At 63.4% G+C, this 55785-nt stretch carries 54 protein-coding genes and 1 pseudogene (1 of these 55 only partly in view); 28 read left to right on the top strand and 27 right to left on the bottom strand.

From position 1 onward, the window contains the following. Both JNA92_RS20830 and JNA92_RS20825 read right to left on the bottom strand, forming a co-directional pair. A protein-coding gene (locus JNA92_RS20830) for a glutathione S-transferase family protein (protein WP_241806428.1) crosses the window boundary here: on the bottom strand, positions 1-328 show its 5' portion. 296 nt of this gene lie to the left of the window's left edge; the window shows 328 of its 624 coding nt (coding positions 1-328); its start codon is at positions 326-328; its stop codon lies beyond the left edge, outside the window. Positions 329-373: 45 nt separating this feature from the next. Then, on the bottom strand, positions 374-1390 hold the full coding sequence (locus JNA92_RS20825) for an ABC transporter substrate-binding protein (protein ID WP_241806427.1): 1017 nt from the start codon (positions 1388-1390) through the stop codon (positions 374-376). A gap of 168 nt (positions 1391-1558) precedes the next feature. On the opposite strand from JNA92_RS20825, the gene JNA92_RS20820 reads away from it, so the two are divergent. Beyond that, complete coding sequence (locus tag JNA92_RS20820; protein WP_241806426.1) at positions 1559-3481, top strand: S8 family serine peptidase; 1923 nt, start codon at positions 1559-1561, stop codon at positions 3479-3481. Positions 3482-3484: 3 nt separating this feature from the next. Here JNA92_RS20820 and JNA92_RS26200 read toward each other — a convergent pair whose 3' ends face one another. Together JNA92_RS26200 and JNA92_RS26195 are read right to left on the bottom strand one after the other, a co-directional pair. Then, the gene (locus tag JNA92_RS26200) at positions 3485-4240 is read right to left on the bottom strand and encodes a methyl-accepting chemotaxis protein (protein ID WP_372490482.1); all 756 of its coding nucleotides are present in this window, start codon (positions 4238-4240) and stop codon (positions 3485-3487) included. Positions 4241-4342: 102 nt separating this feature from the next. Continuing rightward, positions 4343-5308 (bottom strand): annotated as a pseudogene (locus JNA92_RS26195) (HAMP domain-containing protein); the annotation flags it as partial. Positions 5309-5845: 537 nt separating this feature from the next. On the opposite strand from JNA92_RS26195, the gene JNA92_RS20810 reads away from it, so the two are divergent. After that, on the top strand, positions 5846-7165 hold the full coding sequence (locus tag JNA92_RS20810) for a Na+/H+ antiporter family protein (protein WP_241806424.1): 1320 nt from the start codon (positions 5846-5848) through the stop codon (positions 7163-7165). Positions 7166-7169: 4 nt separating this feature from the next. On the opposite strand, the gene JNA92_RS20805 is transcribed toward JNA92_RS20810, so the two are convergent. Beyond that, positions 7170-8180 (bottom strand): FecR family protein, encoded by a 1011-nt coding sequence (locus tag JNA92_RS20805; protein ID WP_241806423.1) that lies wholly within the window; start codon positions 8178-8180, stop codon positions 7170-7172. Between the two features lie 239 nt (positions 8181-8419). Here JNA92_RS20805 and JNA92_RS20800 point away from each other — a divergent pair, with 239 nt between their 5' ends. The 3 genes from JNA92_RS20800 to JNA92_RS20790 are packed head-to-tail and all read left to right on the top strand — an operon-like array spanning position 8420 to position 11647. After that, entirely contained in the window at positions 8420-8893 is a 474-nt protein-coding gene (locus tag JNA92_RS20800) for a MarR family winged helix-turn-helix transcriptional regulator (RefSeq protein WP_241806422.1), read from the top strand. 28 nt (positions 8894-8921) lie between these two features. Then, entirely contained in the window at positions 8922-10115 is a 1194-nt protein-coding gene (locus JNA92_RS20795; RefSeq protein WP_241806421.1) for an HlyD family efflux transporter periplasmic adaptor subunit, read from the top strand. Next, positions 10112-11647 carry a DHA2 family efflux MFS transporter permease subunit gene (locus JNA92_RS20790; protein WP_241806420.1) on the top strand — a complete coding sequence of 512 codons (1536 nt, stop codon included), beginning with the start codon at positions 10112-10114 and terminating at the stop codon, positions 11645-11647. The genes JNA92_RS20795 and JNA92_RS20790 overlap by 4 nt, the downstream gene beginning before the upstream one ends. Positions 11648-11776: 129 nt before the next feature. On the opposite strand, the gene JNA92_RS20785 is transcribed toward JNA92_RS20790, so the two are convergent. Further along, on the bottom strand, positions 11777-12796 hold the full coding sequence (locus JNA92_RS20785) for an alpha/beta hydrolase (RefSeq protein ID WP_241806419.1): 1020 nt from the start codon (positions 12794-12796) through the stop codon (positions 11777-11779). A gap of 146 nt (positions 12797-12942) precedes the next feature. Here JNA92_RS20785 and JNA92_RS20780 point away from each other — a divergent pair, with 146 nt between their 5' ends. The 6 genes from JNA92_RS20780 to JNA92_RS20755 all read left to right on the top strand — a co-directional run bounded on the left by JNA92_RS20780 (position 12943) and on the right by JNA92_RS20755 (position 17032). Then, positions 12943-13827, top strand: a complete 885-nt coding sequence (locus tag JNA92_RS20780; protein ID WP_241806418.1) for a LysR family transcriptional regulator — start codon at positions 12943-12945, stop codon at positions 13825-13827. Positions 13828-13892: 65 nt separating this feature from the next. Beyond that, positions 13893-14294, top strand: a complete 402-nt coding sequence (locus JNA92_RS20775; RefSeq protein WP_241806417.1) for a hypothetical protein — start codon at positions 13893-13895, stop codon at positions 14292-14294. Between the two features lie 112 nt (positions 14295-14406). After that, positions 14407-14628 carry an MbtH family protein gene (locus JNA92_RS20770; RefSeq protein WP_012313972.1) on the top strand — a complete coding sequence of 74 codons (222 nt, stop codon included), beginning with the start codon at positions 14407-14409 and terminating at the stop codon, positions 14626-14628. Next, positions 14625-15344 (top strand): thioesterase II family protein, encoded by a 720-nt coding sequence (locus tag JNA92_RS20765; protein WP_241806416.1) that lies wholly within the window; start codon positions 14625-14627, stop codon positions 15342-15344. Before JNA92_RS20770 ends, JNA92_RS20765 begins: the two co-directional genes overlap by 4 nt. Before the next feature lie 57 nt (positions 15345-15401). Then, a complete protein-coding gene (locus JNA92_RS20760) occupies positions 15402-15953 on the top strand; it encodes a hydrolase (protein ID WP_241806415.1) in 552 nt (183 codons plus the stop codon). A 26-nt stretch (positions 15954-15979) separates the two neighbouring features. Beyond that, positions 15980-17032 (top strand): DUF1615 domain-containing protein, encoded by a 1053-nt coding sequence (locus tag JNA92_RS20755; RefSeq protein ID WP_241806414.1) that lies wholly within the window; start codon positions 15980-15982, stop codon positions 17030-17032. A 60-nt stretch (positions 17033-17092) separates the two neighbouring features. Here JNA92_RS20755 and JNA92_RS20750 read toward each other — a convergent pair whose 3' ends face one another. The 9 genes from JNA92_RS20750 to JNA92_RS20710 form a co-directional block, all read right to left on the bottom strand. Next, positions 17093-17962, bottom strand: coding sequence for a metal ABC transporter substrate-binding protein (locus tag JNA92_RS20750; protein ID WP_241806413.1), 870 nt, complete (start codon positions 17960-17962; stop codon positions 17093-17095). Further along, positions 17959-18858: a metal ABC transporter permease gene (locus JNA92_RS20745; RefSeq protein ID WP_241806412.1), complete on the bottom strand. Its 900-nt coding sequence runs from the start codon at positions 18856-18858 to the stop codon at positions 17959-17961. Before JNA92_RS20745 ends, JNA92_RS20750 begins: the two co-directional genes overlap by 4 nt. Then, positions 18858-19604 carry a metal ABC transporter ATP-binding protein gene (locus tag JNA92_RS20740; protein ID WP_241806411.1) on the bottom strand — a complete coding sequence of 249 codons (747 nt, stop codon included), beginning with the start codon at positions 19602-19604 and terminating at the stop codon, positions 18858-18860. The genes JNA92_RS20745 and JNA92_RS20740 overlap by 1 nt, the downstream gene beginning before the upstream one ends. Then, entirely contained in the window at positions 19601-20503 is a 903-nt protein-coding gene (locus JNA92_RS20735) for a metal ABC transporter substrate-binding protein (RefSeq protein ID WP_241806410.1), read from the bottom strand. Before JNA92_RS20735 ends, JNA92_RS20740 begins: the two co-directional genes overlap by 4 nt. A gap of 16 nt (positions 20504-20519) precedes the next feature. Continuing rightward, on the bottom strand, positions 20520-21089 hold the full coding sequence (locus tag JNA92_RS20730; RefSeq protein WP_241806512.1) for a DUF6162 family protein: 570 nt from the start codon (positions 21087-21089) through the stop codon (positions 20520-20522). A gap of 11 nt (positions 21090-21100) precedes the next feature. Continuing rightward, positions 21101-21421 carry a hypothetical protein gene (locus tag JNA92_RS20725; RefSeq protein ID WP_241806409.1) on the bottom strand — a complete coding sequence of 107 codons (321 nt, stop codon included), beginning with the start codon at positions 21419-21421 and terminating at the stop codon, positions 21101-21103. Further along, positions 21418-21957, bottom strand: a complete 540-nt coding sequence (locus JNA92_RS20720) for a thiamine pyrophosphate-binding protein (protein WP_241806408.1) — start codon at positions 21955-21957, stop codon at positions 21418-21420. The genes JNA92_RS20725 and JNA92_RS20720 overlap by 4 nt, the downstream gene beginning before the upstream one ends. Continuing rightward, complete coding sequence (locus tag JNA92_RS20715; protein ID WP_241806407.1) at positions 21954-23153, bottom strand: PepSY-associated TM helix domain-containing protein; 1200 nt, start codon at positions 23151-23153, stop codon at positions 21954-21956. Before JNA92_RS20715 ends, JNA92_RS20720 begins: the two co-directional genes overlap by 4 nt. A gap of 169 nt (positions 23154-23322) precedes the next feature. Further along, positions 23323-24657 (bottom strand): lysine N(6)-hydroxylase/L-ornithine N(5)-oxygenase family protein, encoded by a 1335-nt coding sequence (locus tag JNA92_RS20710; RefSeq protein WP_241806406.1) that lies wholly within the window; start codon positions 24655-24657, stop codon positions 23323-23325. A gap of 198 nt (positions 24658-24855) precedes the next feature. Between JNA92_RS20710 and JNA92_RS20705 the strand changes: the two genes are divergently transcribed. Next, a complete protein-coding gene (locus JNA92_RS20705) occupies positions 24856-25287 on the top strand; it encodes a hypothetical protein (protein ID WP_241806405.1) in 432 nt (143 codons plus the stop codon). Between the two features lie 60 nt (positions 25288-25347). Here the strand turns inward: JNA92_RS20705 and pbpG are convergent, their stop codons facing one another. Together pbpG and JNA92_RS20695 are read right to left on the bottom strand one after the other, a co-directional pair. Then, on the bottom strand, positions 25348-26274 hold the full coding sequence (gene pbpG, locus JNA92_RS20700) for a D-alanyl-D-alanine endopeptidase (protein ID WP_241806404.1): 927 nt from the start codon (positions 26272-26274) through the stop codon (positions 25348-25350). Positions 26275-26514: 240 nt separating this feature from the next. Further along, positions 26515-26697 carry a hypothetical protein gene (locus JNA92_RS20695; RefSeq protein ID WP_012313987.1) on the bottom strand — a complete coding sequence of 61 codons (183 nt, stop codon included), beginning with the start codon at positions 26695-26697 and terminating at the stop codon, positions 26515-26517. A 228-nt stretch (positions 26698-26925) separates the two neighbouring features. On the opposite strand from JNA92_RS20695, the gene JNA92_RS20690 reads away from it, so the two are divergent. Then, entirely contained in the window at positions 26926-27747 is an 822-nt protein-coding gene (locus JNA92_RS20690; protein WP_241806403.1) for a shikimate 5-dehydrogenase, read from the top strand. Positions 27748-27805: 58 nt separating this feature from the next. On the opposite strand, the gene JNA92_RS20685 is transcribed toward JNA92_RS20690, so the two are convergent. The 3 genes from JNA92_RS20685 to JNA92_RS20675 all read right to left on the bottom strand — a co-directional run bounded on the left by JNA92_RS20685 (position 27806) and on the right by JNA92_RS20675 (position 29272). Further along, positions 27806-28048: a hypothetical protein gene (locus tag JNA92_RS20685; RefSeq protein WP_241806402.1), complete on the bottom strand. Its 243-nt coding sequence runs from the start codon at positions 28046-28048 to the stop codon at positions 27806-27808. A 109-nt stretch (positions 28049-28157) separates the two neighbouring features. Beyond that, on the bottom strand, positions 28158-28685 hold the full coding sequence (gloA, locus tag JNA92_RS20680; RefSeq protein WP_241806401.1) for a lactoylglutathione lyase: 528 nt from the start codon (positions 28683-28685) through the stop codon (positions 28158-28160). Between the two features lie 224 nt (positions 28686-28909). Continuing rightward, a complete protein-coding gene (locus tag JNA92_RS20675) occupies positions 28910-29272 on the bottom strand; it encodes a histone-like nucleoid-structuring protein, MvaT/MvaU family (RefSeq protein WP_241806400.1) in 363 nt (120 codons plus the stop codon). Between the two features lie 355 nt (positions 29273-29627). On the opposite strand from JNA92_RS20675, the gene JNA92_RS20670 reads away from it, so the two are divergent. Together JNA92_RS20670 and cobF are read left to right on the top strand one after the other, a co-directional pair. After that, a complete protein-coding gene (locus tag JNA92_RS20670) occupies positions 29628-30917 on the top strand; it encodes an OprD family porin (RefSeq protein ID WP_241806399.1) in 1290 nt (429 codons plus the stop codon). A gap of 65 nt (positions 30918-30982) precedes the next feature. Next, on the top strand, positions 30983-31738 hold the full coding sequence (gene cobF, locus JNA92_RS20665) for a precorrin-6A synthase (deacetylating) (protein ID WP_241806398.1): 756 nt from the start codon (positions 30983-30985) through the stop codon (positions 31736-31738). 42 nt (positions 31739-31780) lie between these two features. Here the strand turns inward: cobF and JNA92_RS20660 are convergent, their stop codons facing one another. Beyond that, complete coding sequence (locus JNA92_RS20660; protein ID WP_241806511.1) at positions 31781-32131, bottom strand: response regulator; 351 nt, start codon at positions 32129-32131, stop codon at positions 31781-31783. A 250-nt stretch (positions 32132-32381) separates the two neighbouring features. Between JNA92_RS20660 and JNA92_RS20655 the strand changes: the two genes are divergently transcribed. From JNA92_RS20655 to JNA92_RS20615, 9 genes are all read left to right on the top strand, one after another. Continuing rightward, positions 32382-35849, top strand: a complete 3468-nt coding sequence (locus JNA92_RS20655) for a response regulator (RefSeq protein WP_241806397.1) — start codon at positions 32382-32384, stop codon at positions 35847-35849. Continuing rightward, the gene (locus tag JNA92_RS20650) at positions 35846-36667 is read left to right on the top strand and encodes a CheR family methyltransferase (protein WP_241806396.1); all 822 of its coding nucleotides are present in this window, start codon (positions 35846-35848) and stop codon (positions 36665-36667) included. The genes JNA92_RS20655 and JNA92_RS20650 overlap by 4 nt, the downstream gene beginning before the upstream one ends. Next, entirely contained in the window at positions 36664-37239 is a 576-nt protein-coding gene (locus JNA92_RS20645; RefSeq protein ID WP_241806395.1) for a chemotaxis protein CheB, read from the top strand. The genes JNA92_RS20650 and JNA92_RS20645 overlap by 4 nt, the downstream gene beginning before the upstream one ends. Then, entirely contained in the window at positions 37233-38459 is a 1227-nt protein-coding gene (locus JNA92_RS20640; RefSeq protein ID WP_241806394.1) for a hybrid sensor histidine kinase/response regulator, read from the top strand. The genes JNA92_RS20645 and JNA92_RS20640 overlap by 7 nt, the downstream gene beginning before the upstream one ends. Positions 38460-38503: 44 nt before the next feature. Continuing rightward, on the top strand, positions 38504-38881 hold the full coding sequence (locus JNA92_RS20635; RefSeq protein ID WP_241806393.1) for a response regulator: 378 nt from the start codon (positions 38504-38506) through the stop codon (positions 38879-38881). 126 nt (positions 38882-39007) lie between these two features. Continuing rightward, positions 39008-39982: a porphobilinogen synthase gene (gene hemB / locus JNA92_RS20630; RefSeq protein WP_241806392.1), complete on the top strand. Its 975-nt coding sequence runs from the start codon at positions 39008-39010 to the stop codon at positions 39980-39982. Positions 39983-40073: 91 nt separating this feature from the next. Continuing rightward, entirely contained in the window at positions 40074-41576 is a 1503-nt protein-coding gene (gene proP / locus JNA92_RS20625) for a glycine betaine/L-proline transporter ProP (RefSeq protein ID WP_241806391.1), read from the top strand. Positions 41577-41609: 33 nt separating this feature from the next. Continuing rightward, complete coding sequence (locus JNA92_RS20620) at positions 41610-42509, top strand: LysR substrate-binding domain-containing protein (protein WP_241806390.1); 900 nt, start codon at positions 41610-41612, stop codon at positions 42507-42509. A gap of 106 nt (positions 42510-42615) precedes the next feature. Next, a complete protein-coding gene (locus JNA92_RS20615; protein WP_241806389.1) occupies positions 42616-43320 on the top strand; it encodes an SDR family oxidoreductase in 705 nt (234 codons plus the stop codon). On the opposite strand, the gene JNA92_RS20610 is transcribed toward JNA92_RS20615, so the two are convergent. From JNA92_RS20610 to JNA92_RS20600, 3 genes are all read right to left on the bottom strand, one after another. Further along, the gene (locus JNA92_RS20610) at positions 43321-43938 is read right to left on the bottom strand and encodes a riboflavin synthase subunit alpha (RefSeq protein ID WP_241806388.1); all 618 of its coding nucleotides are present in this window, start codon (positions 43936-43938) and stop codon (positions 43321-43323) included. It lies immediately after the preceding gene. A gap of 80 nt (positions 43939-44018) precedes the next feature. After that, a complete protein-coding gene (treS, locus tag JNA92_RS20605) occupies positions 44019-46085 on the bottom strand; it encodes a maltose alpha-D-glucosyltransferase (RefSeq protein ID WP_241806387.1) in 2067 nt (688 codons plus the stop codon). 87 nt (positions 46086-46172) lie between these two features. After that, positions 46173-47090: a LysR family transcriptional regulator gene (locus tag JNA92_RS20600; protein WP_241806386.1), complete on the bottom strand. Its 918-nt coding sequence runs from the start codon at positions 47088-47090 to the stop codon at positions 46173-46175. Between the two features lie 119 nt (positions 47091-47209). Here JNA92_RS20600 and JNA92_RS20595 point away from each other — a divergent pair, with 119 nt between their 5' ends. The 3 genes from JNA92_RS20595 (at position 47210) to JNA92_RS20585 (ending at position 49914) form a co-directional block, all read left to right on the top strand. After that, positions 47210-47968 (top strand): 5-oxoprolinase subunit PxpA, encoded by a 759-nt coding sequence (locus tag JNA92_RS20595; RefSeq protein ID WP_241806385.1) that lies wholly within the window; start codon positions 47210-47212, stop codon positions 47966-47968. Between the two features lie 90 nt (positions 47969-48058). Next, positions 48059-48946 carry a 5-oxoprolinase subunit B family protein gene (locus JNA92_RS20590; RefSeq protein WP_241806384.1) on the top strand — a complete coding sequence of 296 codons (888 nt, stop codon included), beginning with the start codon at positions 48059-48061 and terminating at the stop codon, positions 48944-48946. Then, the gene (locus JNA92_RS20585) at positions 48943-49914 is read left to right on the top strand and encodes a biotin-dependent carboxyltransferase family protein (protein WP_241806383.1); all 972 of its coding nucleotides are present in this window, start codon (positions 48943-48945) and stop codon (positions 49912-49914) included. The genes JNA92_RS20590 and JNA92_RS20585 overlap by 4 nt, the downstream gene beginning before the upstream one ends. Before the next feature lie 72 nt (positions 49915-49986). On the opposite strand, the gene JNA92_RS20580 is transcribed toward JNA92_RS20585, so the two are convergent. The 3 genes from JNA92_RS20580 to JNA92_RS20570 form a co-directional block, all read right to left on the bottom strand. Beyond that, complete coding sequence (locus JNA92_RS20580; protein ID WP_241806382.1) at positions 49987-52155, bottom strand: TonB-dependent siderophore receptor; 2169 nt, start codon at positions 52153-52155, stop codon at positions 49987-49989. Between the two features lie 164 nt (positions 52156-52319). Next, on the bottom strand, positions 52320-53162 hold the full coding sequence (locus JNA92_RS20575) for a TIGR03915 family putative DNA repair protein (RefSeq protein ID WP_241806381.1): 843 nt from the start codon (positions 53160-53162) through the stop codon (positions 52320-52322). After that, on the bottom strand, positions 53153-54373 hold the full coding sequence (locus tag JNA92_RS20570) for a putative DNA modification/repair radical SAM protein (protein WP_241806380.1): 1221 nt from the start codon (positions 54371-54373) through the stop codon (positions 53153-53155). The genes JNA92_RS20575 and JNA92_RS20570 overlap by 10 nt, the downstream gene beginning before the upstream one ends. A 218-nt stretch (positions 54374-54591) precedes the next feature. On the opposite strand from JNA92_RS20570, the gene JNA92_RS20565 reads away from it, so the two are divergent. Next, positions 54592-55638 carry a class I SAM-dependent methyltransferase gene (locus JNA92_RS20565; RefSeq protein ID WP_241806379.1) on the top strand — a complete coding sequence of 349 codons (1047 nt, stop codon included), beginning with the start codon at positions 54592-54594 and terminating at the stop codon, positions 55636-55638. Positions 55639-55785: the final 147 nt, after the last annotated feature.

Here is a 55785-nt window from a genome sequence, read left to right as displayed (position 1 = left end):
AGCTCCACGAGCGGTTCAGGTCCGAGGCCTGCCAGTCGATCCATTGATCGACCCTGGCCCTGGCCGTGGCTTCGGTGGGGTACACCGGCGCATCGCCATAGCGCGTGGCCAGGTAGCGGATGATGGTGTTGGATTCCCACAGCGTGAAGTCGCCGTCCTGAATCACCGGGACCATGGCGTTGGGGTTCAGGGCCAGGAACGCGGGCGTGTCCGTGGGCTGAAAGCCTGCGCCCCAGTCTTCGCGCTCGAAGGGAACATCGAACTCGATGCAGGCCCAGAGGACCTTGCGCACGTTGATGGAAGAATCCCTGCCCAATATCCGTAGCATGCTGTGCGTCCTTTTCCGGTAAGAGCCGACAATGTACCGCGTTGGTCACAACTGCGCCTGGACTTTGGCCGCCACATCGGCGGGCAACCAGGCCTTCCATACGTCTGGGTAGGTGCGCATGAACGCCTTTGCCGCCTCTTCCGGCGCCAGGCGTTTTTCGCTCATTTCAGCAAGTGCCTTGTTCAGGCGATCGATCGGCAGCTCGACCTTTTCGAACACGGCAACCAGCTCCGGGTAGCTCTCCCTGAACGCTTTGGACACACCGATCGACAGCTTCGCCGGCAGCGACTCGCTGCCCCGTGGGTTCGGGTTGTTCGGGTCGGTGAGGGTTGCCCAGGCTTGGGCATCGAAGGGCGGCTCCTGCAGGCGCACCAGGTCGTGACGGCCGATCAGCGGTGTTGGGCTCCAGTAGTAGAACAGTACCGGCTTATTGCGGCGGATGGCCGAGTCGACTTCCGCATCCAGTGCGGCCCCCGTGCCACTGCGAAAGTTGTTGTACAGACTGTCGAGGCCATAGGCCTTGAGCTTCTGGCTATTGACGATCTCGGACGTCCAGCCGCTGGGGCTGTTGAGGAAGCGGCCCTTGCCTGGCGCTTCGGGGTCGCTGAACACCTGCGGGTAGCGCTTGAGGTCGTCGACCGTGCGCAGGTCTGGCGCCAGCGCCTCCAGGCCACGATCCGGGTCGCCTTTGATCACGTAGGCCGGTACCCACCAGCCTTCTACAGCGTTTTTCACCGTGTCGCCCAAGGCGAACACCTGGCCGGCCTGCTCGGCCTTGACCCACGCCGGGCTGCGGCCGGCCCATTCCTCGGCGATGACCTGCAGGTCATTGCGCGCCAATGAGATTTCCATGCCGACGGTGCTGCCGGGGAGGGTCTCGGTGGGGTAGCCATACCCGTCCTCGACGATCCGGCGCAGGATCGCGGTGGTCAGGGCGCCGCTTTCCCAGTTGATGGCGCCAAAGCGGATAGGGGTGCGTTGTTCAGCTGATGCCGCGCTGTCGGTGCTGGCCAGCCCCGCGGTAAGCAGCAGGGCGGCCAGCAGCGTTGGGATTTTCCTCATCAGTACCTCGTCGGTTGTCACTGCGTGTGCCGGGCAAGTGTAGTCCACCGTTTCGCACGCTTTGGCAGCACCACCGGAACTGCTTCTGTCTGTGCTCGAACGGTACCACTTGCAAGGCTTCGCCCCCGCCCGCGATCGCCGGGCCAGTCGAGACGAAAGGAAGACGAGATGCGTTTGAATCTGGATTTCGTGTACTACCGCAACTTCACCTTCGATGGGCATTTCCATGTGCGTTGCAGCGGCGACGACCTGCACAAGGTCAAGTCGATTCACTACCTGCTGGAGCGCATTGCAGGCGAAGGTGTGGTCCACCTGGATGGCGCTACGGTGGCTTCACAGGTCAGTAGCGGGCAGGTCGCCCACCATGGTTGCCCGGCCGTGCTGAGCTGCGAGGCGCTGGCGGGCAGCTACAGGATCAGGCCGCAGGTGACGCTGATGGACAGCGAAATCCTCGCGCTGAACCTGCCCGCCGAAGCGGACGCCACCTGGCGCCCAGCACCGCTGGCCATCGACATCAGCCCGGGTGAACTGACCCGGGGCATTCTGGACAGCGTGCCGTTATCGTCCACCTCCACGCGGCGCAAGCGATCGGTGCGGGCCGCGAGCGCATTCCCGTATCGCCCCGAAGGCCAGCGTTACCCCGCGCTGGTGCTGGTGTTCGCCGAAGGAGGCTACGCCCGGCTCATGGCTGACCTGCAGCCCGATGCCAGGTCGGTACTGGCAAGGTACTGGCCGGGGCTGCAGCAAGTGATCCAGGTGCATCCGTTTCTTGACCATCAAGAACGGGAGGACGCGCGGTTCAAAGTGCTCGCCAATCACTACTGGATCGAGCAGCCCCACAGCATGCTCAACGACACGTTCGTCGCGTTGATCCAGACCCTGGAGGCCCTTGATTACGTCGACGCCACGGCATTCGTGCCGCCTCAGCTCGAACACGGCAACTTACTGTTGCTCGGTGGGGCCGCTGTGATTGCCACACTGATCACTGGCGGGGCGTATGTCGCAGGCACCGATGCCTACGAAGAAGCCCAGCCCACCCCGGACTTCGAAGCCCTGCAGCGTTACCTGGATGCACCCGATGCCAGGTACCGCGGCCTGAACATTCGCAAAGTCTGGGCGGCTGGCGTGAAGGGCAGAGGTGCACGGGTGCACTTTTCCGATGGTGGCCTGCATGCCAACCATGAAGACTTGCGGGGCAACCCGAAGTTGAACGTGATCCCGCCATCGATCAACAGGGATGCAGACCATGGCACCGCATCGGTCGGTGTGCTGTCGGCGCGTGACAACGGCCTCGGCATGACCGGTATTTGCCATGCGGCAGAGCTGTACCTGTATGACAACCTGGCCATCGATGCGCGCGGTTACTCACAAACGCTGAAAAACCTGCTGGCTTACACCAGAGCTGGCGACATCGTCGCTATCAACCGGCAGACGGCCAACCCCAATGCGCTGGGTACGTTCTTGCCTGCGTTGCATGAAAAGACCTGGTGGGATGTCACCCAGGCGCTGACCGAGCGCGGTGCGGTAGTGCTCAATGCGGCGTGCAACGGCACCTACAAGAGTGATGATAAGGCCGGTACCACACAGGGCTATGGTGTCGACCTTGGTGAGTGGCGCTATTTCAACGACCATGGTGACGCCGACGCGATACTGGTGGGGGCTTGCCATTCCTGGGATGGCAAGGCGCACCAGTACTCCAACTACAACTACCGCTACAGCATGCTCAATGCCTGGGGCGACAGTGTCGCGACGCTGGGTTACGGCGCACTGCAGGACAAGAACGAACACGACCGCGACTACACCAGCAACTATGGCGGCACCTCGAGCGCCACACCCCTGGTCACCGGCGCCCTGGCCTTGATCCAGTCATACGCCATCGAACAGCACCACCTTTACCTGAACGCCCGGCAGATGCACCTGCTGGTGATGCAGTCGGGCTACAAGGATGCCACGTCAGCCGATACCGTCAGGTTGCCCATGGGCGCCCGACCCAATGTACTGGGCGCCTTGATGCTGCTCGACCGGATCTTGCAGGCCGGCAGTTTTTACCTGCCGGACGATGGTTTTTGCGGCGATGAATGTGCGTCTTAGGGCTCAGACGCGGAACTGATCCATCAACGCCTGCTGTTGGTTGGCCAGGCTGTTGAGCGACTGGCTGACCCGCGCCGACTCGTTGGCCTGCCCCGACAGCGATTCGGTGACATCACGTATGGTCGCGACATTGCTGTTGATCTCTTCGGCCACCGCGCTTTGTTCTTCGGCGGCCGAGGCGATCTGCAGGTTCATGTCGGTGATCACGGTCACGGCCTGGCCGATACGTTGCAGCGCGGTAACCGCCTGGCCGACCTGCTCGACGCCGCCCTGGGCCTGGCGGTGGCTGTTGTCCATGGCGCCGACCACCTCGCGGGTGCCGGTTTGCAGTGCCTCGATGACCTGGCGGGTTTCTTCCACCGATTCCTGGGTGCGCTGCGCCAGGTTACGCACTTCATCGGCCACCACCGCGAAACCACGCCCGGCCTCGCCGGCACGGGCGGCTTCGATGGCGGCGTTGAGCGCTAGCAGGTTGGTTTGTTCGGCGATCGAACGGATCACCTCCAGCACCGAGCCGATTTTCTCACTGTTCTGCGCCAGGCCTTCGACTTCGCTCATGGCCTGGCTCATGTTGGCGGCCAGTGTGTCGATGCTGTGGGTGGTGCGGTCGATCACCGCCAGGCCTTCGCGGGTGGCCTGGTCGGCATCACGCGCCGCCTGGGCAGCCTGGGCGGCGCTGCGAGCGACGTCCTGGGCCGTGGCGCTCATTTCGTGCGAGGCGGTGGCCACCTGGTCGACCTGGCGGTATTGCTGCTCCATGCCGGCGCTGGTTTGCGTGGCAATTGCCGAGGACTGATCGGCGGTGCCGCGGGCTGCCTGCACCGAGCGTTTGACCTCGGCGATGGTCGGCTGCAGTTTGTCCAGGAAGCGGTTGAACCAACCGGCCAGTTCGCCGAGCTCGTCGTGCTTGTCGTAGGTCAGGCGGCGGGTGAGGTCGCCTTCACCACTGGCGATGTCCTTGAGCATGGCCGCCACCCCGAGGATCGGCCGGGTCACGCCACGGGCCATCAGCCACACCAGCAGCAGGCCGGCAATCGCAGCGCCCAGGCCGAGGCCCAGTTCCAGCAGGGTGCCGCTGGTGTTCAGGGCGTCGAGCTCTTGTTTCAGCGCTTCGGCCGGGCCGGTCAGGGCGTTTTCCGGCACATCCAGCAGCACACCCCATGGCTGGGCGCCAGGGATCGGCTGGAACGCCGCGAGTACCTTGAGGCGTTGCTGGTCGTGATGGACGCTCAATTTACCCTCGGCCAGCTTACGTACCAGTTCGGCGCCTTTGCCGGTGTCGACCTGGTCGAAACGCTGCGCCAGCTTGCTGGCGTCGGCGCTGTAGCCGGCCAGCAGGCCCACGGGGCTGATGATGCCGACCGTGGTGCGGCCTTCGTACAGGCTGCGGCTGGCTTCCTGGCTCAGGGCCTGCAGGCTGTTGAGGTTGATGTCGATGGACAGGGTGGCGATCACCTTGCCGTTGACCGCCAGCGGGAAGACGATGCTGGTCATCAGCACGCGCTGGCCGTCGATGTCGTAGAAATAGGGTTCCACCACGCACACCTGGCCGCTGCTGCGCGGGCACACCCACCAGGTGTTGGCGGGCTGGCCGCTGGGGCCGATCTCGGTGTTGCTCATGTCGTGTTCGGGCAGGGCCATGGCGGTCAGCTGGCCGGCCCGCGGTTGCGACCAGTACAGGGCGAAACGCCCGGTCTCGTTGCTGCCAAGCTCGGGCTGGCCGGTGAACAGGCTGTCCTTGCCGTCCAGCGCATTGGGTTCGAATACCAGCGACAGGCCCAGCAGCTCGGGGTTGGCCTGCAAGGCTGCACGAACCTGGCGGGTCATGTCTTCACGCAGGTCATAGGCATCGAGGAAACGCTTTTCCGCCTGCTCACGCAGGAACAGCACCTGGCGGGCGAACCCGGCACCGTACTGGTAGGCATCCATGAACTGGCGACGAATGTTCAGGGCCTGAACTTCGCCTTGCGACTCGATGCGCGCCTGCGCCGCTTCACTGAGCATCTTCTCGCTGCTGGCTTTGACCAGGTCCGAGCTGTGGTCCATGCGGTAGAGCGAAAGGCCGACGAGCAGTGTGACGATGCTGGCCAGGCACAGGCCGGCAAGCAGGGTGATCTTCCACTGGATGGAAAGTTGTCGCAAAGGCATGGGGCGTCCCTTTTTTGAGGGTAAGGGTTTGGCTTTGGATCTCGGTCGGGGCTCAGCCCCAGCGTTATATCGGCGCACTGTGGTTTTTCTTTATTCAAACATTCAATTTAAATTTGCCGGCCCGCGTAATACGCCGCCCTCTGGCGCTTTTGACATCTGTGCCCCAGTGCTGCAGAGTGCGCGCTTTTTGTCTGCAGCTACGAGGAAAGCCAAACCATGAATGCAGTGATTGCCGCGGTAGGCATCATGCTGATACTCAGCCTGTCACGGGTGCACGTGGTCATCGCCTTGATCATCGGCGCCTTGGCCGGCGGCCTGGTCGGCGGCCTGGGCATGGAGGGAACGCTCAAGGCCTTCAACGGCGGCCTGGGCGGGGGCGCTACGGTGGCGTTGTCCTATGCCTTGCTCGGCGCCTTTGCCGTGGCCATCGCCAAGTCCGGCCTCGCCCACGCCCTGGCCGACCGTGCGCTGGCGATGATCGACCGCCAGGGGCAGGCCACCGGCGGCAAGGTCAAGTGGCTGCTGATCGGCCTGATGCTGGTGGTGGCGGTGTCGTCGCAGAATATCCTGCCGATTCACATCGCCTTCATCCCGCTGCTGGTGCCGCCGCTGCTGTATGTACTGACCCGCCTGCGCATCGACCGCCGGCTGATCGCCTGCGTGATCACCTTTGGCTTGATCACGCCCTACATGTTCCTGCCGGTGGGGTTTGGCAATATCTTCCTCAACGAAATCCTGCTGGCCAACGTTGCCCGCGCCGGCGTCGATGTGAGCGGTGTCAACGTCACCCATGCCATGGCCATTCCGGCAGCGGGCATGCTGGCCGGCTTGCTGCTGGCGGTGTGCTTCAGCTACCGCAAAAAGCGTGATTATGACCTGGCGCGCATCGAGCAGGTCGAGCAGGTCAGCGTGCAGTACAACCCGCTGACCCTGCTGGTGGCCGGGCTGGCGATCGCCGCGGCGTTCATCGTTCAGCTGTGGCTGGACTCGATGATCATCGGTGCCATGGTCGGCTTCCTGATCTTCTCACTGTCGGGCATCGTGCGCTGGAAAGACACCGACAGCCTGTTCACCGAAGGCATGAAGATGATGGCCATGATCGGGTTCATCATGATCGCCGCTTCGGGTTTCGCCGAGGTGCTCAAAGCCACTGGCGAGGTCCAAGGCCTGGTGGAAACCTCAGCGCAATGGATCGACCACAGCAAGGGCGTTGGTGCCTTGCTGATGCTGCTGGTGGGGTTGTTGGTGACCATGGGCATCGGTTCGTCGTTCTCGACGGTGCCGATTCTAGCGGCGATCTTCGTGCCGCTGTGCGTGCAGCTGGGCTTCGACCCCTTGGCCACCGTGTGCATCGTCGGCACCGCCGGTGCGCTGGGCGATGCAGGCTCGCCGGCATCGGACTCGACCCTGGGGCCAACCTCGGGGCTCAACGTCGATGGCCAGCATCACCACATCTGGGACACCGTGGTGCCGACCTTCCTGCACTATAACCTGCCACTGCTGGCGTTTGGCTGGTTGGCGGCGATGACGCTCTAGGGCATCAGCCCTTGTCGGGCGGTGGGGAAATGCTGTTGAGGACGGTGCTGCCGTCCTTGCTGCGGGTCAGGTACACCGGCAGCACCTTGGGCAGGTTGTCCACCAGGCGCCCGACTTCACGGGTGTTGTAGATGCCGCTGATGCGGATGCGGCCGGTGCTGGCATCAGCCAGCAGCAGGGGCGCATCGAGGTAGCGGTTGATCACCGGCAGTGCCTGTTCGAGGCTGAGGTTGTCGAGCACCAGCTGGCCGCGGCGCCAGGCCAGGCTGTTGCCGTGGTCTTCGCTCTGGGCCAGTTGCGGCTCGAAGTCGCCGGTACGATAGCTGGCCTGCATGCCGGGGCCCAGGCGGTAGCCGCCGGTGCTGCCGTCGCTGCTGACCAGCACCGACCCCTGCACCAGGGTGACCTTGACCTGGTCCTGATACTTCCACACGTTGAATTGGGTGCCGGTGACCCGGGTCTGGCCTTGGCCGGCACGGACGATGAACGGGTGGCTGCTGTCATGCTGCACCTTGAAGAACGCTTCGCCTCGCGTGAGCGTGACCTGGCGCTGGTCCCTGAAGTTGAAGTAGGTCAGTTCGGTATTGAGGTTGAGCTCCACCGTGCTGCCGTCGCTCAGCTGGACCGTCCGTGCCTGGTTGCGTGCTTCGATGTGCTGGTAGTGGTTGGGTAGCCAGCCTTGCATCCAACCGATCCAGCCCGCCAGGGGCAAAACCAGCAGGGCGACGGCTGCCGCCGAGGCCATTGGCCGCCAATGATGGCGCCGCCTCGCCACCTGACGCGGCGGCGGGTTGAAGTCGACGACCGTGGCGTTGCGCGGCAAAAGGTCGGCGGTGAACCAGATCTCCAGCATCGCCTGGTATTCGTCGTGGTGGCGCGGGTCCGCTGCCAACCAGCGGGCGAAGGCCTCGCGCTCGGCCGGGGTGCAATCGTCGGCGTGCAGGCGCATGCACCACTGCGCGGCGGCGTCGGTGATGGCATCGTCAGGGCTGGGATTGAGGCGGTCTTGGTTCATTGCGGCTCCGGGTTTTGCGCATTCTACTCCTGCCAGGGGGCTCCCGAGAACCGAGGTAATGGCGAATGACTATCAGTTGTGTGTGTTTTTCATCGGGTTCACCCGTGTTTTTCAGCGTTTGAGAACCTTTCCCGGTCACCTGCGGGTTACCCAGGCTATTTCAATAGCCCCCTAATGAAAGCTTTGACATTTGCTGCTTAGGCAGTAATATTTTTACACAATTGTCCGAGTTGCTGCCGATGTCCCATTTCACCCCGCAAAACTTCCAGTCCTGCGCCATCGGCATGCTGCTGGGCCGTGCGGCCATCCTGAAGGACCGCATTCTCGACTGGCACCTCGAATCAGAAGGCGTCACCGCCGCGCAGTTCAAGGTGTTGATCATCGTCACCCAGTACCAGGTGGATACGCCGGCCGAGCTCTGCCGCTATCTGGGCCTGGACAGCGGCTCGATGACCCGCATGCTCGACCGCCTCGTACACAAGGGCCTGATCTTGCGTAACCGCTGCGCCGACGACCGTCGCCAGGTACGCCTGGCCCTGACCGCCGACGGCCAACGCCTGGCCGACCGCTTGCCAGAGATCGGCGCGGCGGCGATGAACGAACTGGTCGGCGTGCTGCAGCCTGACGAACTCAAGACCCTTGAAGGCCTGCTGGCCAAGGTCCTGCTCGGTGCCGGCGACCCTCTGACGATCCGCCGCTTCGGCGATCGTTGATCCCTGTTTCATATTCCAAGGTATTGTCATGGCCAATAACGCAGACAACTCAATTCCCTCCGCCGCACCCGAACCGTCGCGCAAGCGCAAAGTCTGGCTGCTTGGCCTGTTGCTGGTGGTGCTGCTCGCCGGCGCTGGCGCCTGGGCCTGGTACAGCCTGATCGGGCGCTGGCACGAAAGTACCGACGACGCCTACGTCAACGGCAACGTCGTGGAGATCACCCCGCTGGTCACCGGCACCGTTACCAGCATTGGCGCCGATGACGGCGACCTGGTGCACGCCGGCCAGGTGCTGCTGCAGTTCGATCCAGCCGACAGCGAGGTGGCCCTGCAGTCTGCCGAAGCCAAGCTGGCCCGCACGGTGCGAGAGGTCCGTGGCCTGTACAGCAACGTCGATTCCCTCAAGGCCCAGCTGCAGACCCGCCAGGCCGAACTGCAGAAGGCCCAGCAGAACTACAACCGACGCAAGGTGCTGGCCGACAGCGGCGCGATTGCCGCAGAAGAAATCTCCCACGCCCGGGACGACCTGACCGTGGCCCAGGCCGCCGTCAACAGCGCCCGTCAGCAGCTCAATACCAGTAAGGCGCTGGTGGACGACACAGTGGTGTCTTCGCACCCCGAGGTCATGGCCGCCGCCGCCGATCTGCGCCAGGCATACCTGGACCACGCACGCACCACGCTGGTGGCGCCAGTCACCGGTTACGTTGCCAAACGTACCGTGCAGCTCGGCCAGCGTTTGCAGCCGGGCACCGCGACCATGGCAGTCATCCCCCTGGACGAGGTGTGGATCGACGCCAACTTCAAGGAAACCCAGCTGCGCGACATGCGTATCGGCCAACCCGTGGAAATCAGCGCTGATCTGTACGGCAGCGACGTCAAGTACAGCGGCACGGTCGACAGCCTGGGCGCCGGTACCGGCAGCGCCTTCGCCTTGCTGCCGGCACAGAACGCCACCGGCAACTGGATCAAGATCGTCCAGCGCGTGCCGGTGCGCATCCACCTCAGCCCGGATCAGCTCAAGGACCACCCGCTGCGCATCGGCCTGTCCACCGTGGTCGAGGTCGACCTGCACGACCAGAGTGGCCCGGCCCTGGCCCAGCAGCCACCGCAGCAGGCCAGCTACACCACCCAGGTGTACGACCGTCAGTTGGTCGAAGCTGACCGTCTGATCGCTCGGCTGATCCACGACAACAGTGCCCCTGGCAAGACGGCGCAACGATGAGCAACAACGCTGCGGCGCAGTTCACCCCGCCGAGCCTGCTGCTGACCACCATAGGCCTGTCGCTGGCGACGTTCATGCAGGTGCTCGACACCACCATCGCCAACGTCGCCTTGCCGACCATTTCCGGCAACCTGGGGGTGAGTTCCGAGCAGGGCACCTGGGTGATCACCTCGTTCGCGGTGAGCAATGCCATCGCGTTGCCGTTGACCGGCTGGCTCAGCCGGCGTTTCGGTGAGGTCAAACTGTTCATCTGGGCCACGCTGCTGTTCGTACTGGCGTCCTTTCTGTGCGGCATCTCGCAGTCGATGCCAGAGCTGGTGGGCTTTCGAGTGCTGCAAGGTGTGGTGGCCGGGCCGCTTTACCCGATGACCCAAACCTTGCTGATCGCTGTCTACCCGCCGGCCAAGCGGGGGATGGCGCTGGCGTTGCTGGCGATGGTCACGGTGGTGGCGCCGATTGCCGGGCCGATCCTGGGCGGCTGGATCACTGACAGTTACAGCTGGCCGTGGATCTTCTTCATCAACGTGCCCATCGGCCTGTTCGCTACCGCAGTGGTGCGTCAGCAGATGCGCGCACGGCCGGTGGTCACCAGCCGCCAGCCGATGGACTACATCGGCCTGCTGACCTTGATCGTGGGGGTGGGCGCATTGCAGGTGGTGCTCGACAAGGGCAATGACCTGGACTGGTTCGAGTCGTCGTTCATCATCATCGGCAGCCTGATCTCGGTCGTGTTCCTGGCGATCTTCATCATCTGGGAGCTGACCGACCGCCATCCTGTGGTCAACTTGCGGCTGTTCGCACACCGTAATTTCCGTATCGGTACCATTGTGCTGGTGGGAGGCTACGCAGGCTTTTTCGGCATCAACCTGATCCTGCCGCAATGGTTGCAGACGCAGATGGGCTACACCGCCACCTGGGCAGGCCTTGCGGTGGCACCGATCGGCCTGCTGCCGGTGATCATGTCGCCGTTCGTGGGCAAGTACGCGCAGCGGTTCGACTTGCGGGTGCTGGCGGGGTTGGCGTTCTTGGCCATCGGCGCCAGCTGTTTCATGCGTGCAGGCTTCACCAATGAGGTGGATTTCCAGCACATTGCCCTGGTGCAACTGTTCATGGGGATCGGTGTAGCGCTGTTCTTCATGCCGACCTTGAGCATCCTGCTGTCGGACCTGCCGCCGCACCAGATCGCCGACGGCTCTGGCCTGGCGACGTTCCTGCGTACATTGGGCGGCAGCTTTGCGGCGTCGTTGACCACCTGGATCTGGATCCGCCGGGCGGACCAGCATCATGCCTACCTGAGCGAGAACATCAGCCAGTTCGACCCGGCGACGCGGCACACGCTGGAGCAGCTGGGCGGGGCAAGCCCGCAAAGCTATGCGCAGCTGGAGCAGATACTCAACGGGCAGGCCTACATGATGTCGACGGTGGACTACTTCACCTTGATGGGCTGGGTATTCGCCGGCCTGATCCTGTTGGTGTGGTTCGCCAAGCCACCGTTCGCTGCCAAGGCCGGGCCGGCGTCGGCAGGGCATTGAGGCCCGGGCAGGAGCCCCCGGCGTATGGCGAACAATGAAGCGCTGTACGCCACGAACGCCTCAGATCGAGCGCTGCCTGGGCAGTGCTCGATCTGGAGGGTGCTAGAGCGATCAAGGCATGCCTTTGGTTTACTGCAAGTGCACCTTCAATTCCCCAGCCGCCTGGCGCATCGCTGCCTTCACCGCAGGCACCTGGCTCAGCGGGTTCAGCAACCCGTAGTCGTGAATCATGCCGTTGTAGCGCACCGACGTTACCGTCACCCCGGCCGCATCCAGTTTGCGTGCATACGCCTCACCTTCATCACGCAGCACATCGAACTGTGCCGTCTGCACCAGCGCTGGCGGCAACCCCTTGAGCTGCTCGCTGCTGGCCCGTAGCGGCGAGGCGTAGATCTGCTCGCGGGCCTTGGCGTCGGTGGTGTAGTTGTCCCAGAACCACTTCATCATCCCTGTGGTGAGGAAGTGGCCTTCGGCAAACTGTTTATAGGAAGCCGTCTCGAAGCTGGCATCGGTCACTGGCCACAACAGCAACTGGAAGCGCAACTGGGGCGTGCCGGCCTCTTTGGCCTTGAGCGCGACCACCGCCGCCATGTTGCCACCGACACTGTTGCCGGCCACGGCCAGGCGCTTGCCGTCCACACCCAGCGCTTTGCCATGCTCGGCCACCCAGCGGGTCGCGGCGTAGGCCTGGTTGATCGCAGTGGGGTAGTGCGCCTCTGGGGAGGGGGTGTAATCCACATAGACGGCCACTGCGCCAGAACCCACCACCAGATCGCGAATCAGCCGCTGGTGGGTCGGGAAGTCGCCCAGCACCCAGCCGCCGCCATGGAAGAACATGAACACCGGCAACTCACCTTTGACGTTGGCCGGGCGCACGATCTGCAGCTTGATCGCCTCGCCGTTGACCTGGATGGTACGCGCTGTCACTTCGATGCCAGACAGGTCCACCTTCACCGACGCCTGGGCACCGGTCAGCACGGCGCGGGCATCTTTAGGGCTGAGTTGTTCGAGCGGCTTGCCACCGCCTTTTTCCAAGGCTTCGAGGAAAGCCTGGGTGTGCTGCTCGACCCCTGGGCTACCTGCAGCCAGGGCACTGGTTGCGGATAAGGCCAGCAGGCCGGCACTAAGGGTTTTGTGGACAATGTTCATGGGCGAATCCTTTTCTGGGCACGGGTTGTGGGTGGGCGTATCGCCTGGCCTTGGCGGCCATCGCTGCGACCTGTGCGTAGAGTAGGCAGATGCAATGATGGGAAAAAGCCGCTATAAAGCGTTTGACTGTCACCAAGAGCGAGACAATGAACCCCTACGAAGACATGCGCATTTTTGCCCAGGTCATGGAGGCCGGCAGTTTTACCGCCGCCGCCGACCGCCTGGGCATGTCCAAGCAGTCGGTCAGCCGGCGCCTGATGCAGCTCGAAGAGCGCCTGGGCGTACGCCTGCTCAACCGCTCCACCCGGCGCCTGGATGCCACCCCGCTGGGCCAGCATTACTACCAGTCGGCCTTGCGCTTGCTGGGTGAGGTGCAGCAGGTGGAGCACGACATCAGCGGCCAGGCCCAGGCCTTGCGCGGCACCCTGCGCTTGAGCGCGCCGTTGTCGTTCGCCATGGCGCACCTGGGGTGCCTGTTGACCGAGTTCCTGCGCTTGCACCCACAGGTGAATGTGGAGGTGGACCTGAGCGATCGGCCGGTGGACCTGATCGGCGAGGGTTATGATTTGGCCTTGCGCATCGGTGCACTGGAGGATTCCAGCCTGATCGCGCGGCGCATTGCCGATGTCGAGCGGGTGTATTGCGCCAGCCCTGCGTATCTTCAGGCGCGGGGCGCGCCGCAGCGGCCCGAGCTGCTGGCCGAGCATGACTGCCTGCCCTATGGCCATTCACGGCAAGTGCAATGGCAGTTCACCCAAGGGGGCAGGGCTCAGGCAATCGCAGTGGCCGGCCGCATGCGCGCCAATAACGGTGAGTTGCTCAGGGACGCGGCGATTGCCGCGATGGGGGTGACTTACCTGCCGACCTTCATCGTGGGGCAGGCGTTGGCGGACGGGCGCCTGGTGAGGGTGCTGGAAGACTGGACGCCGCCGGCGTTGCAATTGTCGGCGGTGTATCCGCAGCATCGGCAGGTGGCCAGGCCGGTGCAGGGGTTCGTCGAGTTCTTGCGCGAGCGGCTGGCGCAGCTTTAGCCGTTGTGGGGTCAGCCGCCCATTTTGCTGCTCATGCGCTCGCCGCGACGCGCTATGCTTGGCCCATGAGCACAGCACCTGCCTTACGCCAACCTTGCCCACCTGGCGCCTGTGACTGCGGCCGCGAGCACCTGGCCGCGCAGCCGCCTGCGGCCCAGCGCATCCTCTTGCTCACCCGCCAGGAGGAGAAGCGCCTGATCGAGCGGCTGGAAAACCTCAAGGACCTCGATGACCTGCAGCGCTTGCAGGCCAGGATGTACGAGAACCTGGGCATCCGGGTTCACATCGCTCCCGGTTACAACGAGGTGCGGACCATGCGCGGAATCGTCATCGAACTCGATGACCAGCCTGGCTTGTGCCGCAAGACCCGCCAGTCGATTCCGGCTGCCATCCGGCGAGGGTTGGAGCGCAACCCGCAGGTGGCTTACCGCTTGCTGGACACCCATGACTTGCTCAGGGATGCCTGAGGCCCAGACGTTGTCATGCCCAATCGCTAATTTTCGGGAAGCTTCCTACGTCTACCAGAGAGCCGCCCTACGCCAAGTGCGTAGCGGCATCCATCACTCAAGGAGACAGGCAATGACTTCCGTTTTCGACCGCGACGATATCCAGTTCCAGGTAGTGGTCAACCACGAAGAGCAATATTCCATCTGGCCCGATTACAAGGCGATCCCCAACGGCTGGCGCGCTGTGGGCAAGAGCGGGCTGAAAAAGGACTGCCTGGCCTATATCGATGAAGTCTGGACCGATATGCGCCCGCTGAGCCTGCGTCAGAAGATGGCTGACGCTGCCGCACAGTGACCGCGCTCAACCTGCTGTGCCTGCCTTATTCCGGGGCCAGTGCCATGGTCTTCAGCCGTTGGCGGCGCAAGTTGCCCGCCTGGCTGCAGGTACGCCCGGTCGAATTACCTGGGCGCGGCGCACGCATGGGCGAGCCGTTGCACACCGACATGCAGGCCTTGGCCCGGCAGTTGGCGGCCGAACAGCGCCTGGCCGCTGCCGCACCTTATGCGTTGCTCGGCCATAGCCTGGGGGCGCTGCTGGCCTTCGAGCTGGCCCACGAGCTGCAGGCGCTGGGCTGCCCGCCACCGGTGGCGCTGTTCGCCTGCGGTACAGCGGCGCCGACCCGGCGTGAAGACTACGACGGCAAGAACTGGCGCGACCCCAAGAGCGATGACGAACTGCGCAATGAACTGCGGGCGCTCAATGGCACGCCGGAGGAGGTGCTGGCCAACGCTGAGCTGATGAGCCTGACGTTACCGATCCTGCGTGCCGATTTTCTGCTCTGCGGTCGCTACCGTTATCGCCCGAGGCCTCTGCTGGCGTGCCCGCTGCATGTGCTGGGTGGGCAAGACGACCGCGCCAGTGAAGCGCAGCTGCGCGCCTGGGGCCAGGAAACCCAGGGTGCGTTCACCTTGCAGATGTTTGCGGGCAGCCACTTCTTCATCCATGAGCAGGAGGACCGGGTGCTCACGGCGCTGACTGCAGCATTGGCGCCGCATCGGCTCTGCGCCTGATTGACGTTGCCGCTTGCCTGGGGGAGGCTAGGTGTTTTCCCAGGCAAGAGGCAGACAATGCTGATCGATCCCCACAAGGCCACGCTGCTGGTCGTCGACATCCAGGAAAAGCTCATCGGCGCCATGAGCGATGCCGAGGGCACTCGCGCCCGGGCCCGCTGGCTGCTGGCAGCCTGCACCGATCTTGCGCTGCCGATCGTCATCAGCGAACAGTACCCCAAAGGCCTGGGGCATACCCTGCCCGAACTTCTTGCAGCCGCCCCTGCGGCTGAAGTCGTGGAAAAGACCCATTTTTCCTGCGTTGCGGCCCAGTGCCTGCCAGCCAGCCTGTTGGCGCAAGAGCAAGTGATCGTGTGCGGCATGGAAACCCACGTCTGCGTGCTGCAGAGCGTGCTTGGCCTGCTGGCCTTGGGCAAGCAGGTGTTTCTGGTCGAAGATGCCTGCGACAGCCGTACCCTGGCCAACAAGGCTGCAGGGCTGGCGCGGATGCGCCAGGCCGGTGCGCAGGTAGTGACCCGCGAAATGGTGCTGTTCGAACTCATGGGCAACGCCAGCCACCCGCAGTTTCGCCACATCAGCAAGACCTACCTGGTCGGGGAGCAACCCTGAACGGCCGGCTGCTGGCGGCCGGGTTGATGGCCCTGGCGCTGCTGCAGGGTTGCGCCGGGCGTCGCGAGGAGGCGCCCGAGGCCGACCCCGCCAAGGTGCGTGCCCAGCTGCTGCGCTTGTTGCCGGCCCAGGCCAAGGACCGCGAGGGTTGGGCCAAGGATATCCAGGTGGCGTTCGAAGCCCAGCGCATCGCGCCGAGCAAGAGCAACCTGTGTGCGGTGCTGGCAGTGACCGAACAGGAATCGACGTTCAACGCCGACCCGCAGGTCCCCAACCTTGGGCGCATTGCGCGTGCCGAGGTCGACCGACGTGCCGCCAGCCTGCATATCCCACGGTTGCTGGTGGACGGTGCACTGAATACGGCTTCGGGCAATGGCCAGACTTATCAGCAGCGGCTGCTCGCCGTGCGCAGTGAGAAGCAATTGAGTGCGCTGTACGACGAGTTCATCAGCGGTTTGCCGCTGGGCCGGACCTTGCTGGGTGGGCTGAACCCGGTGCACACCGGCGGGCCGATGCAGGTCAGCGTCGAGTTTGCCGAACAGCACGCCAAGGACTACCCCTACACCTACGATGGCACCATTCGCCAAGAAGTCTTCAGCCGTCGTGGCGGCATGTATTTTGGTATCGGGCATCTGCTGGGTTACCCCGCGCACTACGAGCGCCAGCTCTATCGCTTCGCCGACTTCAACGCCGGCTGGTACGCCAGCCGCAATGCCGCGTTTCAGGCAGCCCTGAGCAAGGTGACCGGTGTGCCCTTGGCCCTGGATGGCGACCTGATCGCCCCCGGCGCGATCATGCCAGGCAATACCGAGCAGGCAGCGCGCAAGCTGAGTGTGAAGCTGGGGCTGCGTCACCCGCAGATCCGCAGCCAGCTGGAGCTGGGCGACAGCCTGGCCTTCGAAGACAGCAAACTGTACAGCGGGGTGTTCGCCCTGGCTGACGCGGCCGCCGGCAAGCCGGTGCCGCGCGCCAAGTTGCCGGGGATCCAGCTGAAAAGCCCGAAGATCACCCGCAAGCTGACCACGGCGTGGTTTGCGGGGAGGGTGGATGAGCGTTACCAGCGGTGCATGAAACGCTAGGGCGGCCTGCCGTGGCCCAATCGCCGGCAAGCCGGGGATTGGGCCTTGGCGCAGGCTTTATCACCCTTTGCTCAAAGCTCCGACCACCTGATCGATGCTGGTCTTGAGCCCGGTCACGGCGTCTTGCGGGTCACTTTCGACCACCAGCAGGGTGGCCCCCGAGGCCTTGATCACCTCGGCCACTGCCGCATCCGGCTGCCGATGATCGAGCACCAGTGCCACGTCCTGGCCCTTGAGGTTCTCGCCCAGTGCCTTGAGCGTGGCTTCATCCCACTTGCCGTCGGCCGGCAGTGGCTGTTCCACCACATCCAGGTTCATACCGCTGGCCAGATAGCCCAAACGCTCGGACAGGCTGACCACGCTGAGGTTGTCGAGCTCGGCAAGCTTGGTCTGGCTGCTGGCGGTCAATTCCAGCAACTGGCGCTTGAGCGCTGCCAGGTTGCCCTGGATCTTCGCTTTGTCGGCGGGCGCCAGGCGCTCCAGGTCGTTGGCCAGCACGTCGGCCATGCGCCCCAGGTTGGTCGGGTTCAGCCAGGGGTAGGCGTTGTAGGCGTCGTCGCCAGTGACCGCGATACCCGGCAGGGCGCCGTCCACCGGGCGCGCAGCATCGATTTCGACGATGCGGATATTGCTCCGCCGGGCCATTGGATACAGCGGGTCGTCGCGCCAGATCGAGCGCACGCCGATCACCGCATCGGCCTGTTGCGCGGCTTTGGCAAGGCTGGCGCCGCCACGGCTGCTGAAGTACGAGGGCTGGCGGCTGGCTGGCAGGTTGGCCGGCGCGGCGCGTTTGAGCTGCACGGTGGTGCCGTCGAGCAAGGCAGCGGCCAGGCTGTGGGTCACCGGCAGGGTGGTCAGCACCTCGGTGGCGAGGGCGAGCGAGGGCAGGCCGGTGAGGGCCAGCGCCAGGGTGAGCGGTTTCAGGTTCATGCCGGGTTTCCTTGCAGGCGTGGGACGAGGGCGCGGGCCAGGGCCGCGAGGGCGAAGCAGATGCCGGCAACCAGAATGATCGCGGCACCCGATGGTACCGGCAGGTCGAAGACGATCGGCAACAGGATGCCCAGCAGGGTGCTCAGGGTGGCGATCAGTACCGAGATGAAGAAAAAGCCTTTGAGCGACTGGCTGACCAGGCGCGCGGCAGCGGCGGGGATCACCAGCAGGGCACCGACCAGGATCGCCCCGATCACCTTCACCGACGCCACCGTTACCAGCGTCACCAACACCACGAACAGGTAGTCCAGGGTCTTCACGGCCACCCCGCGTACGGCGGCCAGCTGTGGGTTGAAGCTGGCCAGCATGATGCGGTTGTACAGTGGCAGGGCCAGCGCCAGCACCAGGGCAGCGACGACGCCCAGTACCACCAGGTCCTGCGCGCTGACCGTCAGCACCGAGCCGAACAGCACGTTTTCGAGGATGTGCACGTTGATCTTGCCGGCCAGCATCAGCAGCAGGCTTGCCCCCAGTGCCAGCGACACCGAAAGGAACACACCGATCAGCGTGTCCGGCGACAGCCCGGTGCGGTTACGCAGGAAGTTGAGCAGGATGCCGAACAGCAGGCAGTAGCCGAACAGGCTGCCGTAAGGCCCAGTGTAGGGTTCGCCGAGCAGGATGCCGATGGCCACCCCGGTCAGGGCCGCGTGCCCGACGGCTTCGGAGAAGAAGGCAAAGCGCTTGACCACCACCAGGGTGCCCAGGCCGCCCAGTACCGGGCCGATCATCAGGCCGGCGAGCAGTGCGTTGATCACGAAACCGTAGGCCAGTGCCTCGGGCAGGTAGCCAGCGCCAGCCCATTCCTGGACCAGTTGGCGGAATGCTTCATAGCTCATCAGGTGCGGCTCTCGCTGCGCGGGTGGACGGAGAACAGGCTCAGCAGGCGTTCCGGGGTGAGGGCTTGAGCAGGTGGCGCGTCGAACAGCACCTGGCGGCTCAGCCCGGTGACCCGGTCGGCCAGGCGCAGCACCGCTTGCAGGTCGTGTTCGATCCACAGCACGGTGGTGCCAGCCTGGCGCCAGCTCTGCAGCAACTGCTCGAACACCTGGATGCCGGCTTCATCGAGCGCTGACATGGGTTCGTCGAGCACCAGCAACTGAGGCTCGGGGATCAGGCCCTGGGCCAGCAGCACGCGCTGGCGTTCGCCACCCGACAAGGCGCCCATGCGCCGCTTGCGTTTGTCGAGCATGCCGACCTGCGCCAGCGCTGTGTCGATGGCCGGTTGCACACGGCGCGAAAGGCCGAGAAAGGCCGGGCGGCGCTGGCACATCGCGGCCATGAAGTCGTCCACGGTCATCGGCAGGCCGCGGTCGAACTCCAGCGCCTGGGGTACGTACCCGATCACCTGCCGCTCGCCCGGCCAGTGCAGGGTCAGTTGGCCCTGGTGGGGCATCTGCCCGAGCAGTGTCTTGATCAGCGAGCTTTTACCACCGCCGTTGGGCCCGACGATGGCATGCACGCTGCCAGCGGCGACGCTGAACTCGACCTGCTCAAGGATGCGCGTACGCCCGAGCGTCAGGTCGATGCCGGCGAACTCGATGCCCGGCCCGCCGCGCACTATCAGGTTGGCGGCGGCAGTCATGCGCGGTTCTCCTCGATGGCGCGGACTACGGTGTCGAGGTTGCGCTTCATTTCCACTTCGTACTTGTCCTTGGTGTATTCGCCATAGGAAATGTGCGTCAGCGGATACAGGCGCACCCCGGACTCACGCTGGATGGTCTCGACATAAGCCGACGGGAAGTCCATCTCCGAGAAGATCACCTTGACGTCCAGCGCCTTGAGCTGGTCGATGGTTTTCTTCAGCTGTGCCGGGCTCGGCTCGATGCCGTGGGCTGGCTCGACCACTGCCGTGACCTCCAGGCCGAAGTCGCGCACCAGGTAGTCGTAGGCGGCATGGATGGTGGCCACACGGAAGTTGGCGCCAGGCGCCTCGGTGATCTTGGCCAGCGCTTCGGCGCGCAAACCGCGCAGGCGTTTGGCGTAGGCGCGGGCGTTCTGGGTGTAGAACCTGGCGTTGTCCGGGTCGAGCTTGCCCAGTTCACGGGCGATGTTGTTGACCTGGGCAATGGTGGTGCTGATGGAGAGGAAGGTGTGCGGGTTGACCACTTTGCCGGCGCCGCGGGCGGCGATGCCGGTGGCCGCCAGCAGCGGCACGTTCTGGTTGGCTTCTATGGTCTTGATGTCGGGCTTTTCACTGGCGGCGATCATGCGGTCGGCGAAATCGTCATGGCCGACGCCGTTGAGCACCACCACGTCCAGCGTGCCGATCCGCTTGATGTCCTCGGCACGCGGCTCGTAGGCATGTGGGTTGAAGCCTGCCGGAATCAGCGGTACCACCTCGGCCTTGTCGCCGACGATATTGCTCACATAGCTGTAGTAAGGGTGCAGGGTGATGCCAATGCGCAGGGGCTTGCCGGCGTCGGCCAGGGCCAGGGCCGGTAACGCGAGGGCCAGGAGCAGGGTGAGGGCGGAGCGCAACATGGGGAATTCCTTGGGTTCAGTGACGGTGTTCGCGGGTGACCCCGGCGTCGTAATGGCTGACCACTTGCTGCCAGCCCGCGGCCGTCAGGGTTGCCTGGCCAAGGTCTTGTGGCACCACGGTGGTGCTGTCGCGGTGCAGCCAGACGTCAGGCTGGCCGCTGTGCTCGTGCGCCACGATCAGCAAAAAACTGCCGGCGACCTCTGGGGCCTGGCTGCGACCGAGGTAGGCACCAGCCTCCAGCCACTGCCATTGGTGGCTGCCACGGCTCTGGCTGCCGGCATCTACCACGAAGGGTGGCAAGCCTTCCTCGGCCAACGACGCCACACTCGGTTGGGCGGCGGTTTCTTCGCGCAGCAACTGGATCTCGTCGTAGGCCACGCGAAGGTCGGTGTAGATGCCTTGCTCGGCGGGCGTCAGGTCGCGGCGGGCGTCGATCTGGTGGCTGGCGATGGCCTGCTCGTCTTCGCGTTCACCGCGCAGCAGCACCACGCCGGCCGCGACGATGACGATCAGCAGGCTGACCAGCAGTACGTAGAGGGTTTCGTGCCCGGCGCCGGCAGGGCGCACCACGTGGGTGCGGCTCAGGGTTGGGCCGCTCATGGTTGCGCGATGTCGGCGTGGTCGACTTCAACCACGTGGCCGGGGCCGGCATCGAACAGCACGTAGAACTCGCCGTCGGGGCGCTTGAAGGTCAGCGTCGAGTCGTCGCCGAGCTTGCCGCCGACCAGTACTTGCTCGTCGTAGCCGATCACGTCCAGGGTCACGCCCGGCGCGCCGCTGCCGTCCGAGAAGCCACCGGTGCACTTGACCTGGCCGCCATCGACCTCTTCGCATTCGCACATCGGGTTGTGTGCCAGGGCCGGGCCGGCGGCCAGCACCAGCAGGGGCAGGGCGAGCCTGCGGATCATGCGCTTCATTTCTTGCCTCCTTGTTTTTCGAGCCAGGCCACGGTGGCTGGCGAAGCCTTGCTCAGCGGTACCGATGCCTGGTGCATGCTGCCGTCCCAGCCTTCGACGGTGATCCAGATCTGCGCGTCTGGCTTGGTACGCTCAGGGATCGGCAGGTTGGTCACCATGCGGTAGGGCGCGCCGAAGAAGATGCTGCCGGCGGCGCGCAGGCTGCGAGGTTTGCCGACGCGCAGGTACACGGCTTTGACGTCGTCGATGCAGGCTTTGCAAAGGGCGGCGTTGAAGCTCTTGAAGTAGCCCGCCGGGCCGTCGGCGCGGGGGGCTTCGCTGCGCAGCTCGGCCAAGTCCAGCGTGTAGGGGCCGACCTGGATATCGCTGACCTGGTTCACGCCCAGCCCGGCATCACCGCGAAACAGCTTGGCGTCGGCGAAATACTTGGGCATGAAGCCCAGCGGGATGAGGATCAGCAGAATGTTCAAGTGAAAGCGCCACTTCAGCCACCATTGCTTGAATGGGCGGGTGGGCAGGGCCTGGGCCTGGCTCATGGGCGGATCTCCACAGGGGTGTCGCTGGCGGTGGCGCGGGGCCGTGGCGCACGCTCGCTGCGCTTGAGGGCGGCGGCGGTCGCCTGGGCGGTACGCTTGGTCCAGATCAGCAGGCCGCTGAATACCATCAGGGTCAGCAGCAGGCCGAAGAAGAACCAGATCAGCTTGACCGGCAGGCCGCCGAAGTCGCCGGTGTGCAGTGGGCGCATGGATTCGGTGACGAACTCCAGGGCGGAGCGGTCGCTGATCAGGAACTGGCTGTCGACCTTGCGCGTGTAGGGGTTGACGTTGGCAGTCTGGAACATCAGCGGGTACCAGCCCGGGCCATTGAGGATGATATGGCTGTAGGCCGTGGCGGGCAGCGAGATGGCGTTGATTTCCAGGCCAGGGATGGCCAGGCCGGCGATGCGCGCCGCTTCGTCCAGGTCGATCCGCGGTGCAGGGCTGCCATCGGCGGTTTGCGGTACATCTTCCCGGGCGATCACCGGGGTGATCGGTTGGCTGGAGATTGTGATGTGGTTGTCGAACAGGATCGCCTGGATCAGGAACCAGGTGCCGGTGATGGCAATGACCGCGATGAACCAGATCGACCAGACCCCGGCCAGGCGATGCAGGTCGCCCCAGAAGATGCGCGAGCCATGGCCGGTGCGCACGGGCTTGAAGAAGCCTCTCCAGAATTTCTTGTACACCACCAGGCCAGTCACCAGCGACGCGAGCATCGGCAGGCCCAGCAGCGAAACCAGGTACCAGCCCCAGCTGAAACCATTGGTGAAGGGCACCAGCCACCAGCCGTGCAGGGCACGGGTGAACGCTTCGAAGTTGAAGTCAGGGACCTTGCCCTGGATGGCCCCGGTGTAGGGGTTGACGTACAGCGTCGGGCTGCTGCCGTCGGGCAGGGTCACCCCGGCGTTAAGGGCAAAGTGCGAACCGTCTGGCTGCCTCAGTGTGCGCACCACCATATCCGGTTCGGCCTTGTGCAGGGCGTCCAGCACCTGCTGGAAACTCAGGCGTTCGGCGCTGTCGTCAGGCTTGCTGGCGCGCACATCGGGGTTGGCCAGCCAGACGATTTCCTGGCTGACCACGGCAAGCATGCCGGTGAAGCAGACGATCAGCACGAAGAACCAGATCGGTAGGGCGAGCCAGCTGTGGACCAGGAACCACAGCTTGGACTTGGATTTTTTGCTTGATTTGGCCATGGGTCGGTCTTCTGAAAATGAGGGTCGAGCATAAGCCCAACCACAAGGGCTGCATCTATAAAGACGAATGAGAATGGAAATCCTGCCTATTTAAATGCAAGCAAATGTTTCAGAAAAGCAAAAGCCGACAGGGCGCGGGGCGCCGTGTCGGCTTGCGGGCCTTGAAGGATCAGGCGCTGGTGAGGGCGACCGACGGTTGCGCTCTGTCATGTCGGCGCGCGAGGTCCTGGTACAGCGCCTGGCCGATTTCGGCGGCGCGCGACGGCAGTACCGACAGCAGGGTGTCGCTCAGGCCATGGCTGCCCTCGCAGAAACCTTGCAGGTACACCGAAGCTTCAAGGTCCGGGCTGGACAGTACCCGGTAGTTGCGATCGACGTTGAAGTCCTCGAGGTAACCGGCCAGCGGCGCCAGCAGGTCGCGATGCGAGCGGCGCTCGTAGCCGGTTGCCAGAATGACCGCATCGTAACGGTGGGTCTGATGCTGGTCGGTGGCCAGGTCGCGCAGGGTGAGTTCGATGCCGTGGCGGGTGGCGACAACCGCTTCCACCTGGCGGCGGCACAGCACGTTGTGGCGCACCTTGTGCGAAACCTTCTGGCGGTAGAGGATGCCGTAGATGCGCTCGATCAGGTCCAGATCGACCACGGAGTAGTTGGTGTTGTGGTATTCACCCAGCAGCTTGGCACGCTGCTCGGCCGGCTCGTTGTACACAAGGTCGGTGTAGTCGGGCGAGAAGATCTCGTTGACGAATGGGCTGTCGTCTGCGGGCTTGAGCGCCGAACCGCGCAGGATCATGTCGACCTTGACCGACGGATAGCTGTCGTTGAGGTCGATGAAGGCTTCGGCGGCGCTCTGGCCAGAGCCGATTACCGCGATGCGCATGGGTTTGCCTTCGGCGCAGGGCAACTTGTTCAGGCTGCTCAGGTACTGGGAGTGGTGGAAGACCCGCGGGTCGTCCTTGAAGGCGCCGAATTTTTCCGGGATTTTCGGCGTGCCGCCGGTGCCGACCACGACCGAACGGGTACGGCGGCTGTATTCACGCCCCTGCGCATCTTGCGAAACCAGGCGCAAATGCTCGACCCGGCCAGCCTTCACCTCTGGCTCGATGCGCAGCACGTGCTCGCCATAGACGGCTTGAGTGGCGAAATGTTCGGCGGCCCAGCGCAGGTAGTCGTTGTACTCCAGGCGGCAGGGGTAGAAGGTGCCCAGGTTGATGAAGTCGGCCAGGCGCTGCTTCTGGTGCAAGTAGTTGACGAAACTGTAGGGGCTGGTGGGGTTGCGCAGCGACACCAGGTCCTTGAGGAAGGATATCTGCAGCTCGCTCTGGGTCGCCAGCGTTTCACCATGCCAGCGGTATTGCTCCTGCTTGTCGATGAACAGCGCGTCGAGGGCACGGCCCTGGGTCTGGGCGAGTTCCTCCAGGGCGATGGCCAAGGCCAGGTTGGAAGGGCCAAAGCCCACGCCGATCAGATCCTTGATGGTTTCTGGGTTTGAAGACTGGCTCATGGCTGCGATCCCATAATGGTCGAATGTGTGCGCCCGCCGGGGCTCCGGCGCCTGCGTGAGTACATTGGTTGGAACGAGCCATGCACCGGGGAATTTACTGACGGCATCGCCCACGGCTTGTCGGCGGGCTAAAGAACTGCGCTGCGCGGCCGATAGGCAGGTCAACGCAAGGACCTATTTCAAGGCAGGGACCGGAACATGACAGGTATCGCGGCAATCACCCTCAACAACGTCTCGGCGCAGGCCACCGGCAGCACTGAAACGGTAAAAAGCGAAGACGCACAGAAAAGTGCAGCGCCCGCCGCGTCGGCAGAAACGCCCAAGGCTCAGGGTGGCGGCGGTGCGCAAGGTGCGCAGCAAAGCGATGAGAGCTCGGAGCCTGCGCACATCAAGCAATTGCGCGAGATGATCAAGCAGCTGCAGAAGCAGTTGGCCGAAGAGCAGAAGCAACTGGCCAACCTGATGGCGCAGAACATGGAGGAGACGGCCAAAACCGCTGCCGTGAGTGCCAGGCAGTCGAGCATTGCCACGATCACGGGCCAGATCATGACGGCCACGGCGCAACTGCTCGAAGCGTTGCAGCAGACTGGTGGCAGCACGGCGGGTACGGTCGTCAGCACTCAGGCCTGAGTGCAGGTAAGCCGGCCCGCCTGCGGACAGCGCCGCAAGCGGGCCAGCCGAGCTGAACCCTTACTCTGAAGCCAGCCGGCTCTTGTTCTGGCGGTCCGACTTGTACTGCATCGCGACGGCCGGTGCGGGTTTGGCGGTGCCAGTCTCAAGCCACTGGCGCATGCGGCTGGCATCGGCAAAGTGGGTGTACTTGCCGAAGGCATCGAGGATCACCATGGCCACCGGGCGGTTGTCCATGCGCGTGAGCAGCACCAGGCAATGCCCGGCCTCGTTGGTGAAGCCAGTCTTGGTCAGCTTGATGTCCCAGTTGCTCTTGTTGACCAGGTGGTCGGTGTTGCGAAAGCCCAAGGTGTAGTTGGGCTTGCGGAAGGCCACGGTTTTTTCGCGGGTGGTCGACAGCTCGCTGAGCATCGGGTATTTGCGTGACGCCATCAGCAGTTTGGCCAGGTCGCGGGCGCTGGAGACGTTGTGCGTCGACAGGCCGGTTGGCTCGACATAGCGGGTGTGGGCCATGCCCAGGCTGCGGGCTTTGGCGTTCATGGCCTTGATGAAAGCCGGGTAGCCCCCTGGGTAGTGGTTGGCCAGGGACGTGGCGGCGCGGTTTTCCGACGACATCAGGGTGATGAGCAGGGTTTCGCGGCGGTTGAGCTGGCTGCCCAGGCGCACGCGCGAGTACACGCCTTTCATGTCCGGGTTGTTGGCGATGGTCATGGTGAGCATCTCATCCATGGGCAGCTTGGCGTCCAGCACCACCATCGCGGTCATCAGTTTGGTCACCGAGGCAATCGGTACCACTCGGTCGGCGTGGCTCGAATACAGTTCTTTGTTGGTATTGAGGTCGATCAGCAGGGCGCTGCCGGAAGCCAGATGCAGCTTTGAGGGGTCGCGTTGAATCTGGGCTGGGGGTTGTGCAGCAGCGGTCGACGGTAGGGTCGCGGTACCTGTGAGCAACAGCAGCAGGCTGAGGATGGACAGGGTTGTTTTCACGTTCAGGCTCACTAAAAGTTGGTATGTCGTTGGCTGTGCAAGGGTTTTCCCCAAAAACCGCTGCATTGTGGAGTATGGCTCAAGTGCTGTCGAATACTCGTCGAGCCACTTGGCTGAAATGAAAAAACCTTCATGCTGTAACGGTTATGCTCCATCCGTTCGTCGGTTTCACGCCGGCAAAAAAAGACCCGCCGAAGGCGGGCCAGAACAGGGCAGAGAGCAACGCACAACACATTCATTTCAAGCGAGCAGGCAGTCGTCCTTCAGTCGATCGGCAAGGGCCTGGGCGGATGCACGGGTTGCCAACGGTCCGCTGACCGCTTCACCGTTGCGCACCAGGTACCAGCATGCCAGCAGCCCCTGCTCACGCAGAGTCGAGGGGACGGCACTGCCGACGACGGACATGATCTGAATAGTGGCCATAGGGACCTCCTGTAAACATGCCGCTACCTTACGCAGTGGCCAGCGAGGTTTGAAATCGACTCGCTCAATAGTGTTCATCAGCTTTATCAACTGTTCTCGACGCTGCCGTACTATCGCCCGTAGCACTGTCAGCTGAGCGCAGGGAAACGGTAAAGGTTGTGTAAGGACGATAAACGGGCAGGTCTGTTACGCTGAACAAACGTTTCAGCTACGAACAAGGAGCGATTGATGACGTCAACTCCCAGCAGAGACACCGTGCTGTGCATTTCCCTGGCGGGCCGGCCAGGCCACTTTGGCGTTCGCTTTCATAACCACCTGTACCGGCAACTGGGCCTGGATTACTACTACAAGGCGATGAGCACCCATGACTTGCCGGCCGCTGTGGCAGGTATCCGCGCGCTGGGCATCCGCGGCTGTGGTGTTTCCATGCCGTACAAGGAGGCCTGCATGGCCTTGGTCGATGAGGTTGACCCGTCGGCGGCAGCCATCGAGTCGGTGAACACGGTGGTCAACACGGCAGGTCATCTGAAAGCCTACAACACCGACTACCTGGCAGTGCGGCAGTTGCTCGAACAGCATCGTGTCGACCCGTCCACAGCCTTTGCCCTGCGCGGCAGTGGTGGCATGGCCAAGGCGGTGGCCAGTGCGCTGCGCGATGCGGGGTTCAAAGAGGGCGTCATCGTCGCCCGCAATGAGCAGGCGGGGCGGCAGCTGGCTGATGTATGTGGCTACCGTTGGGTCGCCGAGCTGGGTGACCGGTGCCCGCCGATGCTGGTGAATGTGACGCCGATCGGCATGGCAGGCGGGCAAGAGGCCCACCAGTTGGCGTTCAGCGAGAACGCCATCGCCGCCGCGCAGCGGGTCTTCGATGTGGTGGCGATGCCGGCGCAAACGCCCTTGATCCAGCACGCCCAGGCCCTGGGCAAGCCGGTGATCACCGGTTTGGAAGTAATCGCGTTGCAGGCCCTGGAGCAATTCGTGCTGTATACCGGCGTGCGACCTACACGGGAGCAGGTCGAGGCTGCAGTGGCCTACGCCCGGGGCGCCTAGCGCCGCTTTTGCGGCCTCCTCGCGGGCATAGCCGTGAGGAGGCCATCCATACCCACATTCAGAACGCCTTGTGGCCCTTGTCCAACTGCTGGTCCACCAGGGCCCGGCCATGGGCCAGCGACACATGCTGAGCATTCTCAAGGTCTGAGAAGAATTTCATCGGCATGGACAGGCGCTTGCTGGTGTGGCCTTGCGGATCGGTGATCAGGCAGCCCGCAGAGTAGGGCAGAGGGGAGTCGGGATGAGGCATCACACTGGCGGTGATGGTGTGGTTGCGGTATTCACAGTGAAGAGATTGCATCGTCCTTACCTCGCTGTGGCTAGTGAAGCTGTTACCTTCATATACCACAGCGAGGGGCCGGGAGTTCCCGGCCTGACGAGCGCGAGCCGACGAAGCTCACAGGTTTGGATCAGCCCTTGAGTTCAGAGGGCTGAATCACCTCGACCCAGTAACCGTCCGGGTCCTTGACGAAGGCCAGGTGGTTCATGCGGCCGTCTTCCAGGCGTTTCTGGAACGGTACGTTCAGCGCTTCGAAGCGGGCGCAGGCCGTGCGAACGTCCGGTACCGAAATGCAGATATGGCCGAAGCCACGTGGGTCGGTGTTGCCGTTGTGATAGGCGAACGCCGGGTCGTTTTCAGTACCGTGGTTGTGGGTCAGTTCGAGCACGCCGGGGATCGACTTCATCCACTGATGGCGCTCGGCGTCGTCGGCCGGAATCTGCGCTGGGTCGACCAGGGCCAGGAAATACAGGCTGAAAGCCGCTTCCGGGAAGTCGCGTTTGTCGACCAGGCGGAAGCCCAGGACACGGGTGTAGAAGTCCAGCGACTTCTCGATGTCCTTGACCCGCAGCATGGTGTGGTTGAAGACGAATTGAGCAGTGGCGTTGTCGGGCTGTGCGGTGACGCCAGGCAGGTTTTGCAGATCGTGCAGGCTCATGGGTACTCCAGGAACGGGGCTGGCAGCGGGGCCAGCGGAACAGACAGGAGAGCCATGATACGGCAGTGAACCGATTGCGCAAATGAAAGCGCCCTGCACGAGTGCAGGGCGCTGGAATTAGAGGCCCGCGTGTGCGGGCGCGTGATGGGGTCGCTAGTCCTTTAGCTGTCTCGATATTGAGCCTGCCCTTGTGAAAAAAGTGTGAAGCACGCGTTGACGTTTCATCAGCGCAGCCAACTTTCCACCGTGCCGGCCCCGTACTGTTCTTTCCACGCCTTCAACCCGCGGTGGTTACCACCTTTGGTTTCGATCAGCTCGCCGGTGTGCGGGTTTTCATACACTTTCACCACGCGCGGGCGGCGTTGTTGCTTTGGCGCACTGGGTGCGGCGCCCCGGGTGACGGCCTTGGGATCGAGGATGGCGATGATGTCGCGCAGACTTTTGTCATAGCTTTTCATCAGGCCGACTAGTTTCTGCTCGAATTCGATTTCACGTTTTAGGCCGGCATCCTTTTTCAGCGCCTCCAGTTGAGCCATCTGTTCCTGGAGCGCTTTTTCGGCAGCACGAAACTCTGCAAGTCTGGACACTGTAATCACTCCTGTACGGCATCTGTGGCAGGGCGTGACGAACATTGAAGAGAAATAACGCCGGCCACGCGGTGGGTTTTAACTGTTCGCTGATAACGAGTGTAGACACTTGTGGCAATTGGGTAAACCGCAAACTTTTCCAATTAACCAGGGAACTTTACAAGTGTTTCGTGCGGTAATTGCGATGTGCGGGAGGCTGCCAGTGCAGCGTTTCTAGACCATGGTCCAATGGTGCGGGCCAGCGCCTTCACGCAATCATTTGCCATGAGGGTCGGGCATTGTTCGGCCGGGTCTTGTCTGCGCCGCGCGCCTTCGCCGTGCATTGTTTTCTGCCTTTCTCTGGATGTTCCCTCGCATGTTTGCCCCTTTTTCTCCCGCCTCTGGGCGCCGAGTTGCCGGCCTGTTGCTGATGTGTGCCGGTGCGCACGCCCAGGCCGCCGGATTTGTTGAAGACACCCGGGCCAAGGTCGAAGCCCGCACCGTTTATTTCAACCGGGATTTTCGTGACGGCCACAGTACTTCCAGCCAGGGCGCGTCCAAGCGGGAAGAGTCGGCGCAAGGCTTCATGCTCAATGTGCAGTCGGGTTATACCCAAGGCCCGGTAGGCGTCGGTGTGGATGCAGTGGGCCTGTTGGGTATCAAGCTCGATTCCAGCCCGGCGGACAGTAACAGCGGTTTGTTGCCTTCTTCGGGTCATCACCCAAGGCACGCGGCTGACCAATACGCGAAGCTCGGCCTGGCCGCCAAGGTCAAGGTGTCCGCTACCGTGCTCAAATACGGTTCGCTGATGCCCGATGTTCCCCTGTTGAAATACAACGATGGTCGCCTGTTGCCGACGATGTTCCACGGCGCCATGCTCACTTCCGAAGAAGTGCGCGACATGAAGTTCACGCTGGCCCGCCTGAGCAAGTACACCGCCCGCGATTCAACCGACCGCCAGGACATTCGCGTGCATTGCAAGAACAAGCGCTATGCCTGTGATATCGAAGCCGGCCACTTCGACCTGGCAGGGCTGGATTACCGCTTCAATGAGCGGGTCAGTGCTCACTACCAAGTAGCCAAGCTGGAAAACATCTACCGCCAGCACTTTCTTGGCCTGGGCGCCAGCCAGCCGCTTACGGTGGGCAGCCTGTCGGCCGACCTGCGCCTGATCAAGAGCGATGATATCGGGAATGCCCGGGCAGGCCAGATCGATCACCGCGCCTTCAGCGGGATGCTCGGGTACAGCCTGGGCGGCCACAAGGTCAGTGCGGGCTGGCAGCGCATGTATGGCGAAAATGCTATGCCGTACCTCGATGGCAGCAACCCGTACTTGGTCAACTATGCACAGGTCAACGACTTCGCCGCCGCGCAGGAGCGCTCATGGCAGTTGCGTTACGACTATGACTTCAAGGCCCTGGGTGTGCCGGGGCTGACGTTTTTCACCCGTTACATCAATGGCAACCACATCAAGGTCCCGGGCAGTAATGTCCAGGGCAAAGAGTGGGAGCGCGACACCGAGTTCAAGTACCAGGTACAGAGCGGTACTTTCAAAGACGTCAGCGTGCGCCTGCGCAATTCCACTTACCGCAGCAACTACGAAAAGTGGGCGCGTGACATGGACGAAACACGGGTCATCGTCAGCTATAGCTTCTCGATCTTTTGAGTGCACTTTGCCAAACACTCGCTACCGGCCGACAATGGCTGCTGGTGCATGTTCAGGGCGAAGGCATGAAAGACCTGTTGTTGATTGGTATCGGCCCGGGCGACCCACGCCAGGTGACCTTTGAGGCCGTCGAGGCGTTGGGTCGCGCTACCGTCTTCTTCGTGCTCGACAAGGGTTCGGACAAAGACGATCTGGTTAGCCTGCGCAAGGCCATCGTCGATCGTTACAGGCCGCAGGGCGGCTACCGCTGGGTACAAGTAGCGGACCCCCAGCGGGATGCTGAGGCGCACGATTATGTGACTGCGGTCCAGGACTGGCACCACCAGCGCGCAGCCCTGTACGCCCGGCTGATAACCGATGAAATGCGCAGTGAGGATGTCGGCGCCTTTTTGCTATGGGGCGAGCCGGGCTTGTATGACAGCACCCTGCGCGTTCTGCAGTTGGTTCGCGAACGTGGGGTGGCATTGCGCCTGCAGGTTATCCCGGGCATCAGCAGTGTGCAGGCGCTGGCGGCGCGGCATCAGGTGGCGCTCAACCGTATAGGCGAACCGGTGGTGGTTTTACCGGGGCGGCGTCTGGCGCGACAGGGGCAGATCGACAATGTGGTGGTGATGCTCGACGGGCAATGCGCTTTTACCCACATCGACGACCCTGGGCTGGTGATCTATTGGGGGGCTTACCTGGGTACGCAGGACGAAGTGCTGATCGCCGGGCCTTTGCAGGCAGTGAAAGCGCAGATTCTGCAGGTGCGCGAAGAGGCGAGGGCGCGCAAGGGGTGGATCATGGACACGTATTTGTTACGGCGCGAGGCATGGGCTTGAGGCGGCCTCTTCACGGTAAACCGCGAAGAGGCGCTACCGAGGTCAACGCTGATCCAAAATTGCGGACACTTTATCGCGCAACTGATCGATGCTGAACGGCTTGCCAATCATGTGCATGCCCTCGGGCACATCGAGGCTTTCGGCGTAGCCGCTGGCAAACAGCACAGGCAGGGTGGGCCGCAGAGCACGGGCCCTTGCTGCCAGTTCTTCACCGCGCATGTCCGGCAGGCCGACATCGGTCATCAGCAGGGCCAGCGACTGGTCTGGGTCTTCAAGGATCGTCAGCGCGGCGTGGGCGCAGTTCGCCTCGAGGGTTTCGTAGCCCAGTTCGTCGAGCACATCGACCATCAACATACGGACGATGTCGTCATCTTCGACTACCAAGAGGTGCATTTTGTGATCCTGTACCAGAAGAATGTCTTTATTCTGTGCGCCGGCCAGCGTCAGAAGTTCCATGAGGATACCGATCGTTACGATTGGATGGAACGATTGCTGAAGGTAACCTTCAAATACTGGCTAAATGCCCTGCCACGGCCAGCAAAGCTGGTTAGACTCGCTATAAACCGGTGAGCGCGGCGGCATACTAAGAACAGGCTTTATCCGCCACACCGTTCAATGGACTTTTTCGCTCGGGCGTCTTCAAATGATTCAAGCAGCCTCGATGGACCAGCAAAGCTTCCGCAAGCTGTTGAGCCGCAACATCGGCCTGCCCCTTGGGGTGGGCCTGCTCGGTGCCGTAGCTTTCGTTGCGGTCATCAACTACCTGTTGTCGGCCATGCAGTGGGTCGAGCATACCGATCGGGTGATCGGCAATGCCAATGAAGCGATCAAGTTGTCGATCGACATGGAAACCGGCATGCGCGGGTTTCTCATCACCGGTGACGAGCGCTTCCTGGACCCCTACGAGGTTGCCAAACCCAAGATCAAGGGCAGCCTCACCAGCCTGCGCGGCATGGTCGAGGACAACCCTCAGCAGGTCGACCGCATCGACCGCCTGATCGCCCTGCAGGACGCCTGGAATGACTTCGGTGGCGAGATGATCGCCCAGCGCCGCGATGGCGGAGATTATCGCCAGTCGGTCGTCAACGGCCGCGGTAAACGCATCACCGACGAGATCCGCAAGGAATTCGATGACCTGGTCGACACTGAGCAGCAGCTGCGCATGGCCCGCAACGAGAAGGTCAGCAACGTCACGTTGACCGCCATCTCGGCGTTCGTGCTGTTGATCGTTGGCCTGAGCGCCTTGCTGGCCTACCTGGGGCGCCGCGACCTGATGGCGCTGTCTACCAGCTACGATGACAACCTCAAGGCCCAGCAGCACTCGGCCGAGCGCCTGGAACAGCAGGCCTGGTTGCGCAACGGTCAGACCCAGCTGGCCGAACAGGTGCTGGGGCAGCTGACCCTGCCGATGCTTGGCGAAAACATCCTGCGCTTCTTCGCCAGCTACCTGGGTAGCGTGGTCGGCGCGCTGTACGTGCGTGACGGCCACGGCCGCCTGGTGCGCGTGGCCAGCTATGGCCTGGACGCTGAGGAGCAGGGCCGCGAACAGGTGCTGGCGGCCCACGATGGCCTGCTGTCGCAGGCGGTACGCGAAGGCCGCCTGCTGCGCCTGGATGACCTGCCCGAAGACTACTACCGTCTCAGCTCCGGCCTGGGTAGCGGCTTGCCGCGCAGTGCCTTGCTGATGCCGGCCATCGACGATGGCCAGATCAACGGCGTGATCGAGCTGGGCTTCCTGCGGCCGTTGCAGGAGCGTGACGACGAGCTGATGGAGCGTGTGGCTGGCAACCTCGGCATGTCCATCGAAAGCGCCCGCTACCGCCAGCGCCTCCAGGAAGTGCTGGCCGAGACTCAGCAGCTCAACGAAGAGCTGCAGGTGCAGCAGGAAGAACTCAAGACTGCGAACGAGGAGCTGGAAGAGCAGTCCCGCGTGCTCAAGGAGTCCCAGGCTCACCTTGAGACCCAGCAGGCCGAGCTCGAGCAGACCAACGAGCAACTGTCCGAGCGCACCGATGCCCTGGATCGCAAGAACGACGAGCTGCTTCAGGCCCAGCAAGAACTGCAGGCCCGCGCCGACGACCTGCAGCGCTCGAGCAAGTACAAGTCCGAGTTCCTCGCCAACATGTCCCACGAGCTGCGCACGCCGCTCAACAGCTCGCTGATCCTGGCCAAGCTGCTGGCGGAGAACGGCGAGGGCAACCTCAGCGCAGAGCAGGTCAAGTTCGCCGAGTCCATCTATTCGGCCGGCAATGACCTGCTCAACCTGATCAACGACATTCTCGACATCGCCAAAGTCGAGGCAGGCAAGCTTGAAGTGCGCCCCGAGACCACTCAGCTGGAGCGCCTGGTCGAAGGCCTGCGCGGCATGTTCCTGCCGCTGGCCGAGCACAAGGGCCTGGCTTTCCAGGTCAAGGTCGAGCCCCCTGTACCGGCGACACTGTTCACCGACCGCCAGCGCCTGGAGCAGATTCTCAAGAACCTGCTGTCCAATGCCATCAAATTCACCGACCACGGTCAGGTCAGCCTGACCATCAGCCACCAGGCAGGCGCGGGCATCGTGTTTGCCGTGCGCGACTCGGGCATCGGTATCGCCCCCGACCAGCAGCAGGCGATCTTCGGCGCCTTCCACCAGGTGGATGGCAGCAGCAACCGCCGCTATGGCGGCACCGGGCTGGGCCTGTCGATCTCCCGCGACCTGGCGCATTTGCTCGGTGGGCAGATCAGCGTCGACAGCAGCCCTGGCCAGGGCAGTGTGTTCAGCCTGACGATGCCCGAACGCTACGAAGCCGAGGCCGAGGAAATCGAGGCCCACAGCCTGCGACCGGCAGTCGACACCTTGCCGCCGGCGCCCCAGGTCGCCACGGCAGCGTTGCCGAAACTGCCCGCACCGACCTTCGCCGATGACCGCGAGCACGCCCCGTTCGGCAACCGCTGCATCCTGGTGATCGAGGACGAGCCGAACTTCGCCCGTATCCTCTTCGACCTGGCGCACGAACTGGGCTACAGCTGCCTGGTGGCCCAGGCCGCCGACGAGGGCTTCGCACTGGCCGCCCAGTACATTCCCGATGCGATCCTGCTGGACATGCGCCTGCCCGACCACTCCGGCCTCACCGTGTTGCAGCGCCTCAAAGAGTTGGCTGGCACCCGCCATATCCCGGTGCACATCATCTCCGTGGAAGACCGCGTCGAGGCGGCCATGCACATGGGGGCGGTGGGCTACGCGGTCAAGCCGACCAGCCGCGAAGAGCTCAAGGAAGTGTTCGCGCGCCTGGAAGCCAAGCTCACGCAGAAGCTCAAGCACATCCTGCTGGTGGAGGATGACGACCTGCAGCGCGAGAGCATCGCCCGCCTGATCGGCGACGACGATGTCGAGATCACCGCCGTCGCCCTGGCACAGGACGCCCTGGCGTTGCTGCGCGAGAACATCTACGACTGTATGATCATCGACCTCAAGCTGCCCGACATGCTCGGCAACGAGCTGCTCAAGCGCATGACTGCAGAAGATATCCGGTCATTCCCACCGGTGATCGTCTATACCGGGCGCAACCTCACCCGTGAGGAAGAGGCCGAACTGCTCAAGTATTCGCGTTCGATCATCATCAAGGGCGCACGCTCGCCAGAGCGTCTGCTCGACGAGGTGACGTTGTTCCTGCACAAAGTCGAATCGCAGCTGTCCCATGAGCGCCAGCGCATGCTCAAGACCGCGCGCAGCCGTGACAAGGTCTTCGAAGGGCGCAAGGTGCTGCTGGTGGACGACGATGTGCGTAATATCTTCGCCCTCACCAGTGCCCTGGAGCACAAGGGCGCCATCGTCGAGATCGGCCGCAACGGGCGTGAGGCCATCGAGCGGCTGGAGCAGCATGATGACATCGACCTGGTGCTGATGGATGTGATGATGCCGGAAATGGATGGCTTCGAGGCTACCCGCCTGATCCGCCAGCAGCCGCGCTGGCGCAAGTTGCCGATCATCGCCGTGACCGCCAAGGCGATGAAGGATGACCAGCAGCGCTGCCTGCAGGCCGGCGCCAATGATTACCTGGCCAAACCGATCGACCTGGACCGCCTGTTCTCGTTGATCCGTGTGTGGTTGCCGCAACTGGAGCGAATTTGATTAGCGAGCGCAACACCGACATCGAGATCAGGCTGCTGATCGAGGCGATCTACCTCAAGTACAGCTACGATTTTCGCAACTACTCCGGCGCGTCGATCAAGCGCCGGATACTCCATGCCCTGCGCCAGTTCGATTGCGCTACGGTGTCGTCCCTGCAGGAACGGGTGCTGCACGACCCGGGCATGTTCATGCAGTTGCTGCAGTTCCTGACGATCCCGGTCAGCGAGATGTTCCGCGACCCGAGCCACTTTCTTGCCCTGCGCAACGAGGTGGTGCCGCTGTTGCGCACCTGGCCGTCGATCAAGATCTGGATCGCGGGCTGCAGCACCGGCGAAGAGGTGTATTCGATGGCCATCCTTTTGCGCGAGGAAGGCCTGCTGGAGCGCACCATCCTGTATGCCACCGATATCAACCCGCGCTCCCTGGACAGGGCCAAGCAGGGCATCTACTCGATGCAGAGCATGCGCGAGTATGAAGAAAACTACCGCCTGGCCGGCGGGCGGCGCGACTTTGCCGAGTACTACACCAGCGCCTATGGCAACGCCATCATGGACAGCAGCCTGCGCGACAACGTGACCTTCGCCGACCACAGCCTGGCCACCGACAGCGTGTTCTCCGAAACCCAGCTGGTGTCGTGCCGCAACGTGCTGATCTACTTCAACAAAGAGCTGCAGGACCGCGCCCTGGGGCTGTTCCATGAGTCCTTGTGCCACCGTGGCTTTCTGGTGCTGGGCAGCAAGGAATCGGTGGATTTTTCCGCTTATAGCGACCGTTTCGAGCCGCTGGTCAAGCCCGAACGGATCTACCGCAAATCATGAAGGGCATAAGCGCGGTGGTGATCGGGGCTTCGGCGGGCGGCGTGCAGGCACTGTTTCAGGTGCTCGGCGGCTTGCCGCCGGCATTCGCGACGCCGGTGCTGTGCGTGCTGCACCTGCCCGATGGCCGTCACAGCCATCTCGCCGACGTGCTGCAGCGGCGCCTGCACAGGCCGGTGCACGAGGCGCGGGACAAAGAGGCCATCGCCCCTGGCCAGATCTACGTGGCGCCGCCCGGTTATCACCTGTCGGTCGAGCAGGATCTGAGCCTGTCGCTGAGCCAGGAGGAGCCGGTGCATTTCTCGCGCCCGGCCATCGACTTCCTGTTCATCTCGGCAGCCGATGCCTATGGCGCGGGCCTGCTGGGTGTATTGCTCACAGGCGCCAACGAGGACGGCGCCAAAGGCCTTGCCTACATCAAGAACAGCGGCGGCCGGACTGTGGTCCAGGACCCCCGCGACGCCCAGGTAGCGCTGATGCCGGAGGCCGCTTTGGCGCTCCACCAGCCCGACCTGATTCTTTCTTTGAGCGGTATCGGGCAATTGCTCGCCAACCTGGAATCCAGTGCATGCTAAGCCACATCACCGCCAAACTGCTGATCGTCGATGATCTGCCGGAAAACCTCCTGGCCCTCGACGCCCTGATTCAGGGCCAAGACCGCGAGGTGCACAAGGCCCAATCTGCGGAAGCCGCATTGTCGTTGTTGCTGGAGCACGAATTCGCCCTGGCCATTCTCGACGTGCAGATGCCGGGCATGAATGGCTTTGAACTGGCCGAACTGATGCGCGGCACGGAAAAGACCCGCAATATCCCGATCGTCTTCGTCACCGCTGCCGGGCGCGAGATGAACTACGCCTTCAAGGGCTACGAAAGCGGCGCGGTAGACTTCCTCTATAAGCCGCTCGATACCCTGGCGGTGAAAAACAAGGTCACGGTATTCGTCGATCTTTATCGCCAGCGCAAGGGGCTCGACAGCCAGTTGCAGGCGCTTGAGCGCAGCCGCCAGGAGCAGGAGCTGCTGCTCACGCAGTTGCAGGTGGCGCGCAGTGAGCTGGAGCATGCCGTGCGCATGCGCGACGACTTCATGTCGATCGTGGCCCACGAGGTGCGTACACCGCTCAACGGCCTTATCCTCGAGACCCAGCTGCGCAAGATGCACTTGGCCCGCGGCAGCCTCGAGGCGTTCAGCCCTGACAAGCTGCAAGCCATGGTCGAGCGCGACGAACGGCAGATCAATAGCCTGATCCGCCTGATCGAAGACATGCTCGATGTGTCGCGCATCCGCACCGGCAAGCTGTCGCTACGGCCCAAGTTGTTCGACCTGGGCCAGCTGGTGCGTGGCCTGGTGGAAAACTTCACCGCCCAGGCCACCGCGCTGGGCACGCACATCGATCTGCAGCGCTGCGATGGCCTGCAGGGTGAGTGGGATGAATTCCGGATTGAACAAGTACTGGCCAACCTGTTGTCCAATGCGTTGCGTTATGGCGAACGCCAGCCGGTCGAGGTGCGGGTATTCGAGCAGGCGGGCATGGCCTGGGTGCAGGTGCAGGATCACGGCATCGGCATCAGTGGCGTGAACCAGCAACGGATTTTCCAGCAGTTCGAGCGCGTTGCCACTCAGCAGGCCAGTGCCGGGCTGGGGTTGGGGCTGTATATCTCGGAGCAGATCGTCAGCGCCCATGGCGGGCAGATCCAGGTGCAGAGCGAGGAAGGCAAGGGCGCCACGTTCACCCTGCAATTGCCGCTGACGCGGCAGACCGAACAAAACGATCAGGAGCGGGCAACCTCTGCCTGAGCCTGGGGTCAGATGGCCAACTGTAATTTCAAGGCGTTGTTGTCATGAGTGAAGATGCACAAGATGTGGTGTTGGTGGTCGAGGATGAACCGGCAATCCGGATGATCCTGCGTGACTACCTGGCAGGTGAGGGCTACCACGTATTGGTAGCCGAGGACGGTGAACAGGCGTTCGCCATCCTGGCGAGCAAGCCGCACCTGGACCTGATGGTCACCGACTTTCGCTTGCCTGGCGGCATTTCCGGGGTCGAGATCGCCGAGCCTGCGGTGAAGCTGCGACCGGACCTCAAGGTAATCTTCATCAGTGGCTACCCGGCGGAGATTCTCGAGTCGGGCAGCCCCATCGCCCGCAAGGCGCCGATCCTGGCCAAACCGTTTGACCTGGATACCTTGCACCAGCAGATCCAGGACCTGTTGCGCTGAGCCGCTATGCCGGGGCTGGTCGCCCCGGTTATTGCCTCTGATGCAAGGCACAATCTCGCCATTGAGCCTTTTCACTGAAGCTCAACAGGCATATGGTGTACGCCGTCCATATTCCCTGGAGCTGTCATGGCCAACCATTTCCCTTCCGTCCGCCCCCGCCGCCTGCGCCAGAACGAGTCGCTGCGCACGCTCTTTCAGGAGACGGAATTCCGCCTCGAAGACCTGATCCTGCCGATCTTCGTCGAGGAGGGCATCGACGACTTCGTGCCGATCACCAGCATGCCGGGGGTCAACCGTATTCCTGAAAAACGGCTGGCCCAGGAAATCGAACGCTACGCCCGCGCCGGCATCAAGTCGGTGATGACCTTCGGCGTTTCGCACAACCTCGATGCCACCGGTAGCGATACCTGGAACGAGAACGGCCTGGTGGCGCGCATGGCCCGCATCTGCAAGGACAGCGTGCCGGAAATGGTGGTGATGTCCGACACCTGCTTCTGTGAGTACACCAGCCACGGCCATTGCGGCGTGCTGCACGACCATGGCGTGGACAACGACGCCACCCTGGCCAACCTGGGCAGGCAGGCCGTGGTGGCTGCAGCGGCTGGGGCCGACTTCATCGCGCCGTCGGCGGCGATGGACGGGCAGGTCCAGGCGATCCGTGGTGCACTGGATGCCGCGGGCTTCCACGACACCGCGATCATGGCCTATTCCACCAAGTTCGCCTCGTCGCTCTATGGTCCATTCCGTGAAGCGGGCGGCACAGCGCTCAAGGGCGACCGCAAGAGCTACCAGATGAACCCGATGAACCGCCGCGAAGCGGTGCGCGAGTCGCTGCTCGACGAGCAGGAAGGTGCCGATGTACTGATGGTCAAACCGGCCGGGGCCTACCTGGACGTGATCGCCGACATTCGCGCCGCATCGCGCCTGCCGCTGGCGGCTTACCAGGTCAGTGGTGAGTACGCGATGATCAAGTTCGGCGGCCAGGCCGGTGCCATCGACGAGGGGCGAGTGGTGCGTGAGAGTATCGGTGCGATCAAGCGTGCCGGTGCTGACCTGATCCTGACCTATTTCGCCATGGACCTGGCCCGCGAAGGCATCTGAGGCCACTGCACGCGAGAAATCGCTGAGCGTGGAATTATTTTGTGTCCCGGTGTATCTGATGCCAAAGAGCCTCAGTAACAGGGACACATGGATGAAATCACGCAAAAAAGCTGTCAAGCCGATCGGTTTGAAAGACATCACCATCGTCGACGACGCGAAAATGCGCAAGGCGATCACTGCCGCTGCGCTGGGCAACGCCATGGAGTGGTTCGACTTCGGCGTTTACGGCTTCGTCGCCTATGCCCTGGGCAAGGTGTTCTTCCCCAACGCCGACCCCAGCGTGCAGATGATCGCGGCTTTGGCCACCTTCTCGGTTCCGTTCCTGATCCGCCCGCTGGGCGGGCTGTTCTTCGGTGCCCTGGGCGACAAGTTCGGCCGGCAGAAAATTCTTGCCGCGACCATCGTGATCATGTCGCTCAGCACCTTCGCCATCGGCCTGATACCGTCCTATGACACCATCGGCATCTGGGCGCCGATCTTGCTGTTGCTGGCAAAAATGGCCCAAGGCTTCTCGGTGGGTGGTGAATACACCGGCGCCTCGATCTTCGTCGCCGAATACGCACCCGACCGCAAGCGCGGCTTCCTCGGCAGCTGGCTGGATTTTGGCTCGATCGCCGGCTTTGTCCTCGGCGCCGGGGTCGTGGTGCTGATCTCCACCTACCTGGGCGAGGAAAAGTTTCTCGAATGGGGCTGGCGCCTGCCGTTCTTCCTTGCCTTGCCGTTGGGCATCATCGGCCTCTACCTGCGCCATGCGCTGGAGGAGACCCCGGCGTTCCAGCAGCATGTCGATAAACTTGAGCAGGGCGACCGCGAGGGCCTGGCTTCGGGGCCCAAGGTGTCGTTCAAGGAAGTTGCCACAAAGCACTGGCGCAGCCTGGTGACGTGCATTGGCGTGGTGATCGCCACCAACGTGACCTACTACATGCTGCTCACCTACATGCCCAGCTACCTGTCGCACAACCTGCACTACAGCGAAGACCACGGTGTACTGATCATCATCGCGATCATGGTCGGCATGCTGTTCGTGCAGCCGGTCATCGGCCTGCTCAGCGACAAGTGGGGCCGCCGCCCATTCATCATCGTCGGCAGTGTCGGCCTGTTGGCCCTGGCCATCCCGGCCTTCATGCTCATCAACAGTGGTGTGCTCGGGGTGATCTTCGCCGGCTTGCTGATCATCGCCGTGTTGCTCAACTTCTTCATCGGCGTGATGGCTTCGACCCTGCCGGCGATGTTCCCCACCCACATTCGCTACAGCGCCCTGGCCAGTGCCTTCAACATTTCGGTGCTGATCGCCGGCCTGACCCCGACCCTGGCGGCCTGGCTGGTAGAGACCACCGGCGACCTGTACATGCCGGCGTACTACCTGATGGTGATTGCCACCATTGGCCTGATCACCGGCCTGACCATGAAAGAAACCGCCAACAAGCCACTGCGTGGCGCTGCCCCGGCGGCGTCGGATATCGATGAGGCGCGAGAGCTGCTGCAGGAGCACCACGACAATATCGAGCACAAGATCGAAGACATCGATGAGCAGATTGCCGAGCTTGAGGCCAAACGCAAGTTGCTGGTACAGCAACACCCGCGTATCGATTAAGCTACAGGCCTGTTCACTCAGTAGATAAAGTGTATGGCCGAAGGGTTCTGCGCGCTGCCGCCGCTAAATGGCCTACGTGTTTTCGAGGTTGTGGCGCGCCACCTCAACTTTCGCCTGGCCGCAGACGAACTCGGGGTAACCCAGGCTGCCGTGGCGCAGCAGATACGCGGACTTGAAGCGAACCTGGGGATCAAGCTGTTCGAGCGCTTGCCCAGGGGCCTGAGCCTGACAGGCGCCGGCCAGCGCTACAGTGTCGATATCCGCAGCGCCTTTGCCCTGATCGGCAGCGCCACCCAGGCGCTGCGCCCGGATGCATCGCACCTGACGGTGAGCGTTACACCGACCTTCGCGGCGAAATGGCTGATCCCCAGATTGTCGTCGTTCGCGCAGGCGCACCCGGACATCGACCTGCAGGTGCTGGCCACCGACCGGCTTTCTCAGTTCCGCCCAGAGGGCGTGGATATCGCCGTGCGTTACGGTGTGCCACCGTTCGGCCCGGGCCTGCACACCGAGCCGTTGCTCGCGCAACGCGTGGTGGCCGTCGCCAGCCCGGCGCTGCTCGCGCAACTGGGTAAGCCCGTGGATCTGGAGCAGTTGCAGCGTTACCCGTTGCTGCACGATGCCCACAACGTCTGGCCGGACTTCATCACCGAGGTATTCCACCGGCCGTTACCGCCCGGGGCCAAGCATATGCGGTTCAATCAGACCTCACTCGCCATCGATGCCGCGGTTGCAGGGCAGGGCCTGGCGCTGGCCAGCGAGTTTTTCGTGCACAGCGACCTGCACGCCGGGCGCCTGGCCCTTGCCTTCGACCAGGTGCTGGCGTTGCGGCAGGCGTTTTACCTGGTGTGGCCGCGCAATGCCCACCAACCCCAGGCGCTGGCAATGGTGCGGGCCTGGCTGTTAGCGCAGGCGAGGGCGCTAACACAGTAGAAAATCTATCGTCTGAACGAAGCGTTGCTGGCTCTCTGGCTGTGCAGGCCGGGTGCTAGTCTGGGCCCCTCTCGCATGCACATCGCAGGGTTGACCCGGAGGCTTCATGTCCAACCAAAAAGTAGCAATCGTGATCGCCGGCGGCAGCGGTATGGGCGCCGCAGCAGCCAGGCGCCTGGCCGCCGACGGCTTCAAGGTCGGTATCCTGTCGTCCTCTGGCAAAGGCCAGGCACTGGCCGAGACGCTGGGTGGGATTGGCGTGACCGGCAGCAACCAGTGCAACGGCGACATCCAGCGCCTGGTCGATGCCGTACTCGCCGAATGGGGCCGTATCGATGTGCTGGTCAACAGTGCCGGCCACGGCCCGCGTGCGCCGATCCTTGAAATCAGCGACGAAGACTGGCACCAGGGCATGGAGACCTACCTGCTCAATGTCATCCGCCCAACGCGGCTGGTCACGCCAATCATGCAGCGCCAGCAGGGCGGGGTGGTGATCAACATTTCCACCGCCTGGGCCTTCGAGCCAAGTGACCTGTTCCCCACCTCGGCAGTGTTCCGTGCGGGCCTGGCGGCGTTCAGCAAAATCTTCGCCGACACCTATGCTGCGGACAACATCCGCATCAACAACGTACTGCCGGGCTGGATCGACAGCCTGCCGGCCACTGAGCAGCGCCGTGACAGCGTGCCGCTCAAGCGCTATGGCAGCAGCGAGGAAATCGCCGCCACCGTGGCCTTCCTGGCCAGCGATGGCGCGGCGTACATCACCGGGCAGAACATCAGGGTCGATGGCGGCATTACCCGCAGCATCTGATCAGGCGCGGGCCAGGGTGGCTTTGAGTGTGCGCTCCACCACATCGACCAGGACCATGGTCTGGTGGTCCACCTCGATGTTGATCAGTTCACCGGCCTTGTAGTGGGCGAAGGTGGTCTGGCGCAGGGTTTCCGGAATCAGGTTGATGGTGACCAAGGTGTCGTCCACGTCGGCGACGGTCAGGCTGCAGCCGTTGACGCCGAGAAACCCGCGTGGGAACACGTATTTGGCCCACTGCGGCGGCATGCGGAAGGTGATGAAGGCGCCGGTTTCCTCGATCGACAGCTCGACGATCTCGGCGGTGGTAGCGACATGGCCGGCCATCAGGTGGCCGCCGACTTCAGCGTTCATTTTTGCCGAGCGCTCGATGTTCACGCCCTGGCCTGCCTTGAAGCAGCGCAGGTTGGTGCGCTCGAGGGTGGCAGTCATGGCGTCGAACTTCACCTGGGTGCCGTCAATTTCGGTGACCGACAGGCAGGTGCCCTCGACACTGACGCTGGCGCCGATCTTCAGGTCCTCGAGCAGTTCGGGGGTGAGGTCGATGGTGAACTGGTTGTGGCCCGGGTAGGTGGTCACCGCAAGCAGGGGGCGGACGGCCTGGACGATGCCGGTGTACATGGAGGTGCTCCTTGGCGCTGTAGAGGCAAGCTGACTGGGCGGGCACGTTCACACGTTGGCCCGCGCAGTCCACTAGGGTCTCACAGATGCCCGCTGCTGTTCACTATTCTCAGGCACAAGGCTTCGTACGGGTCCAGGTTGATCATCAACCGCCCATCCTCGGTCAGGTCGCCCTCGACCGTCTCATTGATCATGTCCACCACAGTCCCGGGCGTGAAGCCGGTCAATAGCAGCTCTTCGGCAATCACCTCGTGGCCGAAATTCAGCGCGCTGATCTGGATGCCACGCCCGGCCGGCAGTTCGTGCACCATCACCAGCAACCCCGGGCTGCTCACCTCGGGCACCAGTACCTGGCGGCTGCTGGCAATACCATAGGCCTGGCGCACGGCGAGCAGTTTCTTGACCTTGCTGGCAAACGAATCGCTGCTTTCCAACTGCTGGTCGAGGCTGCCGTACAGTGCGCGTGCGCGCGGCATGCCACGCACCGACGTTTGCGCCTCTTCATCGAGCCCGGCCAGGTCGTAGCCGCCACGGTGTATCCAGCGGGTATCGCCATCGGCCATCCTCTGTGCCACCGCTTCGGCCGGCAACGGCAGGGCGCCGACCAGGTCCCAGCCCGACAGCGCGACCACGCCGGGCTGCATGGCGTTGTACATCACCAGCAACAGGTGCACCTTCTGGATCAGCTCGATATCAGCTGGGCCAATCTGGTCCAGGTCACGGATGCCCAGCGCTGCAGTGATCAGGCTGGCGGTGGTGCAGGAGATGCCGTTGGTGACAAAGCGCAAATTGTAGGGCGCATGTTCGCCCGAGAGGCGTTCGTAGATTTCCTCGCGGATATGTTCGCGCAGGATGTTGCCGGGCAGGGTCTGGCCCCGGTACAGGTACATGTCATGGGCGTGCAGGGTCCAGAAGTGCACCAGCTCGACGGTGAGCTCGTCGTGGTTCTGCAGGGCGTGGATCAACGACGCCGGGTCGATGCCGAAGCTGTGCATTTCCTTGAGCATCAGGCGCAGGAACTCGGTATCGCCGGTCAGCAGTGCATGCTGGTACGCCGGGCGGGTGATGAAGTCATAGGACAGGTCGGCGCCGCCCTTGGACATCTGCGCGATGTCGTCCAGCGTCAGGTTAAGCTCCTGGAAGCTGAACCCGCCGGCCTTGCGGATCATGCCGCCGATCAGTTGGTTACCGACGATCGACAGCGGGTGGCTTTCCGACCAGGCGGTGCCACTGGCGCAGGTCTCGACCCCGAGAAAACCGTTGGCATCCAGGCGCAGGCCGCGCGCGCCCAGGCAGTCCAGCGCATGCAGGGCATCGCCGATGATCATCTGCTGCGCGGCAAAGCTTGGGTCCAGCCAATTGAGCGACGGTTGGCCATCCTTGAAGTAATGCAGGTAGACCCAGCGCCGCGTCTTGCCATCGACACCGGTGATCGGTGGTGTTGCGCTCCAGTCGGTCTCCTTCACGCCGGGCTCGAAGAAGATCACCCGTTGCAGTTGGCCGACGATGTAGTGGTGTGCCTTGAGCTCATCGCACTGCGCAGGCAGCAGGTTGACCGAATCGCGGCCAGGGGGCACGTCTGGCAGCAGCGGCCAGTCTTCCTCGCGCACCTCGACCATGTGGTACAGCCCGGGATAGGCGCCGTGGGCCAGCTCGGCCAGGCGGAAATCGGCGCCCTTGCCCGTGTGCGAGGGGATCAGGTCATCGATGGTCACGGCGTTGTGCGCCGCTGCCATGCGGCTCATCTGCACCAGCTCCTGCTCGGTGCCGTAGAGCGGGTCGATATCGAAACTGATACGGTCGAAGTTGCCGTCCACGCTGGGGGTGAAGTCGCGCCCCCTGACACCCCCGGACTGCTTGATGGGGCCGGTGTGAATGCCCTGTACGCCAATTTCCGACAGGCGCTTCCACAAGGCTTCGTGGCCCAGCGCGCCAAGCACCGAGCAGCCTTCAGGGGCGATGATCGCATCGGGGTAGACGGTCAGCCAAACCGACGCGATGTCGGTGGCGCGGCGTGGCTGCGTTTCGGCGTAGGGGTTCATCCACAGACGAGACTGGCCGGAATACAGCCGGGCCCGCTCCTGGGAGGCCTTGAGCATGGAGCGCTCTTCGAGCCATTTGACGTATGACGGGTCGGGTTGGGTCATTTCGCGTCCTCTCTGCGTGGCGGCACCGGCCAAGTTATGACGGCGGCGGCGCCGGAACGTTCGGCTGAGGTATCACGCCCTGGCCATTCAGCGCCGCGCCGATAATTGCTGCGGCGCCAGGAACGCACCATGGAAGTAGTCGCGCAAGGCCTGCATCGCCGGGCTGAATGCCCGCTCGCGGTGCCAGGCCAGGCCCACGCTCATGGGCGTGACCGGGTCGCTGATGGTGACGGTCTCGATGCGCTTGCCTTCGAGCGACCAGGGCCGGTGCACCAAGTCAGACAGGATAGCCACACCGCTGCCATTGGCCACCATGCTGCGCACCGCCTCCACCGAACTGGTGCGCACCCGCACGCTGGGCCGTTGCCCGGCCAGCTCCCAGTAACGCATGGCGCTCTGCTCGGCTTCGTCCACGGTCAGCAGGATGAACGGCTCACGGGCAACGTCGGCCAGGCTCACCGTAGAGCGCTCGCACAGTGGATGGTGGCTGGGCAGCCACAGCCGGCGCTCGGAGTTGAACAGGGTTTCAGAGACGATATCGGGGTGGGTGAGGTTGGCGGTGAGCACCACGGCCATGTCGAAGCGGCCTTCCAGCAGCCCTTGCTCGATGGCGCTGCGCTCCTGCTCGTGGACCTGCAGGGTTACGCCCGGGTGCCAGTGTTCCAGGCGTTGCAAGTGGTGCGGCAGGAAATAGCCGATCACCGTGTAGCTGGCCGCCAGGCGCAGCAGGCCACTGGCGCGCACGTCCGGCAGCGGGCTGTTGAGTGCGTCATCGACACTGCGCAGGATCACATAGGCGCGGTTGAGAAAATGCCGGCCCGCATCGGTCAGGCTCATGCCTTGCGCCGAGCGCTGGAACAGCAAGACCCCGAGCATCGCCTCGAGCTCCTTGATCGCGGTGGTCACCGCCGATTGGGAAATGTTGAGGTGGAGGGCGGCCTGGGAGATCTGGCCGATCTCGGCGGTGGCGACGAAGTAGCGCACCTGGCGCAAGGTCAGTGACACGGGAGGCTCCTGGGTATCTGTTTTTCAGAAGACACCCTATCTGTTTATAGATCTTCCCAAGGGGGCGGTAGAGAATCTAACGTGACCTTCACACCGTCACAAGCACCGGGAGCGTAGGCATGCAGGCAGTAGACTTCAATTCGGACATGGGTGAGGGTTTCGGCCCCTGGACCATCGGCGATGGTATCGACAACGAGCTAATGGCCTTCATCAGTTCGGCCAACATCGCCACCGGCTTTCATGCCGGCGACCCAGGCACCATGCGGCGCACCGTCGAGCGGGCCAAGGCGCTGGGCGTGGCCGTGGGCGCTCACCCGGGTTTTCGTGACCTGGTCGGGTTCGGCCGCCGGCACATCAACGCGCCGGCTCAGGAGCTGGTCGACGACATGCTGTACCAGTTGGGTGCGCTGCGTGAAATCGCCCGGGCGCAGGGCGTGAAGCTGCAACACATCAAGCCCCATGGTGCGCTGTACATGCACCTGGCCCGTGATGAAGAAGCCGCCCGGTTGCTGGTGCAGAACCTGCAGGTGATCGAGCCGCAACTGTTGCTGTACTGCATGCCTGGCTCGGTGATCTGCCGGGTTGCCCAGGCTCTGGGCCAGCCGGTGGTGCGTGAGTTCTACGCTGACCGCGAGTACGACCAGAGCGGCTCGATCGTGTTCACCCGCGCGGTGCGTGGCTATCAGCCGCAGGCGGTCGCCGAGCGCGTGCTGCGGGCCTGCCGCGAGGGCGTTGTACGCACGGTCGAAGGCCAGGACCTGGCCATCGAATTCGACTCGATCTGCCTGCACAGCGATACCCCCGGGGCGCTCGACCTGGTCGAAGCCACCCGTGCAGCGCTGGACGCCGCCGGCATCGAGGTGCGCACGCCCCGTTGAGGTTCAAAGCACACGGTGCTCAGACACCGGTGCGCTGCACAGCATTGTTTTTGCCTGCCTTACGATAAAGATTCCAAAAAAGGAGCAGACATGGCCGAGCCGCTTGCCAGTACCCCGATCCGCTACAGCTTTGGTGCCGACGAGCACCTGTTTGCCGAAGTCAGCGACAGCATGTCGCTCGAGGCATTCTTCAAGGGCATGGCCGTTACCCGGGCGGTGGAGCGCCTGGCGCTGGAGGGCGTGCTGGACATTTGCCTGGCCAACGCCTCGTTCCAGATCCGCTTCGACCCCGACCGCATCGCCCCCGACGTGCTGCTTGCAGCGGTGCGCGGTGCAGAGGCCGAGGCGGTTGCCGAGCGCACATTGCACACCCGGATCATCGAGATCCCAGTGCTGTACAACGACCCCTGGACCCATGAAACCCTCATGCGCTTTCGCGACCGCCACCAGGACCCGGGCAGCACCGACCTGGAATACGCGGCGCGTATCAATGGCCTGGCCGATGTCGATGCGTTCATCGCCGCACACAGTGGTGCGCCTTGGTTCGTGTCGATGGTCGGCTTTGTCGCAGGCCTGCCGTTCATGTTCCAGATGGTCGAGCGCGAGCGCCAGTTGCAGGTGCCCAAGTACCTGCGCCCGCGCACCGACACGCCGAAGCTGACCCTGGGCCACGGCGGCTGTTTCGGTTGCATCTATTCGGTGCGCGGGGCAGGGGGCTACCAGATGTTCGGCGTTACCCCGGCGCCGATCTACGACCCGCAGCAGGGCCTGAACTATCTGAAGGAGCACATGGTGTTCTTCCGCCCGGGGGACATCGTGCAGTTCAAACCCATCGACCGTCAGGCCTATGACCAGGCGGTGGCGGATGTCGAGGACGGCCGTTTCGACCTACGCATTCGCCCGGTTGAGTTCTCGCTGGATGCTTTCCTGGCCGACCCGGTCGGCTATCCCAAGTCGTTGCAGGAGGTGCTGGCATGATCAAGGTACTCAAACCTGGCCTGGCAACCTCGGTGCAGGACTTGGGCCGTGAAGGCTATTACCACTTGGGCATCCCGCCGTCAGGGGCGCTTGATCAATATGCGTTGCGCGCCGCCAACCAGCTGGTCGGCAACCCGGCGGGCACTGCCGGCCTCGAATGTGCACTGGTGGGGCCGGAGCTGGAGTTTCTGCAAGATGCCCTGGTGGCGGTGTGTGGCGCACAGATGCCGGTGCTGCTCGATGGCCGTGAACAGCGTCCGGACACCTCGTTTGCAGTCAGGGCAGGCCAGGTGCTGCGCTTTGCCTTCCCCACAGCCGGGGCGCGTGCCTATCTGGCGGTCGCGGGCGGCATTGATGTACCCGAAGTGCTGGGCAGCCGGTCCACCTACGCACTGGGCGCGCTGGGCGGTTTTCAGGGTCGCAAGCTGCAGGCAGGTGATGTACTGCCGGTCGGTGTGCCCAGTGCCAAGGCCCGTGCCGGTGCCAGTTTGCCAATGGCACTGCGCCAGGCGCTGGGTGGCGAAGTGGTGTTGCGCGTGGTGCCGGGGTTGTACTTCCACCGCCTGTCTGATGCTGCGGCGAAAAGCTTTTTCACCGATGCCTGGACGGTGGGCTCCGAGGCTGACCGTATCGGCTACCGCTACAAGGGTGGCAACGCACTGAGTTTCCAGCCGCGTGAGCAGCCATTCGGCGCAGGCTCGGACCCGTCCAATATCGTCGACAGTTGCTACCCGATCGGCTCGATACAAGTACCCGCCGGGCTGGAGCCGATCATTCTGCACCGCGATGCGGTGTCGGGTGGTGGGTACGCCATGATCGGCACGGTGATCAGCGCCGACCTGGACCTGATCGGGCAGATGCAGCCGAACCAGCAGGCGCGGTTCTTGCCGGTGAGCATGGAAGCGGCGCTTGAGGCGCGGCGGTCCTACAAGAAAAGGCTGGCGTATCTGAGCAAGCTGTTCAGCTGATTGGTGCGCAGCCTGTACCGGCGTCTTCGCGGGTTGCTGCGAAGCGTCCGGTACAGGCGGGCTAGCCTCAGGTCAGAAGCTGTACTTGGCGGTCAGCATCATGTTGCGCGGTGCGCCCCAGGTGTCGCCGGCATAGTTGACCGAGGTGGCCACGGCCGAGTAGTACTTGCGGTCGAAGACGTTGTTGGCGTTGAGCTGCAGGTCGAGGTGCTTGTTGACCTGGTAGCCAGCCATCAGGTCGGTGACCGCGTACGAACCCTGGACCAGACGGTACTCGCTGCCATCGGCAACGGTGAAGTCGTTGTAGATGCGGCTCTGCCAGGAGATGTTGCCACCGATGCGCAGCTTCTCCAGCGGGCCTTCGAAGCGGTAGGTGGTGGTCAGCTTGAACAGGTGCTCCGGGGTATCGGTGTCGAAGCGCTGGTTGACGTTGCCCGGGTTGGCGGCGTCTTTGAGGGTGTGGACGCGGGCATAGGTGTAGCCTGCACCGACCTGCCAGTTGCGGGTCAGCGCACCCTGCAGCTCCATGTCGATACCTTGGCTGCGTACCTCGCCCGAGGCGACGTAGCAGTTGGTAGGGTCGTTGCAGCCAGTCAGGTCGGTCTGCGAAACGGCACGGTTTTCCTGGTCGATACGGAACAGCGCCACGCTGGCATTGAGGGCGCCATCGAAGTACTCGCCCTTGAGGCCGATTTCATAGTTCTTACCGTCCACCGGCTTGAGCGGGCTACCGGAAGCGTCCTTGTAATCCTGTGGGTTGAAGATGTCGCTGTAGCTGACATACACCGAGTGATGATCGTCCAGGTCGTAGATCAGGCCGGCATAGCGGGTGACATTGCGCGTGACCTTGTAATCGGCGCTGGAGCTTTCCTTGTTGTCGTAGTCGTACCAGTCCAGGCGGCCGCCCAGGATCAGCTTCAGCGGGTCGGCCAGGCTCAGGCGCGTGGTCATGTACACGCCTTCCTGGGTAGCGACTTCGCGTACGTTATTGGTGTGCACGAAATTCGGCTTGCCACCATTGAGCGGCCAGTTGGTGTCATACGGGCTGTAGTTGCGCGTGTCCATGTCATAGATGCGCTTGCTGGCGCCCACCACCAGCTCGTGGGTGCGGCCAAACGCCTGGAACGGGCCGCTGACGAAGCCGTCCACGCCAGCCTGGTTTTCCTGGTGCTTGGACTGGTAGGCCGTACGGGACAGTGGCTTGTCGAGCCCTGCCCAACGCGACTGGTAGGAGCCGGTGAAGGTGCCGTCCTGTTGGGAATAGTTGGCGTTGACCTGCAGCTTCCAGTCATTGGCCAGGCGCTGCTGCACTTCGGCGAATACGGTGTTGATCTCCTGGTCCTTGTTTTCCCAGTCACTGCCTGGGTTGTAGGAGCGCGAGTAACCCACGTGGTGGCCGTTCAGGGCGGTTGGCATGGCGCCCCAGAAGTTGTTGGTCTGGTCTTTCTGGTGAGAGAAACCGAGGGTCAGGGTGGTGTCTTCGGACAGGTCCGCCTCGGTGATCGCATAGAACAGGCCGTGGTCTTCTTCGACGTCGTCGATGTAGCTGTTGGCACCCCGGTAGGACGTCACCACGCGGCCGCGCAGTGTGCCGCTGTCGTTGAGCGGGCTGGAGGCATCGACTTCGCCGCGGTAGTCGTCCCAGCTGCCAGCGGCGCCGGTCAGGGTGACCTTCTGTTCGGCCAGCGGACGCTTGCGCACCAGGTTGATGGCCGCCGAAGGGTTGCCGGAGCCGGTGATCAGGCCGGTCGCGCCGCGCACGATCTCGACGCGGTCGAACATGGCCAGGTTAGGCTGGGAGCCCACGGTATACGGCTTGTAACCGCTCGGAATGCCGTCGTACATCAGGTTGTCGATGTCAAAGCCACGTGACGAGTAGTTTTGCCGACCTGGGCCGCCGGAGTAGTCGAGGAACAGCCCTGGCGTGGCCTTGACCACGTCGTTGATGCTGGTCATCGCCTGGTCGTCCATGCGCTGGCGGGTGATCACGGTCACCGCTTGCGGCGTTTCACGCAGGCTCAATGGCAGCTTGGTGGCGGTGGACATGGAACCTGTGGTGTAGGACTGCGAACCCTCCGTGGTGCTGCCCAGCCTGTCGGAGCTGATCTCGGTGGCGCCCAGTACCAGCGCGGTGGGCTGATCGCCTTCGGCCAGGGCCGGTGTGACGATGGCCATGCAGATGGCCATGGCGAGCAGGTTGCGGGCAGGGAGATTGCGCGTGGGCGCGAGTGGCGACGGCATGAGGGGCGGGTTCCTGTGCATTGTTAAACGTTATTGAAAGCGTGTATGAGAACGATTAACAATAAGTTTGTCAGGATTTGTCCGCCCGTGAAAGATTGGGATGTAGGATTTTTTACCTTTTTTTCACATTTGTAGCGCTGTCTAGACGGCGCCGTGCAGAGCGATCAGGGTTCAGCGCGGTTTATCGCCTTGCCCCGCTGCTCGGCCACTTCCGCAGCCTGGCCATCACGTTGCTTGCCTTGGCGCGCCAGCCCTTCGAGTTGCGGGATCAGCATGCCTTCGGGCAAATGCCGCCAGAAACGCCCCGGCATGTGCAGGCGCAAGGCATCCGGGTTGAGGCGGGCAGGGTTGAAGGTGTGGCGGTAGTAGGTGCGCCACAGCTCGGCACCCGGGTCATCGGCATTGCGCGCCCACTGCCGCCAAGCGTCCGGGCAGTGCCGCTGATAATTGAAACCCTGGCCGTCGAAGCGAATACCGTCCGCCGGCGTGGCGATCAACCAGCGCTGGCGCCCCAGGCGGTCGGCGAAGTGCGCGCTGGCACTGTGCAGAATGTCATGGGCCGGCTCGTGATAGGCCACCAGGTCCAGTTGCAGTTGCTCGGCAAGCACTGGCGGCAAGGGCACGAAACGCACGAACGCATGCAAGTGATGTGCTTCACGGCTGACTTGCTTGATACGCCGGTGCAATTCACTGCCCAGGCGGTCGCCGGCGAGCATTGCCGTGCGGTCACCGTGGGCCACGCGCCAGAGCACTTCGTACAGCAGCGCCCAGCGTTGCTCGCCCCGGTATCGCGATGCCTGTTCCAGGAGGCCCAACAGCGCCGCCGGTACCTTGGCGTGAAAGGGGCCGGGCCCTTCTGGCAGCGCAGCAGGCACCGCCAGCAGGTCATCGATCGGCCCTTGCGACCAGGTCACTTGCGCCGGGTCGATACCGTGCCCGAGCAGCGTGCGGGCCTGGGCGCGCCAGGTGCTGAAGCAGCCGTCACAATCGAGCGCGATCACCCCCACAACCCCATCTGCACGGGTGCCTGTGGCTCACGCAGGCGCTCGCGCAGCAGGCCGCTGCGCAGCTCGGCCTGGCCTGGGCGGTAGTCGCTGGTGATGATGAATGGCCGGGCCTTGTCGAGCACGCAGCGCAGCTGGATCAGGTCGTCATAGCGCACCCGCCGTTCACGGCGCAGCGCCACCAGCCGCTGAACACTGCGCAGGCCAATGCCGGGGATGCGTGCCAGCAGCGCCGGCTCGGCACGGTTCACATCCAGCGGGAACACCTCACGGTTGGCCAGTGCCCAGGCAAGCTTGGGGTCGATGTCCAGGGCCAGGTTACCCGCCTGGCCGAGCAACTCACCCGCTTTGTAGCCATAGCCGCGCAACAGGAAATCAGCCTGGTACAGGCGGTGCTCGCGCAGCAGCGGTGGGGCTGCCAGCGGCACGCTGCCCGGGCTGTCGGGTATCGGGCTGAAGGCTGAGTAATACACGCGCTTGAGGCCGTAACCTTGGTACAGCGACTCGGCGTTGCGCAGCAGCGTGCTGTCGTCAGTGGCATCGGCGCCGACGATGACCTGGGTGCTTTGCCCGGCCGGGGTGAAGCGCGGTGCTTTGGGCTCGCCCGCCACGGCTTGCTGGCCCTGGTGGATGACGCCCATGGCTTGGCGAATGGTATGGGCGTGCTTTTCCGGGGCCAGGCGCTTGAGGCTGGCATCGGTGGGCAGTTCGATATTGACGCTGAGGCGGTCGGCCAGGCGCCCGGCTTCCTCGATCAGCAGTGGGTCGGCGTCAGGTATGGTCTTGAGGTGGATGTAACCCCGGAAGTTGTGTTCCTCACGCAGCAGGCGCGCCACGCGGATCAACTGTTCCATGGTGTAGTCGGCCGAACGAATGATGCCGGAGCTGAGGAACAGGCCGCTGATGCAGTTGCGCCGGTAGAAGTCCAGGGTCAGGCGCACCACTTCCTCGGGGGTGAAACGCGCCCGCGGCACGTTGCTGGAGCGGCGATTGACGCAGTATTGGCAGTCGTACAGGCAGAAGTTGGTCAACAGCACCTTGAGCAGCGAAACGCAGCGCCCGTCCGGTGTATAGCTGTGGCAGATCCCCATGCCGTTGGTCGCGCCCAGGCCGTTGCTGCCGCGCGAGCTGCGTTTGGGCGCGCCGCTGCTGGCACAGGACGCATCGTACTTGGCGGCATCGGCAAGGATGCCAAGCTTGGCAATGAGCTGCATGAGGGTGTCTCGCGATACTGAATATTCATACAGTATTTTGAGAATTGATGGAATGCAAGTGGTGTCAGACGGTCGTGCCGCTCAGGCATGGCATCTAAACTTACAAACAGCCCGCCGCGGTTCCCACCACGGCGAGCCTCAACACCTAACCCGACCACCGCGACCCCGGACCGGACATCCCTCGCTGACGGTGGCCTTCTTGCAGAGGAGGGCAGGTCATGGACGAGGCAAGGCTCCACGATTTCATGGGCAAGCTGGTGGGTGACATGGGCGCTGCGGCGACCCTGGCCAATGTGATACTCGGCGACGAACTGGGGTTGTACCGGGCCATGGCCGATAGCCAGCCGGTCACCCCCCAAGTGCTGGCGGCACGGACCGGCTGCCATCCACGGCTGGTGCGTGAATGGCTCAACGCCCAGGCGGCGGCTGGCTATATGGTCCATGAGCAGGGCAGTTTCGTGCTGCCCGAGGAACAGGCCATGGCACTGGCCCAGGAGGATTCACCGGTCTACATGGCGGGCGGCGCGGCGGTGGTGGCGGCGCTGTTTCACGACAAGGACAAGCTGGTGGCTGCGATGCGCGGTGACGGGGGGTTGGCCTGGGGCGACCATCACCCCTGCATGTTCAGCGGTACCGAGCGTTTCTTCCGGCCTGGCTATCGCACCTTCCTGGTGGCCGACTGGCTGCCGGCGCTCGACGGTGTGGTGGCCAAGCTGCAGGCCGGCGCCAAGGTTGCGGATGTGGGGTGTGGGCATGGCGCTTCGACGCTGGTCATGGCCCAGGCGTTTCCAGCATCGACCTTCATCGGCTATGACTACCATGCGCCCTCCATCGCCACGGCCCGCGAACGCGCCGGTGAGGCCGGGTTGACCCCGCAGGTGAGTTTCCAGCAGGCGTCGGCCAAGGATTACCCGGGCAACGATCATGACCTGGTGTGCTTCTTCGATTGCCTGCACGACATGGGCGACCCGGTCGGGGCTGCACGGCATGCCTACCAGGCGTTGAAGCCCGACGGTACGGTGATGCTGGTGGAACCCTATGCCGAGGATACGCTCGATGGCAACCTGACGCCGGTCGGGCGCTTGTTCTATGCCGCGTCGACGTTCATCTGCACACCGAATTCACTGTCCCAGGAGGTGGGCTTGGGGCTGGGCGCACAGGCGGGCGAGGCGCGCTTGCGGGCGGTGTTCGAAGAGGCGGGGTTCACCGAGTTCCGGCGGGCGACACAGACGCCGTTCAACCTGATACTGGAAGCCAGGAAATAGGTGCACACCAATGCCGGCCTCATCGCCGGCAAGCCGGCTTGTATGGTTAGACTTGAAGGGGTGGTGGGACTAAATGCCGGATTCTGACTGTTGACGCAGTACAGACTGTGGGAGACATCGCCCCACCCCTTCCACCAAAGCGCCGAT

It is taken from the genome of Pseudomonas putida (genome assembly GCF_022627325.1).
GTDB lineage: Bacteria > Pseudomonadota > Gammaproteobacteria > Pseudomonadales > Pseudomonadaceae > Aquipseudomonas > Aquipseudomonas putida_X.
This window is presented reverse-complemented; position numbering and strand designations above follow the sequence as displayed.

What these genes read in the sequence shown, in the direction of transcription:
- JNA92_RS20825 (WP_241806427.1), bottom strand. Translation starts at nt 1,390, where the DNA reads ATGAGGAAAATCCCAACGCTGCTGGCCGCCCTGCTGCTTACCGCGGGG.
- JNA92_RS20820 (WP_241806426.1), top strand. Translation starts at nt 1,559, where the DNA reads ATGCGTTTGAATCTGGATTTCGTGTACTACCGCAACTTCACCTTCGAT.
- JNA92_RS26200 (WP_372490482.1), bottom strand. Translation starts at nt 4,240, where the DNA reads ATGGAGCAGCAATACCGCCAGGTCGACCAGGTGGCCACCGCCTCGCAC.
- JNA92_RS20810 (WP_241806424.1), top strand. Translation starts at nt 5,846, where the DNA reads ATGAATGCAGTGATTGCCGCGGTAGGCATCATGCTGATACTCAGCCTG.
- JNA92_RS20805 (WP_241806423.1), bottom strand. Translation starts at nt 8,180, where the DNA reads ATGAACCAAGACCGCCTCAATCCCAGCCCTGACGATGCCATCACCGAC.
- JNA92_RS20800 (WP_241806422.1), top strand. Translation starts at nt 8,420, where the DNA reads ATGTCCCATTTCACCCCGCAAAACTTCCAGTCCTGCGCCATCGGCATG.
- JNA92_RS20795 (WP_241806421.1), top strand. Translation starts at nt 8,922, where the DNA reads ATGGCCAATAACGCAGACAACTCAATTCCCTCCGCCGCACCCGAACCG.
- JNA92_RS20790 (WP_241806420.1), top strand. Translation starts at nt 10,112, where the DNA reads ATGAGCAACAACGCTGCGGCGCAGTTCACCCCGCCGAGCCTGCTGCTG.
- JNA92_RS20785 (WP_241806419.1), bottom strand. Translation starts at nt 12,796, where the DNA reads ATGAACATTGTCCACAAAACCCTTAGTGCCGGCCTGCTGGCCTTATCC.
- JNA92_RS20780 (WP_241806418.1), top strand. Translation starts at nt 12,943, where the DNA reads ATGAACCCCTACGAAGACATGCGCATTTTTGCCCAGGTCATGGAGGCC.
- JNA92_RS20775 (WP_241806417.1), top strand. Translation starts at nt 13,893, where the DNA reads ATGAGCACAGCACCTGCCTTACGCCAACCTTGCCCACCTGGCGCCTGT.
- JNA92_RS20770 (WP_012313972.1), top strand. Translation starts at nt 14,407, where the DNA reads ATGACTTCCGTTTTCGACCGCGACGATATCCAGTTCCAGGTAGTGGTC.
- JNA92_RS20760 (WP_241806415.1), top strand. Translation starts at nt 15,402, where the DNA reads ATGCTGATCGATCCCCACAAGGCCACGCTGCTGGTCGTCGACATCCAG.
- JNA92_RS20755 (WP_241806414.1), top strand. Translation starts at nt 15,980, where the DNA reads ATGGCCCTGGCGCTGCTGCAGGGTTGCGCCGGGCGTCGCGAGGAGGCG.
- JNA92_RS20750 (WP_241806413.1), bottom strand. Translation starts at nt 17,962, where the DNA reads ATGAACCTGAAACCGCTCACCCTGGCGCTGGCCCTCACCGGCCTGCCC.
- JNA92_RS20745 (WP_241806412.1), bottom strand. Translation starts at nt 18,858, where the DNA reads ATGAGCTATGAAGCATTCCGCCAACTGGTCCAGGAATGGGCTGGCGCT.
- JNA92_RS20740 (WP_241806411.1), bottom strand. Translation starts at nt 19,604, where the DNA reads ATGACTGCCGCCGCCAACCTGATAGTGCGCGGCGGGCCGGGCATCGAG.
- JNA92_RS20735 (WP_241806410.1), bottom strand. Translation starts at nt 20,503, where the DNA reads ATGTTGCGCTCCGCCCTCACCCTGCTCCTGGCCCTCGCGTTACCGGCC.
- JNA92_RS20725 (WP_241806409.1), bottom strand. Translation starts at nt 21,421, where the DNA reads ATGAAGCGCATGATCCGCAGGCTCGCCCTGCCCCTGCTGGTGCTGGCC.
- JNA92_RS20720 (WP_241806408.1), bottom strand. Translation starts at nt 21,957, where the DNA reads ATGAGCCAGGCCCAGGCCCTGCCCACCCGCCCATTCAAGCAATGGTGG.
- JNA92_RS20715 (WP_241806407.1), bottom strand. Translation starts at nt 23,153, where the DNA reads ATGGCCAAATCAAGCAAAAAATCCAAGTCCAAGCTGTGGTTCCTGGTC.
- JNA92_RS20710 (WP_241806406.1), bottom strand. Translation starts at nt 24,657, where the DNA reads ATGAGCCAGTCTTCAAACCCAGAAACCATCAAGGATCTGATCGGCGTG.
- JNA92_RS20705 (WP_241806405.1), top strand. Translation starts at nt 24,856, where the DNA reads ATGACAGGTATCGCGGCAATCACCCTCAACAACGTCTCGGCGCAGGCC.
- JNA92_RS20695 (WP_012313987.1), bottom strand. Translation starts at nt 26,697, where the DNA reads ATGGCCACTATTCAGATCATGTCCGTCGTCGGCAGTGCCGTCCCCTCG.
- JNA92_RS20690 (WP_241806403.1), top strand. Translation starts at nt 26,926, where the DNA reads ATGACGTCAACTCCCAGCAGAGACACCGTGCTGTGCATTTCCCTGGCG.
- JNA92_RS20685 (WP_241806402.1), bottom strand. Translation starts at nt 28,048, where the DNA reads ATGCAATCTCTTCACTGTGAATACCGCAACCACACCATCACCGCCAGT.
- gloA (WP_241806401.1), bottom strand. Translation starts at nt 28,685, where the DNA reads ATGAGCCTGCACGATCTGCAAAACCTGCCTGGCGTCACCGCACAGCCC.
- JNA92_RS20670 (WP_241806399.1), top strand. Translation starts at nt 29,628, where the DNA reads ATGTTTGCCCCTTTTTCTCCCGCCTCTGGGCGCCGAGTTGCCGGCCTG.
- cobF (WP_241806398.1), top strand. Translation starts at nt 30,983, where the DNA reads ATGAAAGACCTGTTGTTGATTGGTATCGGCCCGGGCGACCCACGCCAG.
- JNA92_RS20660 (WP_241806511.1), bottom strand. Translation starts at nt 32,131, where the DNA reads ATGCACCTCTTGGTAGTCGAAGATGACGACATCGTCCGTATGTTGATG.
- JNA92_RS20655 (WP_241806397.1), top strand. Translation starts at nt 32,382, where the DNA reads ATGATTCAAGCAGCCTCGATGGACCAGCAAAGCTTCCGCAAGCTGTTG.
- JNA92_RS20645 (WP_241806395.1), top strand. Translation starts at nt 36,664, where the DNA reads ATGAAGGGCATAAGCGCGGTGGTGATCGGGGCTTCGGCGGGCGGCGTG.
- JNA92_RS20640 (WP_241806394.1), top strand. Translation starts at nt 37,233, where the DNA reads ATGCTAAGCCACATCACCGCCAAACTGCTGATCGTCGATGATCTGCCG.
- JNA92_RS20635 (WP_241806393.1), top strand. Translation starts at nt 38,504, where the DNA reads ATGAGTGAAGATGCACAAGATGTGGTGTTGGTGGTCGAGGATGAACCG.
- hemB (WP_241806392.1), top strand. Translation starts at nt 39,008, where the DNA reads ATGGCCAACCATTTCCCTTCCGTCCGCCCCCGCCGCCTGCGCCAGAAC.
- proP (WP_241806391.1), top strand. Translation starts at nt 40,074, where the DNA reads ATGAAATCACGCAAAAAAGCTGTCAAGCCGATCGGTTTGAAAGACATC.
- JNA92_RS20620 (WP_241806390.1), top strand. Translation starts at nt 41,610, where the DNA reads ATGGCCGAAGGGTTCTGCGCGCTGCCGCCGCTAAATGGCCTACGTGTT.
- JNA92_RS20615 (WP_241806389.1), top strand. Translation starts at nt 42,616, where the DNA reads ATGTCCAACCAAAAAGTAGCAATCGTGATCGCCGGCGGCAGCGGTATG.
- JNA92_RS20610 (WP_241806388.1), bottom strand. Translation starts at nt 43,938, where the DNA reads ATGTACACCGGCATCGTCCAGGCCGTCCGCCCCCTGCTTGCGGTGACC.
- treS (WP_241806387.1), bottom strand. Translation starts at nt 46,085, where the DNA reads ATGACCCAACCCGACCCGTCATACGTCAAATGGCTCGAAGAGCGCTCC.
- JNA92_RS20595 (WP_241806385.1), top strand. Translation starts at nt 47,210, where the DNA reads ATGCAGGCAGTAGACTTCAATTCGGACATGGGTGAGGGTTTCGGCCCC.
- JNA92_RS20590 (WP_241806384.1), top strand. Translation starts at nt 48,059, where the DNA reads ATGGCCGAGCCGCTTGCCAGTACCCCGATCCGCTACAGCTTTGGTGCC.
- JNA92_RS20585 (WP_241806383.1), top strand. Translation starts at nt 48,943, where the DNA reads ATGATCAAGGTACTCAAACCTGGCCTGGCAACCTCGGTGCAGGACTTG.
- JNA92_RS20580 (WP_241806382.1), bottom strand. Translation starts at nt 52,155, where the DNA reads ATGCCGTCGCCACTCGCGCCCACGCGCAATCTCCCTGCCCGCAACCTG.
- JNA92_RS20570 (WP_241806380.1), bottom strand. Translation starts at nt 54,373, where the DNA reads ATGCAGCTCATTGCCAAGCTTGGCATCCTTGCCGATGCCGCCAAGTAC.
- JNA92_RS20565 (WP_241806379.1), top strand. Translation starts at nt 54,592, where the DNA reads ATGGACGAGGCAAGGCTCCACGATTTCATGGGCAAGCTGGTGGGTGAC.